General features: G+C 71.5%; 53 protein-coding genes. 22 read left to right on the forward strand and 31 right to left on the reverse strand.

Features of this window, described 5'->3' with window-relative positions:
- Window positions 1-322 precede the first annotated feature (322 nt).
- From ACGFIO_RS29825 to ACGFIO_RS29855, 7 genes are all read right to left on the reverse strand, one after another.
- Window positions 323-733, reverse strand: a complete 411-nt coding sequence (locus ACGFIO_RS29825) for a DUF4395 domain-containing protein (RefSeq protein ID WP_392830792.1) — start codon at window positions 731-733, stop codon at window positions 323-325.
- Between the two features lie 69 nt (window positions 734-802).
- A complete protein-coding gene (locus ACGFIO_RS29830) occupies window positions 803-1,549 on the reverse strand; it encodes a thioredoxin family protein (RefSeq protein ID WP_392830794.1) in 747 nt (248 codons plus the stop codon).
- A gap of 111 nt (window positions 1,550-1,660) precedes the next feature.
- Window positions 1,661-3,661 (reverse strand): ABC transporter ATP-binding protein, encoded by a 2,001-nt coding sequence (locus ACGFIO_RS29835; protein WP_392830797.1) that lies wholly within the window; start codon window positions 3,659-3,661, stop codon window positions 1,661-1,663.
- Window positions 3,662-3,716: 55 nt separating this feature from the next.
- Window positions 3,717-4,847 carry a glycosyltransferase family 4 protein gene (locus tag ACGFIO_RS29840; protein ID WP_392830800.1) on the reverse strand — a complete coding sequence of 377 codons (1,131 nt, stop codon included), beginning with the start codon at window positions 4,845-4,847 and terminating at the stop codon, window positions 3,717-3,719.
- On the reverse strand, window positions 4,847-6,103 hold the full coding sequence (locus ACGFIO_RS29845; protein ID WP_392830803.1) for a M48 family metallopeptidase: 1,257 nt from the start codon (window positions 6,101-6,103) through the stop codon (window positions 4,847-4,849). The genes ACGFIO_RS29840 and ACGFIO_RS29845 overlap by 1 nt, the downstream gene beginning before the upstream one ends.
- Before the next feature lie 157 nt (window positions 6,104-6,260).
- Complete coding sequence (locus ACGFIO_RS29850; RefSeq protein WP_392830806.1) at window positions 6,261-6,473, reverse strand: hypothetical protein; 213 nt, start codon at window positions 6,471-6,473, stop codon at window positions 6,261-6,263.
- Between the two features lie 130 nt (window positions 6,474-6,603).
- Window positions 6,604-8,034, reverse strand: coding sequence for an NYN domain-containing protein (locus ACGFIO_RS29855; protein ID WP_392830809.1), 1,431 nt, complete (start codon window positions 8,032-8,034; stop codon window positions 6,604-6,606).
- Between the two features lie 104 nt (window positions 8,035-8,138).
- On the opposite strand from ACGFIO_RS29855, the gene ACGFIO_RS29860 reads away from it, so the two are divergent.
- From ACGFIO_RS29860 to ACGFIO_RS29885, 6 genes are all read left to right on the forward strand, one after another.
- A complete protein-coding gene (locus ACGFIO_RS29860; protein WP_392830811.1) occupies window positions 8,139-9,938 on the forward strand; it encodes a DEDD exonuclease domain-containing protein in 1,800 nt (599 codons plus the stop codon).
- A gap of 101 nt (window positions 9,939-10,039) precedes the next feature.
- Window positions 10,040-11,836 carry a RelA/SpoT family protein gene (locus ACGFIO_RS29865; protein ID WP_392830814.1) on the forward strand — a complete coding sequence of 599 codons (1,797 nt, stop codon included), beginning with the start codon at window positions 10,040-10,042 and terminating at the stop codon, window positions 11,834-11,836.
- A 32-nt stretch (window positions 11,837-11,868) separates the two neighbouring features.
- Window positions 11,869-12,393 (forward strand): NUDIX hydrolase, encoded by a 525-nt coding sequence (locus tag ACGFIO_RS29870; protein WP_392830817.1) that lies wholly within the window; start codon window positions 11,869-11,871, stop codon window positions 12,391-12,393.
- A gap of 119 nt (window positions 12,394-12,512) precedes the next feature.
- The gene (locus tag ACGFIO_RS29875) at window positions 12,513-13,322 is read left to right on the forward strand and encodes a sugar phosphate nucleotidyltransferase (RefSeq protein WP_392830820.1); all 810 of its coding nucleotides are present in this window, start codon (window positions 12,513-12,515) and stop codon (window positions 13,320-13,322) included.
- A gap of 420 nt (window positions 13,323-13,742) precedes the next feature.
- A complete protein-coding gene (locus tag ACGFIO_RS29880; RefSeq protein WP_392831063.1) occupies window positions 13,743-14,573 on the forward strand; it encodes an alpha/beta fold hydrolase in 831 nt (276 codons plus the stop codon).
- Window positions 14,566-15,111 carry a TetR-like C-terminal domain-containing protein gene (locus ACGFIO_RS29885; RefSeq protein ID WP_392830823.1) on the forward strand — a complete coding sequence of 182 codons (546 nt, stop codon included), beginning with the start codon at window positions 14,566-14,568 and terminating at the stop codon, window positions 15,109-15,111. The genes ACGFIO_RS29880 and ACGFIO_RS29885 overlap by 8 nt, the downstream gene beginning before the upstream one ends.
- A 180-nt stretch (window positions 15,112-15,291) precedes the next feature.
- Here ACGFIO_RS29885 and ACGFIO_RS29890 read toward each other — a convergent pair whose 3' ends face one another.
- Window positions 15,292-15,732: a pyridoxamine 5'-phosphate oxidase family protein gene (locus ACGFIO_RS29890; protein WP_392830826.1), complete on the reverse strand. Its 441-nt coding sequence runs from the start codon at window positions 15,730-15,732 to the stop codon at window positions 15,292-15,294.
- A gap of 267 nt (window positions 15,733-15,999) precedes the next feature.
- On the opposite strand from ACGFIO_RS29890, the gene ACGFIO_RS29895 reads away from it, so the two are divergent.
- Complete coding sequence (locus tag ACGFIO_RS29895; protein WP_392830829.1) at window positions 16,000-16,287, forward strand: Lrp/AsnC family transcriptional regulator; 288 nt, start codon at window positions 16,000-16,002, stop codon at window positions 16,285-16,287.
- A gap of 180 nt (window positions 16,288-16,467) precedes the next feature.
- On the opposite strand, the gene ACGFIO_RS29900 is transcribed toward ACGFIO_RS29895, so the two are convergent.
- The 4 genes from ACGFIO_RS29900 to ACGFIO_RS29915 are packed head-to-tail and all read right to left on the reverse strand — an operon-like array spanning window position 16,468 to window position 20,696.
- Window positions 16,468-18,090 carry a cytochrome bc complex cytochrome b subunit gene (locus ACGFIO_RS29900; protein ID WP_392830831.1) on the reverse strand — a complete coding sequence of 541 codons (1,623 nt, stop codon included), beginning with the start codon at window positions 18,088-18,090 and terminating at the stop codon, window positions 16,468-16,470.
- Entirely contained in the window at window positions 18,087-19,190 is a 1,104-nt protein-coding gene (locus ACGFIO_RS29905) for a ubiquinol-cytochrome c reductase iron-sulfur subunit (protein WP_392830834.1), read from the reverse strand. The genes ACGFIO_RS29900 and ACGFIO_RS29905 overlap by 4 nt, the downstream gene beginning before the upstream one ends.
- Window positions 19,187-20,035, reverse strand: a complete 849-nt coding sequence (locus ACGFIO_RS29910) for a c-type cytochrome (protein ID WP_392830836.1) — start codon at window positions 20,033-20,035, stop codon at window positions 19,187-19,189. The genes ACGFIO_RS29905 and ACGFIO_RS29910 overlap by 4 nt, the downstream gene beginning before the upstream one ends.
- 58 nt (window positions 20,036-20,093) lie before the next feature.
- Window positions 20,094-20,696, reverse strand: a complete 603-nt coding sequence (locus ACGFIO_RS29915; RefSeq protein WP_392830839.1) for a heme-copper oxidase subunit III — start codon at window positions 20,694-20,696, stop codon at window positions 20,094-20,096.
- Window positions 20,697-20,805: 109 nt separating this feature from the next.
- Here ACGFIO_RS29915 and ACGFIO_RS29920 point away from each other — a divergent pair, with 109 nt between their 5' ends.
- The 4 genes from ACGFIO_RS29920 to ACGFIO_RS29935 all read left to right on the forward strand — a co-directional run bounded on the left by ACGFIO_RS29920 (window position 20,806) and on the right by ACGFIO_RS29935 (window position 24,049).
- Window positions 20,806-21,744: a cytochrome c oxidase assembly protein gene (locus ACGFIO_RS29920; RefSeq protein WP_392830842.1), complete on the forward strand. Its 939-nt coding sequence runs from the start codon at window positions 20,806-20,808 to the stop codon at window positions 21,742-21,744.
- Window positions 21,745-21,796: 52 nt separating this feature from the next.
- Window positions 21,797-22,222, forward strand: a complete 426-nt coding sequence (locus tag ACGFIO_RS29925; protein WP_392830845.1) for a hypothetical protein — start codon at window positions 21,797-21,799, stop codon at window positions 22,220-22,222.
- A 6-nt stretch (window positions 22,223-22,228) separates the two neighbouring features.
- Window positions 22,229-23,290: an anthranilate phosphoribosyltransferase gene (trpD, locus tag ACGFIO_RS29930; RefSeq protein ID WP_392830848.1), complete on the forward strand. Its 1,062-nt coding sequence runs from the start codon at window positions 22,229-22,231 to the stop codon at window positions 23,288-23,290.
- Window positions 23,291-23,851: 561 nt separating this feature from the next.
- Window positions 23,852-24,049, forward strand: a complete 198-nt coding sequence (locus ACGFIO_RS29935; RefSeq protein WP_392830851.1) for a hypothetical protein — start codon at window positions 23,852-23,854, stop codon at window positions 24,047-24,049.
- 492 nt (window positions 24,050-24,541) lie between these two features.
- Here ACGFIO_RS29935 and ACGFIO_RS29940 read toward each other — a convergent pair whose 3' ends face one another.
- Both ACGFIO_RS29940 and coxB read right to left on the reverse strand, forming a co-directional pair.
- Window positions 24,542-24,967 (reverse strand): cytochrome c oxidase subunit 4, encoded by a 426-nt coding sequence (locus ACGFIO_RS29940; RefSeq protein ID WP_392830853.1) that lies wholly within the window; start codon window positions 24,965-24,967, stop codon window positions 24,542-24,544.
- Window positions 24,968-24,976: 9 nt separating this feature from the next.
- Entirely contained in the window at window positions 24,977-25,924 is a 948-nt protein-coding gene (coxB, locus tag ACGFIO_RS29945; RefSeq protein ID WP_392830856.1) for a cytochrome c oxidase subunit II, read from the reverse strand.
- A 264-nt stretch (window positions 25,925-26,188) separates the two neighbouring features.
- On the opposite strand from coxB, the gene ACGFIO_RS29950 reads away from it, so the two are divergent.
- Window positions 26,189-27,334, forward strand: coding sequence for a cysteine desulfurase family protein (locus ACGFIO_RS29950; protein WP_392830860.1), 1,146 nt, complete (start codon window positions 26,189-26,191; stop codon window positions 27,332-27,334).
- Entirely contained in the window at window positions 27,331-27,588 is a 258-nt protein-coding gene (locus ACGFIO_RS29955) for a sulfurtransferase TusA family protein (protein WP_392830863.1), read from the forward strand. The genes ACGFIO_RS29950 and ACGFIO_RS29955 overlap by 4 nt, the downstream gene beginning before the upstream one ends.
- Here ACGFIO_RS29955 and ACGFIO_RS29960 read toward each other — a convergent pair.
- The 4 genes from ACGFIO_RS29960 to ACGFIO_RS29975 all read right to left on the reverse strand — a co-directional run bounded on the left by ACGFIO_RS29960 (window position 27,572) and on the right by ACGFIO_RS29975 (window position 30,838).
- A complete protein-coding gene (locus ACGFIO_RS29960; RefSeq protein WP_392830866.1) occupies window positions 27,572-28,102 on the reverse strand; it encodes an AAA family ATPase in 531 nt (176 codons plus the stop codon). The genes ACGFIO_RS29955 and ACGFIO_RS29960 overlap by 17 nt on opposite strands.
- 8 nt (window positions 28,103-28,110) lie before the next feature.
- Entirely contained in the window at window positions 28,111-29,088 is a 978-nt protein-coding gene (locus ACGFIO_RS29965; RefSeq protein ID WP_392830868.1) for a carbohydrate kinase family protein, read from the reverse strand.
- Between the two features lie 100 nt (window positions 29,089-29,188).
- Complete coding sequence (gene erpA, locus ACGFIO_RS29970; protein ID WP_392830871.1) at window positions 29,189-29,563, reverse strand: iron-sulfur cluster insertion protein ErpA; 375 nt, start codon at window positions 29,561-29,563, stop codon at window positions 29,189-29,191.
- A gap of 159 nt (window positions 29,564-29,722) precedes the next feature.
- Window positions 29,723-30,838, reverse strand: a complete 1,116-nt coding sequence (locus tag ACGFIO_RS29975; RefSeq protein ID WP_392830872.1) for a glycerate kinase — start codon at window positions 30,836-30,838, stop codon at window positions 29,723-29,725.
- A 49-nt stretch (window positions 30,839-30,887) separates the two neighbouring features.
- On the opposite strand from ACGFIO_RS29975, the gene ACGFIO_RS29980 reads away from it, so the two are divergent.
- The 6 genes from ACGFIO_RS29980 (at window position 30,888) to ACGFIO_RS30005 (ending at window position 36,798) form a co-directional block, all read left to right on the forward strand.
- Window positions 30,888-31,046 (forward strand): hypothetical protein, encoded by a 159-nt coding sequence (locus tag ACGFIO_RS29980; RefSeq protein WP_392830875.1) that lies wholly within the window; start codon window positions 30,888-30,890, stop codon window positions 31,044-31,046.
- Between the two features lie 44 nt (window positions 31,047-31,090).
- The gene (gene nadA, locus ACGFIO_RS29985; protein ID WP_392830877.1) at window positions 31,091-32,260 is read left to right on the forward strand and encodes a quinolinate synthase NadA; all 1,170 of its coding nucleotides are present in this window, start codon (window positions 31,091-31,093) and stop codon (window positions 32,258-32,260) included.
- Window positions 32,261-32,440: 180 nt separating this feature from the next.
- A complete protein-coding gene (murA, locus tag ACGFIO_RS29990) occupies window positions 32,441-33,796 on the forward strand; it encodes a UDP-N-acetylglucosamine 1-carboxyvinyltransferase (protein WP_392830880.1) in 1,356 nt (451 codons plus the stop codon).
- 72 nt (window positions 33,797-33,868) lie between these two features.
- On the forward strand, window positions 33,869-34,492 hold the full coding sequence (locus tag ACGFIO_RS29995) for a DUF3043 domain-containing protein (RefSeq protein ID WP_392830882.1): 624 nt from the start codon (window positions 33,869-33,871) through the stop codon (window positions 34,490-34,492).
- Between the two features lie 247 nt (window positions 34,493-34,739).
- Window positions 34,740-35,378, forward strand: coding sequence for a TetR/AcrR family transcriptional regulator (locus tag ACGFIO_RS30000; protein WP_392830884.1), 639 nt, complete (start codon window positions 34,740-34,742; stop codon window positions 35,376-35,378).
- Window positions 35,379-35,553: 175 nt separating this feature from the next.
- Window positions 35,554-36,798: a hypothetical protein gene (locus ACGFIO_RS30005; protein ID WP_392830886.1), complete on the forward strand. Its 1,245-nt coding sequence runs from the start codon at window positions 35,554-35,556 to the stop codon at window positions 36,796-36,798.
- Here the strand turns inward: ACGFIO_RS30005 and ACGFIO_RS30010 are convergent.
- From ACGFIO_RS30010 to ACGFIO_RS30030, 5 genes are all read right to left on the reverse strand, one after another.
- Window positions 36,782-39,946: an ATP-binding protein gene (locus ACGFIO_RS30010; RefSeq protein WP_392830888.1), complete on the reverse strand. Its 3,165-nt coding sequence runs from the start codon at window positions 39,944-39,946 to the stop codon at window positions 36,782-36,784. The two genes, ACGFIO_RS30005 and ACGFIO_RS30010, sit on opposite strands and share 17 nt — an antisense overlap.
- The gene (locus ACGFIO_RS30015; protein ID WP_392830890.1) at window positions 39,943-40,530 is read right to left on the reverse strand and encodes a hypothetical protein; all 588 of its coding nucleotides are present in this window, start codon (window positions 40,528-40,530) and stop codon (window positions 39,943-39,945) included. The genes ACGFIO_RS30010 and ACGFIO_RS30015 overlap by 4 nt, the downstream gene beginning before the upstream one ends.
- A 20-nt stretch (window positions 40,531-40,550) precedes the next feature.
- On the reverse strand, window positions 40,551-42,353 hold the full coding sequence (locus ACGFIO_RS30020; RefSeq protein WP_392830892.1) for a hypothetical protein: 1,803 nt from the start codon (window positions 42,351-42,353) through the stop codon (window positions 40,551-40,553).
- Window positions 42,354-42,575: 222 nt separating this feature from the next.
- Complete coding sequence (locus ACGFIO_RS30025) at window positions 42,576-42,884, reverse strand: AzlD domain-containing protein (protein WP_392830894.1); 309 nt, start codon at window positions 42,882-42,884, stop codon at window positions 42,576-42,578.
- On the reverse strand, window positions 42,884-43,594 hold the full coding sequence (locus ACGFIO_RS30030) for an AzlC family ABC transporter permease (protein WP_392830897.1): 711 nt from the start codon (window positions 43,592-43,594) through the stop codon (window positions 42,884-42,886). The genes ACGFIO_RS30025 and ACGFIO_RS30030 overlap by 1 nt, the downstream gene beginning before the upstream one ends.
- Window positions 43,595-43,660: 66 nt before the next feature.
- Here ACGFIO_RS30030 and ACGFIO_RS30035 point away from each other — a divergent pair, with 66 nt between their 5' ends.
- Complete coding sequence (locus ACGFIO_RS30035) at window positions 43,661-44,218, forward strand: helix-turn-helix domain-containing protein (protein ID WP_392830900.1); 558 nt, start codon at window positions 43,661-43,663, stop codon at window positions 44,216-44,218.
- 57 nt (window positions 44,219-44,275) lie between these two features.
- On the opposite strand, the gene ACGFIO_RS30040 is transcribed toward ACGFIO_RS30035, so the two are convergent.
- The 6 genes from ACGFIO_RS30040 to ACGFIO_RS30065 all read right to left on the reverse strand — a co-directional run bounded on the left by ACGFIO_RS30040 (window position 44,276) and on the right by ACGFIO_RS30065 (window position 52,425).
- The gene (locus tag ACGFIO_RS30040) at window positions 44,276-45,517 is read right to left on the reverse strand and encodes an RNA polymerase sigma factor (RefSeq protein ID WP_392830902.1); all 1,242 of its coding nucleotides are present in this window, start codon (window positions 45,515-45,517) and stop codon (window positions 44,276-44,278) included.
- Window positions 45,514-45,876, reverse strand: a complete 363-nt coding sequence (locus ACGFIO_RS30045; protein ID WP_392830903.1) for a YciI family protein — start codon at window positions 45,874-45,876, stop codon at window positions 45,514-45,516. Before ACGFIO_RS30045 ends, ACGFIO_RS30040 begins: the two co-directional genes overlap by 4 nt.
- Before the next feature lie 113 nt (window positions 45,877-45,989).
- The gene (locus ACGFIO_RS30050; RefSeq protein WP_392830905.1) at window positions 45,990-46,946 is read right to left on the reverse strand and encodes an ATP-binding cassette domain-containing protein; all 957 of its coding nucleotides are present in this window, start codon (window positions 46,944-46,946) and stop codon (window positions 45,990-45,992) included.
- Window positions 46,943-47,746, reverse strand: a complete 804-nt coding sequence (locus tag ACGFIO_RS30055) for an ABC transporter permease (RefSeq protein WP_392830908.1) — start codon at window positions 47,744-47,746, stop codon at window positions 46,943-46,945. Before ACGFIO_RS30055 ends, ACGFIO_RS30050 begins: the two co-directional genes overlap by 4 nt.
- Entirely contained in the window at window positions 47,739-48,449 is a 711-nt protein-coding gene (locus tag ACGFIO_RS30060; protein ID WP_392830909.1) for an ABC transporter permease, read from the reverse strand. Before ACGFIO_RS30060 ends, ACGFIO_RS30055 begins: the two co-directional genes overlap by 8 nt.
- Window positions 48,450-50,967: 2,518 nt before the next feature.
- Window positions 50,968-52,425, reverse strand: coding sequence for a hypothetical protein (locus ACGFIO_RS30065; protein WP_392830911.1), 1,458 nt, complete (start codon window positions 52,423-52,425; stop codon window positions 50,968-50,970).
- On the opposite strand from ACGFIO_RS30065, the gene ACGFIO_RS30070 reads away from it, so the two are divergent.
- Window positions 52,409-54,793 carry a WG repeat-containing protein gene (locus ACGFIO_RS30070; RefSeq protein WP_392830913.1) on the forward strand — a complete coding sequence of 795 codons (2,385 nt, stop codon included), beginning with the start codon at window positions 52,409-52,411 and terminating at the stop codon, window positions 54,791-54,793. The two genes, ACGFIO_RS30065 and ACGFIO_RS30070, sit on opposite strands and share 17 nt — an antisense overlap.
- 10 nt (window positions 54,794-54,803) lie before the next feature.
- Window positions 54,804-55,802 (forward strand): aldo/keto reductase family protein, encoded by a 999-nt coding sequence (locus ACGFIO_RS30075; protein ID WP_392830915.1) that lies wholly within the window; start codon window positions 54,804-54,806, stop codon window positions 55,800-55,802.
- A gap of 8 nt (window positions 55,803-55,810) precedes the next feature.
- On the opposite strand, the gene ACGFIO_RS30080 is transcribed toward ACGFIO_RS30075, so the two are convergent.
- Both ACGFIO_RS30080 and ACGFIO_RS30085 read right to left on the reverse strand, forming a co-directional pair.
- Window positions 55,811-56,635: a site-2 protease family protein gene (locus ACGFIO_RS30080; RefSeq protein ID WP_392830918.1), complete on the reverse strand. Its 825-nt coding sequence runs from the start codon at window positions 56,633-56,635 to the stop codon at window positions 55,811-55,813.
- Window positions 56,632-56,829: a hypothetical protein gene (locus ACGFIO_RS30085; protein ID WP_392830920.1), complete on the reverse strand. Its 198-nt coding sequence runs from the start codon at window positions 56,827-56,829 to the stop codon at window positions 56,632-56,634. The genes ACGFIO_RS30080 and ACGFIO_RS30085 overlap by 4 nt, the downstream gene beginning before the upstream one ends.
- Window positions 56,830-56,919: the final 90 nt, after the last annotated feature.

Below are 56,919 nucleotides of genomic sequence, written 5' to 3' on the forward strand. Positions count from 1 at the left end.
CGCACGTCGAGCCACCGCACGTCGAGCCACCGCACGTCGAGCCACCGCACGTCGAGCCACCGCACGTCGAGCCACCGCACGTCGAGCCACCGCACGTCGAGCCACCGCACGTCGACGTTGCCAAGCGCGACATATGCGCGTTGCCAGGCGCGATGTGTCGGGCGTGGCCGAGCGCGGGGACCGCCTCTGGATGCGCGGCGTCGCGGGACGCCGATGGCGCGCCGGGACCGCGGACGCTGAGAAGGCGCGATGGGGTCGGGCAAATCTGCCGCCCGGCTCGACGTAATTGAGGGGCGGGGCGGGCGGCGGCCGGAGGGTGGGATCAGGTGCGGGCTCGTAGGCGGCGGAGGGCCAGGTAGAGCTCACAGCCCAGGCAGAGGCCGAAAGCCGCGTTGAGGAAAGCAGCGATCAGGCCGAAGCCGGCGAAGGTCAGGCCCACGGCCGGGTCGCCGGCGAAGTAGCCGATGGTGGCTACGGCCAGGAAGAACAATCCCACGGTCTGGGCGAAGCGGACGGGGGCGGCGGGCTCGCGTTCGGGCGGAGGGCCGACGCGAGGCAGGATCAGCGAGCGGAACAGTAGCGCGTAAGGACCGCGGCGCGGGTTGATCGCGGTCAGGGCGAAGACGGCGGTCTGCGCCAAGGCCAGCCACGGGGAACCGGTGATCAGCACCGCGATGATCACGACGCTGGTCACGGCGGCCGCGAAGCGCTGGCCGCGGGGGTCGAGCTCCATGATGATGACTCTGGCACCTCGGCGCCGGCGGGGAACCGTGAGTGGCATCACCACTATCGCGGTGGATTTTCAGTTGGTGAGCACCTGGCCGAGCGCGGCGATCAGCTGGGGCTTACTGGGCACCCCGGTGGCACGCCGCACCTCGCGGCCGTCACGGTCGAGGATCAGGAGCGTGGGGGTACGCCAGATGCGCAATTCTCGCACCACATCGAGATGACTCTCGGCGTCGACCTCGACATGTCGCACCCCGGGCACGATCGCGGCCACCTCGGAGCTGATCCGCCGCACCGCCCGGCACGGCTGGCAGAACGCCGACGAGAACTGCAACAGCGTCGCCTCGGCCGCCCGATCCACCCCGAGCGCCTCCAACAACTCCGGCGCGATCTCACCGGCCTCGACCGCCGCAGGCCGCGACGCCGAATCCGACGGGGCCGGCGACGCCGCAGCCGACCCGGGCCCCGACGTCGAAGCCAGCCCGGACAGGGATTCCGGAGCCGACGCGGACAGCGACCCCCCAGTCGACGCGAGGCCCGACACCGAATCCGGCCCGGACAACGATCCCGGAACCGACGCGGACAGCGACCCCCCAGTCGACGCGAGGCCCGACACCGAATCCGACGCAGGTGGCGATGCGGAAGCGGATGCCGATCGCGACGCCGGAGCCGACGCGGATGGCGGCGGCGTATCGGCGCCGGAGCGCGCCGCCCCGCCCTTCGAAGCAACCACGCGCAGCCGCCCGTCCCGCGAACGCCACCACAGTCCGAACGCCGTGGCGCACACCAGCGCCACAACGGCGACGAGCACTCCGGCGGTCATGGCCTCACTCTGACACGCCCGGGCCGCGACGACCATGTGAGCCGCATCCCCCAGGACACATGTGAGCCGCATCCCCCAGAACAAGGGCAGAGGGCCGGAATGTACAACGGTTCACGCGCTTTGGTAGGCGCTCGCCTGGAGGGTGAACAGTTGGGCGTAGATGCCGCCGCGGGACATCAGGGTCGGGTGGTCGCCTTCCTCCACGACCGAGCCGTGGTCCAGGACGAAGATCCGGTCGGCCTCGCGCACGCTGGCCATCCGGTGGGTGATCAGGATGACTGTGCGCCCGGCGGCCAGTTCGCGCAGGCGCAGGTAGACGGCGTGCTCGGCTCGGGCGTCGAGGTTGGCGGTCGGTTCGTCGCAGATCAGCAGCGGCGCGTCGCGGTAGAAGGCCCGGCTCACCGCCAGCCGCTGCCACTGGCCGCCGGACAGGTCGGCGCCGCCGGTGAAGTGGCGGGACAGCAGCGTGTCGTACTGCCGGGTCAACTCCATCACGAAGTCGTGGGCGTCGCCGGCTCGGGCCGCGCTGTGCACCAGGTCGGTCTCGACGTCCCGATCGTACCGGCCGATGGTGATGTTGAGCCGGGCCGACAGGGGCCATCGGGTCGGCTCCTGCATGACCACCGCCACCCGGTCGCGGATGGCGTCGGGCGGGAACTCGCGCAGGTCGGCGCCGTCCCACCGCACGGTGCCGGACTGCGGCTGGTAGAGCCCGGCCATCAGGGCGGCCAGAGTGCTCTTGCCGGACCCGTTCTCGCCGACGAGGGCGATAATCTCTCCCCTTCGTACCGTCAGGGAAACGTCCTTGACCGCGGCCCGGTCGGCGTCCGGATAGGTGAACGTCACGTCGGAGAGGGTGATCTCCTCGAAGTCGAGCGAGGAGCCGCCCGAGGAGTCAACCGAGGAGCCGCCCGAGGAGCCGCCCGAGGAGCCCAGCGGCGAATCGCCCGAGGAATCGCCCGGCGAGTCAACCGAGGAGTCGGGCGGCGAGTCGAACGGGAAAGCGTGCGGCGACCGCGGCTTCTCGGCCCGGGCCCGCGACATCTCGCAGAAACCATCGAAATCGGCGAAGTACAACCCCTGCTCGAACACGCGGTTGGCCGAGAAGGCCAGCTCGGAGAGCTTCCCGATGCCGACATTGATGGCGTACGCGGCCGCGCCGCCCGCCGCCAGCGCCAGTTCGCCGCTCCACAGCAGCCAGAGCAGCACGCCGTAGGTCAGTCCGGTGATCAGTCCGCTGAGCGCGTTGCCGATCATCGTGGTGCGGACCACCGTGTCGGACAGCGCGACCTCCCGCCGGGTGGCCAGCTCGAGCAGCCGCCGTACCTCGTCCAGCAGGAAGCCCTGCAGGGTGAAGGCGCGCAGCTCGGGTGCCGGTTCGCGGGCGGCGAGCAGGTGCGCCAGCATGTGCTGCCGGCGCCACATCGCGATCATCTTGAGCAGGCTGCGGTAGCGGAGGCGGGCCCCGCGGGCCGACGACCAGCCGACCGGCAGCACGGCCAGGACGAGCAGCGGCAGCAGCACGGGATGCAGGGCGGCCAGCACGCCGGCCGCGGCGATCAGGCCGACCACGTTGTTGAGTACTTCGATCGCCTGGTTGACGACCTGCTCGGCGGCCGAGATGCCTCGGTCGCGGGCGCGCTGCATGGCGTCGCGCCACTCCGGGTCGTCGAACGTGGTCAGCTCCACCTGCGTGGTCACGGTCAGCAGGCGCATCTCGGCGGTCTGGAAGACCCGCGGGGTGAGGCGGCCGTTGGCGCTGGCCGCGGCCGAGGTGAGGATTCCGCGTACGGCCAGGGCGGCGACCAGCAGCGCGAGTGAGGGCGCGGCGGCGCGCACCCGCTCGGGAGTCGCGCCTTCCCGGAGGAGGCCGTCGAAGACGCCGACGACGCTGATCAGGCCGATGGCGCTGACCACGCCGGACAGCACCTGCAGCACGATCACCGCGGCGGTGGTGCGCGGGCTGGCCTCCCACGCGATCCGCCAGGCGGCGAGCAGCAGCTTGGGCAGCCGCCGCAGCATGGCCAGGAAGCCGGTGCTGGCGGCCTCGGAGGTGCTGGTCAGCCAGTACGGAAGGGACAGTTCCGATTCGTCGTCATCGTCGGGCTGCATGACGCCTTGATACGCCCGCACAACGCTCTGTGTCTATGCGCGTGCGGAGAGTGAACTATTCACGTGAGGTGAGGAGCTCGGACAACCGGTCCGCCTGCCGCTCCCAACGCCACTCGCGCTCCACCCAGGACCGTCCGGCCGTACCCATCGCCTTGGCCTTGACCGGATCGGCCAGCAGCTCGGCGACCCGCGCGGCGATCGCCGGCACGTCGCGGCCGCCGACCACGTGGCCGGTCTCGCCCTCGATCACCGCGTCGGGCGCACCGCCGGAGTCGCCGGCCACCACCGGAAGCCCGGTCGCCGACGCCTCCAGGTAGACGATGCCGAGGCCCTCGACGTCGAAACCGCCGGCCCGGGTGCGGCACGGCATCGCGTAGACGTCGCCCGCCGCGTACAGCTCGGGCAGACCGGACCAGGGCACCGAGCCGGTGAAGACCACGTGCTCGTCCATCGCGGTCTCGCGGGCCAGGCGTTCCAGCTTCGACCGGTACGGGCCCCCGCTGCCCAGCAGCAACGCGGCGCCCGGCACCCGGCGGCGGATCTCGGGCAGCGCGCGGATCAGCATGTCCTGCCCCTTGCGCGGCACCAGCCGGGACACGCAGACCACCACCGGGCGGTCGGACAGCCCGTACCGGGCGCGGACGGCCGAACCGTCCACGCCCGGGTGGAAGGCGTCGACGTCCACGCCGGGGGCGAGGCGTTGCAGGTCGGTGAGGCCGTGCAGGGCCCGGTCGAGGCGTACCCGCTGGAAGTCGGTGAGGTAGGTGACCACGTCGTTGCCGCGGGCGATGCGCCGCAGCAGCCGGCGGGCGCCGGGCAGCGCGGCCCAGCCGATCTCGTGGCCGTGGGTGATCGCCACCGCGCGCTCGATGCCGGCGTCCCGGCGCAGGCCGGCGGCGAGCAGGCCGAGCGGGGCGGCGGCGCCGAACCAGACCCGGTCGCAGTCGCGGGTGCGGGCGATCTCGGCGGCCCGGCGGGCCACCGCGGGGGTGGGCAGCAGCATGCCGGTGGCCTCGCGGACCACCTCGAACGGCTGCTCGGCGTCGAAGGCGGCGGCGCCCTTCCAGGTCGAGGCGTAGACCACGATCGAGTCGGCCGGCTGCCGGATCGCCAGGTTGTGGACGAACTGCTGGATGCCGCCGGGCCGGGGCGGGAAGTCGTTGGTGACCAGCAGGGTGCGGCCCATCAGCGCTCCCCGCGGGCCCAGGCGCGGGCGGCGGCCATCCGTTCCACGGTGGACGGATGCGAGGCGAACAGGAACTGTTCCCAGGCCGGCGGGTCGGGTTCGGCCAGGTTGACCGAGCCGAGCTTGCGCTGCATCGACTCGAAGGTGGCCGGATCCTGGGTCAGTTCCAGCGCGTGGTCGTCGGCCCGGGCCTCGACCTGCCGGGTGACGAAGGCCTGGGCGGGCGTGGCGACCAGGCCGGCCACGGCGGCGACGGCCACCAGCAGGCCGAGGGCGCGCGGTTCGGCGATCGAGTCGACCCCGGCCGTACGCAGCAGACCGCTCCAGAAGCCGAGCAGGTAGAGACCGATCACCGCGGCGGCCGTGCCGAGCGCGCCGAGCACGGTGCCGACCAGCACGTCCTGTTCCTTGGCGTGCCCGAGCTCGTGCGCCGCGACCGAGACCACCTCGCCCGGCGTGGCCTCGGTCAGCATCGTGTCGTAGACGACGATCCGCCGGGTCGGCCCGAAACCGGAGACGTAGGCGTTCACCGCGCGCGTGCGGCGCGAGGCGTCGGCGATCAACACATCCTTGACGGGTACGCCGTCCCGGTCGGCCAGTTGGATCAGCTCGGTCCGCAGTGGCCCGTCGGCCATCGGCGTGAACTTGTTGAACACCGGTTCGACCAGCACCGGCAGCACGAACGAGAGCAGCACGACCAGGATCGCGGCACCCGCCGCGCCCCACGCCCACCACCAGCGCGGCGCCAGCCGGACCACCGCGAAGAACCCGAGCAGCGCCACCCCGCCGATCACCGCGCCGACGGCCCAACCCTTGACCAGGTCGACCGTCCAGGCGCCCCAGCCCTGGGTGGAGATCCCGTACCGCACCACGATGGTGTGCCGCCAGGCCGCGAACGGCAGCGTGACCACCTCGGAGACCAGCACGATCAACAGGCCACCGAGCAGCGCCCGGGCCACCCAGTGCCCGCCGAACGGCCGCCCCGCGAGGGTGACCAGCCACGCGCCCAGCGGGGTGAACCCCAGCACCAGGGCGACGACCAGCCCGATCAGCATCGACCCGTACGACCCCGGCCGCAGCGCCGCGTGAAACGCCTTGGCCTTGTCGACCTGCCCCTTGTCGAACTGGCCGAGCGCGCCGAGCTGATCGGCCCGCGGCGCCGGCGGCCGATGCCACGGGATCAGCACCGCGGCCAGCACGATGCCGGCCACCACGAGCACACCGAAGGCGACCACGGCCCAGCCACGCACAGTCACGCGGCCAACCTACCCGTCAGCCCGCACGACCCTCACGTCACGTCGCACTCTTCGCGCCAGGCCACGTCGCACTCTCACGCCATGTCCCGCTCTTCACGCCACGCCACGTCGCACTCTCACGCCACGCCACGTCGCACTCTCACGTCACGTCGCGTTCTCACGCCACGTCACGCCGGAACGGGACCACCACGGGCGGCTCGGGGGTCTCGAGCAACTCCACGTCGAAGCCGACGAGCTCGAACACCTCGATCGCCCGAAGCTCGCCCGGGGTCAGGTCGGTGATCTCCTCGGGTGTCTCGGCCAGCACGCGGACCAGGCAACCGCTGCACTCATCGGCCCGCTCGGCACAACGCCCGCAGTCGATGATCATGGCTCCTCCTCCATGCGAAGTCGTGACGGTGACCGCCACTGCCCATCACGCTACGGAGGGGGTACGACAGTTTTGTCTGGCCGTGTTTCGCAGCCCACGCCACAACCCCGGCCAGCGTGCGAAACGCGGTCTAACCGCGCGACAGCCTGCGCAGGAGCGAGTCGGCGCCCATCGGATACGCCCCGTGGCGGCGCACGCCGTCGGCCACCTCGCGGTCGGAGGAGACCACCACCACCGGGCGGCCGTCCGGTTCGGCCCGGGCCAGCCGCCGGATCAACTCGTCGGCGGTCTCGCCCTTCTTGGAGAAGAGCACCCGCACGTTGCGCGGGGCCGGCGGCAGCCCGTGCACCCGCTCGGCGCCGTCGAAGACCACCGTCACCTCGTCGCCGGTCTGCGCGGCGATCCCGCCGAGCCCGGTGATCAGGCGCTTGCGCTGCTGCTCGAGGGACATCTCGGCGAAGCCGCGCTTGGTCACGTTGTATCCGTCGACGATCAGATGCGCCCGAGGCAGGGCGAGGAGCTGGTCGAGGCGGGCCGGGTCGTCGGTGTCCTGGGCGCGGGCCTGCGAACGCTCGGGGGTGCCGGGGCGCTCGGCCGCGACGTCGGCGACATAGTCGGCCGGGAGTTTGTCGGACGGGCCCACGGCGAGCTCGCGGCGCAGCCCCGAGGCGGCCTGGCCGATCGTCTCGAGCAGCAGCCAGACCCGGGCGTCGTCGGCCGACCGGGCCTCCTTGGCGGCGGCCTTGCCGGTGGCGGCGAGGCTCTCGGCGTCGGCCAGCCGGGCCCGCAGCCGGCGCAGCTCGGCGTCGTGGTCGGCGACCGCCTTGGCCGCCCGCCCCTTCTCGGTGGCGAGCAGGTCGCCGGCGCGTTTCTGCTGGGCCAGGGCCTCGCGCAGCGACCGGGCGGTGACCCGGTGCTCCTCGCGCAGCTGGCCCAGCTCTTCCCGGACCCGGGCCAGCTCGTCGCGGAGTTTGTCCGCCTCGACCTTGGCCACCGCGCGGTCGTGCTCGGCGCGGGCGGCCCGCTGCTCGGCCTCGTTGATCTGCTCGACCACGGCGGCGCTGTCGACCTCGGCCCGGACCGCCTCGCCGGCGTCGGCGACCAGGTCACGCCAGCCGTCGGGGCGGCACAGGTAGGCGATGGCGGCGACCTCGACCGGGTCGGCGGCGGCCGGGACCATGCCCGCGGCGACGGCGGAGCCCAGGTCACCGGAGTCGTCGGCGATCCGGCGGCCGATCCGCTGGCGGAACAGCGGGTCGGAGGTGAGCTGGGCGGCGATGGCCTGGCCACCGAGGCGGGCCCGGCGGTTGGGGGCGAAGCGGGCGACCTTGCGCAGGACGACCGGCACCTCGTCGACCGGCAGGGCGGGCAGCGCGGCCGCGGCCAGCGCCATCACCCGCTGGCGGACGGGCTCGGGCAGGGTCGGCTCAGGGAGGCCCGCCTCGGACAGGGCCGGATCTGGCACGGCCGCCTCGGACAGGGCCGGATCTGGCTGGATCGGCTCGGCAGCGTCCGCGGCCCCCTCGGCGGGGGTCTCGGAGAACGGCTCGAGCGCGGACATGAATTCATTCTCCCACCCGGTTGACGGCAACCGCCCGTTCCGCGAAGTGATCTTTTCGCCCGGGCGGCCGGGAATTGTCGTACCCGTGTCCTAATCTCCCCGCCGTGGCACAACCGGCATACGTCCAGGGCACTCTGGACACGCTCCTGTCCGCCGACGGCTCGGTCGACCCGGCCGCGTTGTCCCTGGCCGACACCACGTTCGTCGTGCTCGACCTGGAGACCACGGGCGGCGCGCCCGACGGCGGCGGCATCACCGAGATCGGGGCGGTCAAGGTGCGCGGCGGCGAGGAGCTGGGCGTCTTCGGCACCCTGGTCAACCCGGGCGAGCGGTTGCCACCGTTCATCACCGTGCTGACCGGCATCACCGAGGCGATGCTGGCCCCGGCCCCGCCGATCGAGCAGGTGCTGCCGAGCCTGCTCGAATTCCTCCGTGGCTGCGTCCTGGTGGCCCACAACGCGCCCTACGACGTGGGCTTTCTCAAGGCGGCCTGTGCCCGGCACGGCTATCAGTGGCCCCAGCTGCGGGTGCTCGACACGGCCGCGGTGGCCCGCCGGGCGCTGACCCGCGACGAGGTGCCCAACCGCAAGCTGGGCACGCTGGCCCGGTTCTTCAACGCCCGGGTCGAGCCCACCCACCGCGCGCTGGACGACGCCAAGGCCACCGTCGACGTGCTGCACGGGCTGATCGAGCGGCTGGGCAGCTACCGTGTCCACACGCTGGGTGACGCGGTCGAGTTCGCCAAGGCGGTCAGCCCCGAGCAGCGCCGGCAGCGGCATCTGGCCGACGGGTTGCCGCACGTCCCGGGTGTATATGTTTTCCGAGCTCAGGATGGTCGCCCGCTGTATGTCGGGACGTCCGGCGACATCGGAAAGCGGGTCCGGTCGTATTTCACGGCGAGTGAGAAGCGGGCCCGGATCTCCGAGATGCTGGCCGCGGCGGTGCGGGTCGAGGCGGTTGAGTGCGCCCACTCACTGGAGGCCGAGGTACGCGAGTTACGCCTGATCGCCGCCCATTCGCCGCCGTACAACCGCCGTTCGAAATACCCCGACCGGGTGGTCTGGCTCAAGCTGACGCAGGAGGCGTACCCCCGGTTGTCGGTGGTTCGCGCCCTGGCCGACGACGGCGCGTCCTACCTCGGGCCGTTCTCGTCACGCCGCACCGCCGAGCTGGCCGCCGCCGGCTTCTACGACGCGGTCCCGCTCCGGCAGTGCAGCCACAAGCTGTCGATCAAGACCAAGACGCCGGCCTGCGCGCTGGCTGAGCTGGGGAAATGCCCGGCGCCGTGCGAGCATGAGATCTCCACCGAGGAGTACGCGCGCCGCGCCGCCGCCCCCTTCCGCGACGCCACCTGGGGCGACCCCCGGCCGATCGTGGACGCCCTGATGGACCGCATCGACCAGCTCTCCGACCGGCAGCGCTACGAGGAGGCGGCGGTCATCCGGTCCCGGCTCATCGCGGTGCTCCGGGCCACCGTGCGGATGCAGCGGCTGGGCGCCTTGACCCGGCTGTCCGAGCTGGTGGCGGCCCGCCGGGACGCGGCCGGCGGCTGGGAGATCGTGGTCGTCCGGCACGGCCGGCTGGCCGCCGCGGCCACCTCCCCGCCGCGGGAACATCCACGGCCGACGCTGGAGGCGATCCGGCTCACCGCCGAGACGGTCCTACCCGGACCGGGACCGGTTCCGGCCGCCTCGGCCGAGGAAACCGAACGCATCCTCGCGTGGCTGGAGAAACCGGACACCCGATTGGTGGAGACTTACGGCGACTGGGTGTCACCGGCTCGTGGCGCCGCGCGTTTTACTAGCCTTCTCACCAGGGCCGAAGCCGCTGCTGGGTCACGAGACTCGTCCTTTCGCTCATCGGTAACTGACCGTTCGGACGACGCTCGCTCGCTTAGGCTGTAGGGCAACACGGGGTTACCGACCGGTTTGGTCGGTTACTTGTGGAGCACCGGCAGACTTTGTGCCAACTGCCGGTCGGCCGCGAGGGGTGAGGAGGTGTCCGGGTGGACGTCGACGCCGGTCACGGCGCCGCGCTCAGCCGCGCCGTCAATGCGGCGCCCCGCGAGACAACGCTCTCTCAGCGGCTGCGCTCCTTCCTCAGCTTTCAGGGCGGCAGCGACGACGACCCGGTCACCAAGCTGACCCGCACCCATCGGACCATCCACCCCTCGGCCGACGCCGGCGTGCTGCGTCGCGGCTTCACCATCGCCGACAACATGCACCGCGGGCAGATGCGCAAGAGCGGCGACCCGTACATCACGCATCCGCTCGCCGTCGCCCAGATCTGCGCCGAGCTCGGCATGGACACCACCACCCTGGTCGCGGCCCTGCTGCACGACACGGTGGAAGACACCAGCTACACCCTCGAGGCGCTGCACGGCGACTTCGGGCCCGAGGTGGCCCACCTGGTCGACGGCGTGACCAAGTTCGACAAGGCGTTCTACGGCAAGGCGGCCGAGGCCGAGACCATCCGCAAGATGATCGTCGCGGCCGGCAAGGACGTCCGGGTGCTGGTCATCAAGCTGGCCGACCGGCTGCACAACATGCGTACGCTCGGCGTCCGCTCCCCCGCCTCCCGGGCCCGCATCGCCAACGCCACACTCGACGTGCTCGTGCCGCTCTGCGACCGGCTCGGCATCCAGGCCCTCAAACGCGACCTCGACGACGTGGTGCTCTTCCACCTCGAGCCCGACGCGTACGCCCGGATCGACGAGCACGTCAAGAACCGCGCCGGCTGGGCCGAATACCTGCACAACGTGATCGGCAAGGCGCGCGGCTCCCTGCGCCGCCAGCGGGTCACCGCCGACGTGCACTGGCGGCCGCGGCACTACTACTCGATCTGGAAGGACACCGTCGCCGGCGGGCACGCGGTGCCCCTCGACCTGCCCCGCATCGCGGTCGTGGTCGACGGGCCCGACACCGACTGTTACGCCGCCCTAGGGGCGATCCACGGCCAGTGGCGCCCGGTCGCCGGCCGATTCAAAGACTTCATCGCCTCGCCAAAAAACAATCTCTACCGGTCGCTGCACACCACTGTCACCGGCCCCGACGGCAAACTGGTCGAGGTGCTGATCCGCACCCAGTCGATGCACCGCCTGGCCGAATACGGCGTGGCCGCCGGCTACCGCTACCCCAAGTCGTCGTTCGGCACCGACACCGTTCCCGGCACCGACCAGCTGACCTGGCTCAAGCGGGTGCTCGACTGGGAACAGGACACCACCGACCCGTCCCAGTTCCTGGCCTCGCTGCGGTGCGACCTGTCCGAGGCCCAGATCCAGATCTTCGCGCACGGCAACACCTTCGAGGTGCCGGCCGGTTCCACGCCGGTCGATGTGGCGTACGAGCTGAGCTCCGAACAGGGTGAGCAGTGCCTCGCCGCCACCATCAACGGACGCCTCGCCCCCCTCAGCTCCCAGCTCGCCGACGGCGACGTCGTCGAGATCTTCACCGAGAGTGAAGGTCACGTCGAGACCGAGACCAACGCGCCCCGCGGCCCCCGCAAAGAATGGCTCGGGTTCGTCAAGTCGAGCCAGGCGCAGATGCAGATCAACAAGTACTTCGCCGAGGACAACGAGCCCGGCATCAGCATCGCCGACAAGATGCGCCTCGGCCGGGCCACCATCGGGCTCACCCTCCGCAAGCACGACCGGGGCCTGGCCAGCGAGGTGCCGCTGCGCCGGCTGGCCGACGACCTCGGCTACCCCGACCTCGAGACCATGCTGGTGGCGGTGTTCGAGCGCACCCTCGACCCCGACGTGGTCGTCGAGCAGCTCATCACCCTGGTCGACCACCCGGACTGAGGGTTGCCGGCCCGACCGATAGCCTGGCGAACGTGAAGATCCCCCGGCGGCTGCGTGGCTACGGCTACCGCGCCTTCTACCGTCTGCCGGGGCGAGTGCGCCGTCGCCTGGTCAAGATCGGCGGCCCGCGCTATTCGGTCGGCGCCGTCACCGTGATCCGCACACCCTCGCTCGACCGGGTCGTGCTGCTGCGCCAGCCGCCCGGCCGGGGCTGGGGGCTGCCCGCCGGCCTGCTCAAGAAGCACGAGGAACCGGTCGTCGGCGCCGCCCGCGAGCTCTTCGAGGAGTCCGGGCTGCGGCTCTCCCCCGCCGACCTGACGCCCGGTAACCCCAACGCGATTGTGCACACCCTGGGCTGGATAGATCTGGTCTTCTTTGGTACGGCCGCGGCCGACGCCCAGTTCACTGTGGATGGTGGCGAGGTCATCGAGGCCCGCTGGTGGCCGGTCGACGCGCTGCCCGCCCTCACCCCCAACACCGAACTGCTGCTGGGCGTGTACGGCATCGGGCCGGCGGCCGGCCGCGACCCCGCCGACAGCGCCGGGGTCGACTGGTGACCGCCGGCGCGGCCCCCTCCCCTGGCGCCGCCGCATCCTCCGGCGCGGGCCTCTCCCCTGACGCGGCCCCGTCTCCTCGCGCGGCCCGGTCGGCCGGGTCCCGTTCGGCGGTCTGTGCGGTGATTCTGGCCGCGGGCGAGGGCCGGCGTCTCCGCCCGCTCACCACCCACCGGCCGAAGGCGCTGTGCCCGGTCGGCAACGTGCCCCTCCTCGACCAGGCGCTGACCCGGGTCGCCGGCGCCGGCATCACCCCCGTCGCGGTCAACGCCGCCTACCTGGCCGATCAGGTCGTCGCCCACGTCGGCCCGCGCGCCCATCTGTCGGTCGAACCGGACGGCCCGCTCGGCACCTCGGGCGGCGTGGCGTTCCTGCGCGACTGGATCGACGGCCGCGGCGTCCTGGTCGGCAACGCCGACGGGTACCTGTCCGACCCCGCTCGCCCGCCCGGCAAAGATATCGCCGCGCTGCTCGACGGCTGGTCCGGTCACACCGTCCGGATGCTGGCCCAGCCCCTGCCGCCCGGTTCCGAGCCCGGCGGCTTCAGCAACCACAGCTTCGCCGGTTTCTCCCTGCTCCCGTGGCACCGGGTCCGCGACCTGGTCCCCACTCCGGCCGGCCTGGTCCGCGACGTCTGGCGCCCCGCCGAAGCCGCCGGCGAACTGGAGCTCATCCCCTTCGAGGGCACCTACTTCGACACCGGCACCCCGCAGCTCTACCTCCGGGCCAACCTGCACGCCGCCGCCGGCGCCAACCTCATCGCCCCCACCGCCACGGTCACCGGCACCTGCACCACCGCGGTGGTCGGCGCCGGCGCCACGGTGGCCGGCACGGTAATCCGATCGGTAATCCTCCCCGGCGCCACCGTCGGCGCCGCCGAGGTCCTGACCGACGCCATCCGAGTCGGCGAGCTGACCATCCCCGCCGCCTGACCGGAATCCCCCACCGCCCGCGCACCGACCCGCGTTCGCGCGCGGGTCGCTCTCGGCGAGGCCAAGACCGGCGGGGTCGGGGCCGTGTTCGCGCAGCGGATGCCGCCCTGGCGGGGTCGGGCCCGTGCCCACGCAGCCCATGCCGCCCTGGCGGGGTCGGGCCCGTGCCCACGCAGCCCATGCCGCCCTGGCGGGGTCGGGCCCGTGCCCGCGCAGCCCATGCCGCCCTGGCGGGGTCGGGGCCGTGCCCGCGCAGCCCATGCCGCTCTGGCGGGGTTGGGGCGCAACCGCTCACGCACGTGGAGCGAAGCGACCCTCGGCGTGAGCAACGGTCCGCACGACCCACCCAGCTACGACATCCCGCTCTTGAAGTCTGTGCTTGACACTTCTAGCTAAGACTATTAGCTTAAAGCTATGAACATTAGCCAGCACTTGAAGGTCAACGACGGCACCATCGCGTACGAGGTCAGCGGCGAAGGGCCGCTCGTCGTACTCGCCCACGGCATGGGTGACAGCCGGGCCGCATACCGCTTCGTCATCCCCCAGCTCGTCGCGGCCGGCTACCGGGTGGCCGCGGTCGACATCCGCGGCTGCGGCGAGTCGAGTGCCGCCTGGCCGTCGTACAGCCGCACCGACATCGCCGGCGACCTGATCGCCCTGGTCCGACACCTGGGCGGGCCGGCCGTGCTGGTCGGGCACTCGATCTCGGGCGGCGCGGTCACCATCGCCGCGGCCCAGGCGCCGGAACTGATCGAGGGCATCGTCGAACTCGGACCGTTCACCCGCAAGCAGGCGCTCAGCCTGGGCAGCCTGCGGGTGAAGCGCTACCGGGCCGGGCTGACCCGGCTGATGCTGACCGCGATCCTGGGCAGCGCCAAGCAGTGGCTGCGCTACATGGACGTCGCCGTGCCCGGGCGCCGACCGGCCGACTGGGACGAGCAGCTGCGGCGCATGGATGCCATGCTCAGCGAGCCCGCCCGGATGAAGGCGATCCAGCGCATGGGCCAGTCGGCGCCGACCGACGCCGGGGCGCAGCTGGCCAACGTACGCTGCCCCGCGCTGATCATCGAGGGCACACTCGACCCCGACTGGGCCGACCCGCGAGCCGAGGGCGAGGCGATCGTGGCCGCGCTGCCCGGCCAGGCCGAGCTGCGGATGATCGAGGGCGCCGGCCACTACCCGCACACGCAGTACCCGGACGAGACCGTGGCGCTGATTCTCCCGTTCCTCAAGGCGTACGCCCGTGCCTAGGGCCGGCCTCGACGCGGCGGCCGTGGTCGCCGCCGCGGCGAGACTGGCCGACGAGGGCGGCCTGGCCAACGTCCGGATGGGCCGTCTGGCCGAACTGCTCGGGGTGCGGACGCCGTCGCTCTACAAGCACATCGGCGGCCAGGCCGACCTCAGCCACCGGATCGCCGTGCTGGCCGTCACCGAACTGACCGACGCGCTGCGCCGGGCGCTGAGCGGCCGGGACGGCCGGGACGCGCTGGCCGCCGCGGCCCACACGATCCGGGCCTACGTACGCCGGCATCCGGGCCGCTACGCGATCAGCTCGCCCCTCCCCCTGGAGCCCTTGGCGGCGGTGCTGCACGGCTACCGGCTCGATCCGGCCGACACCGTGCACACGCTGCGGGCGATGCGGAGCCTCATCCACGGCTTCGCGACGCTCGAGGCGGCCGGCGGTTTCGCGATGGACACCGACGTCGACGAAAGCTTCGAGTGGCTGATCAGCCGCCTGGACGAGGCGCTGCGCCATAATCGCCGCCCGACCGGCGACCGGCCACAGTAGATTGCCGCGGTGACGAACACCCCGGCGCCCATCGAGGCCGCCGCCCGCCCGCCGAGTTCCTGGGAACGGCAGACCGTCGCCCGTTCGACACCCTTGGTCTCACTCACGACGTGTTGCTCGGCCACGTCTCGCAGTCGAATTTCCATGGTCTCGATGATGGAGTCTCTACCTGCGTGAGGGTCAAGTCAGCCACTCCCCGTCGCGCATAATCGTGCGCCCGGGGTGTTCGTTCACCTCGCGCCAGGCCTGAATCCGCTCCGGCCGCAGCACCAGGAACACGTACGAGTCACCGGCCGTTCGCGGATCCCAGTCGTTCTGAGCCGCGTAGGCCGCACCCATCGCTCCCGACTCGCCGACCGCCACGGTCCGCTCCAACCGCGCGTCAATCATCACCACGTCCCGGGTGCCCCCGAACGCCACCCGCGCGACGCCCTTCCCGGCCAGGTTGCGCGCGGTCGGCGAGCGCTGATCGGTAGCCAGTACGACCCGCTCCTCGATCCATGCCGCGGTCAACGGCACCAGATAGGGCCCGTCGGTCGCCACCCAGCAGTCGGCCACGGGTGCACTCAGCTTGGCCAGCACATCGGCCTTGCGCTGCGCTTTAGTCCGCACTTCGTCCACGCCTACACAATAGGAGCCCGCCCGGTAAGTGATCGTTCGCCGAGAGAGGCGCCCACACGCATCGCGTTGCCGGGCACTCGTGCATGGCTCCCGCTGAGGGCGAGAACGGCGCGGCTGCCTGCCTCCGCTTCCTGCGGCCAGCGCCCGGTCGCAAACCACGAGGGGTAGGTCCAGGCGGCATCCGCCACCCGAACACCGCCCACCCGGGTGCGACATCCTGCTCTTGATCTTGAAGTTGACGAGGACGAATGCGACTAGGCTGACCATGTGAATACTGCGATCGTGCACATCGACTGTGCTACCGATTCGATTCCTGAGGTGGCTGAGGCGCTGGCCGCACAGGATGGGGTCAGCGAGGTCTACTCGGTGGCCGGGAACGCTGACCTGATCGCCATTGTGCGGGTCTCGCGCTTCGATGACATTGCCGAGGTCATCGCCGGGCGGATCTCGAAGACGCCGGGTGTGGTGAATACCGAGACCTATGTGGCGTTCCGGGCCTACTCGAAGCATGACCTCGAGGACGCCTTCGCCATCGGGCTCCCCGACGCCGACTGACACCCTCGGGACCCGGCCGCACGGAAACAAGACCGGGCCAGCGCGGAACAAGAACCAGGAACGGGGCTGGGTCGGGGAACACCCAAGACGAGCCTGTGCCGCACCAGCTGCGGGCCGACCCCTTGGGACACGAACAAGGCCCACCCGGAAACCGGGCGGGCCTTGTTGTCGTGCGGGTGCTCAGCGGCCAGAGGTGATCTCTTCGCGCTTGTCGGGGGCCGCCACCGACGGGCCGACGGCGGGCGACACGGGAGCGTCGGCCGGCTTCTCGACCGGGAAGAAGAAGCCCTTGACCGCGGGCGCCAGGGCGCCAAGGCGGTTCATCTTCTTCGGGACGACCCAGCCGGCGTACTCCAGCGGGACCGGGTGGCCGTGGTCGTCAACCGGGCCGAGGGGCTGGTGCACCTCGTAGAAGCGGCCGTCAGGGGCGCGCCGGATGATGCCGGTCTCGACGCCGTGGGCGAGGACCTCGCGGTCGTGCTGCTGAAGGCCCAGGCAGACGCGGACCGCGATGTAGTACGCCAGCGGCGGCAGAATCACCAGGCCGATGCGGCCGGCCCAGGTCATCGCGTTCAGGCTGATGTGGAACTTGTCGGCGATCACGTCGTTGCCGCCGGACAGGGTCGCCACCAGGAAGAACGTGAAGGCCATGAAGCCGAGGCCGGTGCGGTCGGGTGCGTCGCGCGGGCGCTGCAACAGGTGGTGCGCGCGGTGGTCCTTGAGGCGTCGGGCCTCCATGAAGGGATACGCCATCGGCACCGTGGTCAGCGCGCCGAGACCGACCACAGCCGGCCAGAACAGCGGCGGGATGCTGTAGCCGTCGCCGAATGGCAGCGTGATCTGCCAGGCCGGCATGAGCCGGACCAAGCCGTCCATGAACATGACGTACCAGTCGGGCTGGCTCGCCGAGGACACCTCGGAGGCGCGGTACGGGCCGAACAGCCAGATCGGGTTGATCTGGAACAAGCCGGCCATCAGGGCGATGACGCCGAAGACGGCCATGAAGAAGCCGCCCTGCTTCATCGCGTAGCGCGGGAACATGCGCTCGCCGACCACGTTGTTGTTGGTCCGCCCGGGGCCCGGCCACTGCGTGTGCTTCTGTGCGAAGACCAGGCCCAGGTGCACGCTGATCAGCCCGAGCAGACCGCCGGGGATGAGCAGCACGTGCGCGATGTAGAACCGGCCGATGATCAGGTGGCCGGGGAACTCGCCGCCGAAGACCGACGACGAAACCCAGGTGCCGACGACCGGGAGGGACAGCATGATCGCCGAGGCGATGCGCAGGCCGGTGCCGGAGAGGCCGTCGTCGGGAAGCGAGTAACCGGTGAAGCCGGCCAGGAAGCCGAGCAGGAACAGCGCGACACCGATGGCCCAGTTGGCCTCACGCGGCTTGCGGAACGCGCCGGTGAAGAAGATGCGGGCCATGTGCACGACGATCGACGCCATGAACAGCAGCGCCGCCCAGTGGTGCATCTGCCGCATGAACAGGCCGCCGCGCACCTCGAAGGAGAGGTGGAGCGACGATTCGTACGCCGCCGACATGCCCGTGCCGCGCAGGGCCGGGTAGGCGCCGTCGTACACGACCTCCTTCATCGACGGGTCGAAGAAGAGGGTCAGGAACGTACCCGTGAGCAGCAGAATGATGAACGAGAAGAGTGCGATCTCGCCCAGCAGGAACGACCAGTGGTCGGGGAAGACCTTGTTCAGCAGACCGCGCAGCGGCGTTGCCGCCTTGTAACGGTCGTCGAGACCCTTGCCGACATTTGCCGGAACCTGGGTCAGATCGAATTTCCGGCGCTTCATGGCCGCTCCCAGAAGTCGGGTCCGACGGTCTCCCGATAGTCCGAACTTGCCACAAAGAAGCCTTCCGCGTCCACCGTGATGGGCAGCGCGGGCAGCCTGCGGCTGGCCGGACCGAAGATCGGCCGGGCGTTGTCGGTGATCAGGAACTGCGACTGGTGGCACGGGCAGAGCAACCGGTTGGTCTGCTGCTCGTACAGGCTGGCGGGGCAGCCGGCGTGGGTGCAGATCTTGGAGTACGCGACGTAGTTGCCGTACATCACGCCCTTGTTGCGGTGGTCGTTCTCGGTCGCCTGGCGGGTGGCCTCGGCGTCCTGGTCCCGCAGGTGGATGAGCAGCGTGGGCGAGTCGGCGAACTCGTTCGTCGCACCGCCCGGGACGCCCGGGAAGACCGTGATCTGGCCACCGACACTGACGTCGGAGGGCCGGATCGGGGTGCCGTCGGCCCGGGTGAGCCGCACCGGCTTGCCCTCGTTCGGCACCGGGTCGAACCCGGTGTGGAACATCATCGGCTCGTCGCCCTTGTGCGGGTTCTCGATCAGCCCGCCGATCAGCGGCGCCGCGGCGACCAGGCCGAGCGGCGCCAGGCCGAGCCCGATCGCGCCCTTGAGCAGCGGCCGCCGCTGCACGCCGAGTTCGTCGACCATGTAGGCCATGGTCTGGCCGGTGATCAGCCGGTCGTCGTCGCTGGACGGGTTGTTGTGCCGGTCCTGGATCGACACCTCGTGCGGCAGCAGCTTCTTGGCCCAGGCGAGGATCGCGAAGCCGAGGGACAGCAGCGAGACCGCCAGGGAGATGCCGAGCACCGCGGTGTAGTAGTCGTTGATCGAGTGGCCCAGCTCGTATTCCCAGGGCCACCAGATGTACGAGATCAGGAAGACCAGCGCACCCAGGCCGGAGAGCAGGAACAGCAGCGAGATGTTCCGGACGACCCGCTTCTCGGCCTTGGAGTTGGGGCCCTGGAACTGCGACTCGTACGTGACGATCTCGATGTCGTCCCGGCGCGCGCCCTCTCTGATGATCTCGAAGCGGGACAGCCGGGGGTCCTGCACGTCGACCGGCTCGGTGCCGGTGCCGTGCGACCCGTCGTGCACAACCGTCATGACTTCCCCGCAATCCAAAGGGCCACGAAGACGAGGATCGTGATGCCGATGACGAAGATCGCCAGACCCTCGGTCACCGGACCGTAGCGGCCCAGGTTGAAGATGCCGCCCGGATCCTTGTCCTGCTGGAGCTGCAAGTTGACGTACGTGATGATCTCGCGCTTCTCGTCCGGCGAGAGCTCGTTGTCGCCGAACACCGGCATGTTCTGCGGGCCGGTGAGCATGGCGCCGTAGATCTCCTGCGGCGTGGCGTCGTGCAGCGACGGCGCGAACTTGCCCGACGACAGGGCACCGCCACCACCACCGAAGCCGTGGCAGGAGGAGCAGTTGACCCGGAACAGCTCGCCGCCACGGGCCAGCGCGTCGGGGTTGCTCTCGAGGTTGTCGACCAGCTCACCCGAGGGCAGCTGCGGACCGCCGCCGAGCTCCTGGATGTATTGCCCGAGCTGCTTGGTCTGCGCCTCGTTGAACTGCGGCGCCTTCTGCTCGGCCTGCGCCTCCTGGCGGACCATGGGCATGCGGCCGGTGCCGACCTGGAACTCGACCGCGGCCGAGCCGACGCCGATCAGGCTGGGACCGCGACCCTCGACACCCTGCGCGTCCCGCCCGTGGCAGGTGATGCAGCTGTTGTCGAAGAGCGCCTTGCCCTCCTGCGCCGAACTGGACAGCGTGCGGTCGTCCTGCGCCGACGCGTTCGGCGTGAACGCGGTGTAGACACCGCCGGCCAGCGCCAGGGCGGCGATCATCCGGACCGCGGCACCAAGGCGGCGGCGCGCCCGGCTGGGAGCGCGGCGCTTCCGGGCGAACGCCCGGAAGCGTGGGCCGCCGTGGGGGTCAGAAGTCATCTGCGGGTGTCCTCTTGTGTCGAACCTTGCTCACGGACGGGCGGGCGAGGGTCCATGGTCACTGCAGCCAATAGATCATCGCGAACAGGGCGATCCACACGACGTCCACGAAGTGCCAGTAATACGAGACCACGATGGCCGAGGTCGCCTGGGCCGGCGTGAACTTGCCCATGGTCGTCCTGATCATGTAGACGATGAAGGCGATCAGACCGCCGGTCACGTGCAGGCCGTGGAAGCCCGTGGTCAGGTAGAACATCGAGCCGTAGCCGTCGGCCTGCAGCGTGATGCCCTCGTGGGTGACCAGGTTGCGGTACTCGTTGGCCTGGCCGAGCACGAAGATCAGGCCCATCACGAAGGTGATCGTGAACCAGCGTCGCAGCCCGAACACGTCGCCCTTCTCCGCCGCGAAGACACCCAGCTGGCAGGTGACCGACGACAGCACCAGGATCACGGTGAAGGTCGTCGCGTACGGGATGTTCAACGCCTCGGTGTGCTTCTCCCACAGGCTGTAGTCCGCCGCCCGGATGGAGAAGTACATCGCGAACAGCGCCGCGAAGAACATGAGCTCGCTGGAGAGCCACACGATGGTCCCCACGCTGACCATGTTGGGTCGGGTCAGCGAGTGAATCCTGCTCTTGTCGATGGCTGAAGCCGCAGTCACGGGCTCATTATTGCCCCGCGATCAGGACAACATGTCGCGGGGGGCCTAATCCGGCGTGTGTCGCGCCCCGGTATAACGATCACCAGAGCGGAAGGCCTAGCCTCGAACAGTGCACTTCGCCGAAACGCCTGCTCCACTCCCCGGCGCGGGGGATACTCTCCCTCCCCCGTTCACGGTCGGCGCGATCTTCACCCAGGTCCACCTGGCCAGCCTGATCGCGCTGTTCCTGCTGATCGCGGCCGCGCTCTACCTGTACGGCGTGTGGCGGCTGCGGCAGCGCGGGGACGCCTGGCCGGCCGGACGCACGGTGGCCTTCCTGCTGGGCGGGCTCGGCTCGATCGCGGCGGTCACGGTCAGCGGCGTCGAGGCGTACGACACCACCCTGCTGTCGGTGCACATGGTCCAGCACATGGTGCTGTCCATGGTGGGGCCGATCTTCCTCGCGCTGGGTGCGCCGGTGACGCTTTTTCTGCGTACGGCCACAGCCCGGCCCCGCAAGACGCTGCTGGCCGTCCTGCACAGCCGCCCGGCCGCGGTGATCACCTTCCCGCTGGTCGCCTTCGGCCTGTTCGTGGCCAACCCGTTCGTCCTCTACTTCACCGGCCTCTACCGCGCCACGCTCGAACACGCCTGGCTGCACGAACTGGTCCACATGCACTTCATCCTGACCGGCTGCCTGTTCTTCTGGCCGCTGCTCGGGCTGGACCCGCTGCCCAACCGTTGGCCCTACCCGGGCCGGGCGCTGCTGATGGTGCTGAGCGTCCCGTTCCACACCGTCCTCGGCCTGACGATCATGCAGAGCACCACGCTGCTGGGCGGCGACTGGTACCCCAACCTGGCCCTGACCTGGGCCGATCCCAAGAACGACCAGGTCGTGGCCGGTGGCATCCTGTGGGCCGGGGGTGAGGTGGTGAGCGTCACGATGCTGGGCATCCTGGTGTTGCAGTGGATCAAGCAGTCGGAACGTGAGGCGCGCCGCATCGACCGGCAACTCGACCGCGAGGAGGCCACCGCCGCCTCGAGAGGACCGGAGCCCTCGGCTGATTAGCCGATTCGCTACCATCTGCTTGCAGCTAACGACCCTGGGAGCGCGGGAACACATGAGCGACAAGTACACCGTCCTGCTCTACAGCGACGACGCCGCCGTGCGCGACAAGATCCGGCTGGCCATCGGCCCCCGGCCCGCGGCCGACCTGTCGATCGAGTTCACCGACGCGTCGACCTGGGAGGACTGCCGCAACCTGCTCGACACGTACGAGATCGACCTGATGATCCTGGACGGCGAGGCCTCCCCCGCCGGCGGCCTCGGCATCGCCCGGCAGACCAAGGACGAGTACGCCGACCCGCCGCCCACCTGCGTGGTGATCGCCCGGGCGGCCGACCGCTGGCTGGCCGCCTACGCGCAGGTCGACGCCACCCTGCTCTACCCGCTCGACCCGGTCACCACCGGGCAGACCATCGCCGGCATGCTCCGGGCCCGCCGCAACGGCGCGATCCCCCTGGGCACGCTGGGCAAGCTGGACTGAGCCGGCATGGCCGACCGCACCTGGCCCCACCTTCTGAGTAACGTCCTGGCCGGCCAGGAACTGGACACCGCCGACACCGCCTGGGCGATGGGCGAGATCATGGCCGGCAACGCCACCCCCGTCCAGGTCGCCGGCCTGGCCATGGCACTGCGGGCCAAGGGCGAGACGCCGGGCGAGATCGCCGGCCTGGTCGAGGCCATGCTGACCGCCGCCACGCTGGTCGACCTGCCCGACGACGTCCGGGCCGACGCGGTCGACGTGGTCGGCACCGGCGGCGACCGGGCCCACACCGTGAACATCTCGACCATGGCCGCGATCATCGTGGCCGCCGCCGGCGTGCGCGTGGTCAAGCACGGCAACCGAGCCGCCTCCTCCAAGTGCGGCACCGCCGACCTGCTGGAACGCTTCGGCATCCCGCTCGACCTGGGCCCACGCGGCGTCGCCCGCACGGTCGCCGAGGCCGGCATCGGTTTCTGCTTCGCCGGTCGCTACCACCCCGGCATGCGGCACGCCTCGGTCACCCGCCGCGAGCTCGGCGTACCCACGTTCTTCAACTTCCTGGGCCCGCTGACCAACCCGGCCCGCCCGCACTCGGCCGCGGTCGGCTGCTTCGACCTGCGCATGGCCCCCGTGATGGCCGAGGTGTTCGCGCGGCGAGGCGACAGCGCTGTTGTGGTACGCGGTGAGGACGGCCTGGACGAGTTCACCACCGCCGCGCCCACCCGGGTGTGGCTGGCCCGCGACGGCAAGGTCGAGGAGACCGTGGTCGACTCGACCGAGCTCGGCCTCCCCCGCAGCAAGCCCGGCGACCTGCGCGGCGGCGACCCGGCCTTCAACGCCGACGCGGCCCGCCGCATGTTCGCCGGCGAGCCGGGCCCCGTCCGCGACGCAGTGCTGCTCAACGCGTCCCTGGCGCTGGCCGCCCACGCCGGCCTGCCGGGCGACTTCCGCGAGACGCTCCGGGCCGGCCTGACCCGCGCCGCCGAGACGGTCGACACGGGCGCCGCCACGGCCCTCCTCGACCGCTGGGTCACGGTCGCGAAGGCCGCCAAGGCCGCCGAGGCCTGACACCGCCCCGCGACCGAGAGAAGCGGCCGGCCTGTCGCCCACCAGCCCGGCGGGCACGATTAGGCGCGCCGCACGATTAGGCGCGCCGCACGCTCAGGCGCGCCGCACGCCGCACGCCGCACGCTGACGCAAATGCGCTGGCGCTAGCACGGAGGTCGCTGGTCGGATCACGCAAGGCGCTGGTGCGAGCGAGTGGCAGGCAGGGGCAGGTGCGGCCAGGCAGGTGCGGCCGGCGTGCCACCGCCAAGGGCTACCACTGACCGCGCGAGCGTGGAATGGCGCTGGCGCGAGAGGCGCAGCTGTGAGCGCGATGACCCGGTGCGAGCACAACGGGCGCGAGCACAACGGGCGCGAGCACAACGGGCGCGGCCACGGGCGCGAAAGCGCGGCCACGGGCGCGGAACCAAGGGTATGGCAGGCCGAGAGCGGGTGCGGACGGGCGGGCGTGAGGTAGCAAACACGAGACACGCCGGGGCGCATACCACGCTTCACCTGCGGTTCGTGGCAGCGTCGGGGAGAGAACCGGGGAATTCCACCTTCCGACGAAGAGAGGAGCCACCCGTGGAGGAACGCGAACTGCGCTGCGTCATCTGCGACCGCGACATGATGTTCGAGGTCCCGCCGTGCCCGGACGGGCACGAGGACGACTGCCCCGAACTCCTGTGCACCCGCTGCGGCGCCGCCGAGATGCTCTTCCCGCTTTCACTACGGGTCCGCCGCTTCCGTGGCGTAGCACCCCAACAGCGCCGCGCCGCCTAGTCGAGCCGTGGTCGCCGCCGGCACCGAGGGGCCCGAGCCCAACCCAAGTGCACCAGGCGCCCTGATCGCCCACTCCCGGCACTCCCGTCAGCCCGGCCTCAAGAGTGGTAGGCAGAAGCGGCCACAGCCGGCGTGCCACCGCCAAGGGCTACCACTGACCGCCCGAGTATTAGGTAGAAGCGGCCACAGCCAGCGCGCCACCATCAAGGGCCACCACCGACCCCACGGGTGGTAGCCCCAGGCCACCGCCAGGAGCTACCACTGAGCACGCGGGCGGTAGGCAGGAGCGGGCACGGCCAGCGCGCCACCGCCACGAGCTACCACCGACCACGCGGGCGGTAGGCAGGGCCGGTACGGCTAGCGCGCCACCGCCAGGAGCTACCACCGACCACGCGGGCGGTAGGCAGGGGCGGGAGCGGCCGGCGGGCAGCGCTGGGGGAAACGAAAGGCCCGCGCTCGGGGAGCGCGGGCCTGGAGACGTTGGGGCTGGGGTCAGTGTTCGGCGGGGTGGCGGGTGCCCGTGTAGTACTCGAAGATCATTGAGGACGCCGAGAAGATGACCAGGATCAGACCCAGGGCGATCAGCCACCACATCCAGAACACCAGGCCGAGGCCGGCGATCGAGGCGGACAGCGCCACCCCGAACGGCCAGTAGCTGCCGGGGCTGAAGAAGCCGATCTCGCCCGCGCCCTCGGCGATCTCGCCGTCCTCGCGGTCTTCCGGGCGGAGGTCGATGCGGCGGGAGACGAACCAGAAGAAGCCGCCGCACATCGTGCAGAGCAGGCCCGAGATGATCAGCGCGACCGTGCCGATCCACTCGACGCCGCCGCTGGCGTTGTGGGTCCAGGTGCCGTAGACGGCCGCCGCGGCGAAGAGGAAGACGGCGACGCCCGCGAAGATCTTGTATTCGGTCTTCAACTCAGATCCTTACTTTCCGGCGGTGATCTGCGTCTGGCCGGACTGGTTCCAGTTGTTGCCGTGCCGGCGGGTGTCGAACGGCTGGGTGGTCACGGCGTACCGTTCCTTGCCGGTGAAGCCGATCGCCTCCATCGCCTCCGCGGTGTCCTTGCCGTCCTTCTTGGCCTGGAGGAACTGGTCGAAGCGCTGCGGCGAGACCACGACCATCTCGAAGTTCATGAAGGCGTGGTAGGTGCCGCAGAGCTCGGCGCAGTGGCCGACGTAGCGGCCTTCCTTGTCCAGCGTGACCTCGAACTGGTTGCGGACGTTGCCGGGGAACACGTCGCGCTTGAACAGCAGCTCGGGCACCCAGAACGAGTGGATGACGTCGGGGCTGGTCTCCTCGAACCGGATCTTGCGATCGGTGGGGAGCACGAGCAGCGGGATCTGGTCGTCGGAGCCGAGCGTGGAGGTCACCGTGTTGGCGTCCTTGCCCAGCCCGTCGCGGTAGTTGAACTGCCAGTTCCACTTGAACGCGACGACCTCGACGACCTGGTCGGGGTTGCGTGAGAGCTTGTCGACGTCGGTCTGCACGATCGCGGTGTAGTAGAAGAGCACCGCCACGATCAGCACCGGCGTGACCGTGTAGAGGACTTCCATCGGCATGTTGAACCGGGTCTGCACGGGCAGCTCGTCGCCACGCTTGCGGTACCGGATGATGCACCAGAAGATCAGGCCCCACACGAAGAAGCCGACCACCAGCGCGGCGATGACCGAGCCGATCCACAGGTCGTACATCTTGTGGGCCTGCAGGCTCACGCCCGGGCCCGGCCAGCCGAAGTGGCCGAAGGCGCTGCCGAAACCCTCCAGCGAGCAGCCGGACAGAAGCGTCAGCAGACCGACCGCCGCGGCGCCGAGCCCGGCGATCCGGGCGGCCCGTGGCCGAGCGGCCCTACTCTTTACGCCCACGTGTTCCATGCCTCCCAATCAGCGCCGTCCCGCGTGCCGAACCGGACACCGACGCCCAGGCGTTACCGACGGTCGCACATTACTCGACCTGGCCCTACCGTCCCGGCCCGGGGTCCGATCTTCGCGACCTCCGACACGCGCGGGAGAGACCACCGACTCACGCTGGAGCAGACCTCCGACTCACGCTGGAGCAGACCTCCGACACACACCGCAGAGAACCTCCGACTCGCGCCCGGCGCCTACCTTCAACAACCGGACGATACCGTTTCCCAGGTGGAAAACTCCGCCGATCCGAACGGTGCGGCGTCGTACTTCGACGCCGCGACCGCAGCCCCCCTGCACCCTGTGGCCCGTGAGGCCTGGCATGCGGCCCTGGACGACGGCTGGGCGGACCCGGACCGGCTCTATACCAGCGGCCGCCGGGCCCGCCTGCTGCTCGAGGCGGCCCAGGGCGCGGTGGCCGAGTGTCTCGAGGTACGCCCGGACGAGCTCTCCTTCTGGCCGTCGGGTACCGCCGCGTTGCACGCCGGCGTCCTGGGCGGCCTGGCCGGGCGCCCTCAGAAGAAGTCGCTGGTGCATTCGGCCATCGAGCACTCGGCGGTCCTGCACATCGCCGCCCGGCACGGCGACGCGGCGTCGGTGCCGGTCGATCTGCTCGGCCGGCTCGACCTGGAGGCGTGGGACCGGGCGGTGTCGGCGCCGGGGGTGGCGCTGGCCGCGCTGATCAGCGCCAGCCACGAGGTCGGCACGGTGCAGCCGGTCGAGGTGGCCGGTGCCTACTGCGCCGAGGCGGGGGTTCCACTGCTGGTCGACGCGGCTCAGACGCTGGGCCGGGCGCCGGTGCCGGAGGGCTGGTCGATGCTCACCGCCAGTGCGCACAAGTGGGGCGGGCCGCCCGGGGTGGGCCTGCTCGTGGTGCGGAAGGGGGTGCGCTGGCGGTCGCCGTACCCCATGGATGATCTTTATCGCCCTCAACCGCCGGGCGCGGCCGACATCCCGGCCATCGTCGCGGCCGCGGCCTCGCTGCGCGCGGTCGTGGAGGAGGCCGACGCCGAGGCGAAGCGGCTGTCGGCGCTGGTCGAGCGGATCCGCGCGGAGGTGGCCCGGACCGTGCCGGACGTCGAGGTGGTGGGCGATCCGGACAATCGGCTGCCGCACCTGGTCACTTTTTCCTGCCTGTACGTGGACGGCGAGGCGCTGTTGCACGCGCTGGACCGGGCCGGGTTCGCGGTGTCGTCCGGTTCGTCCTGTACGGCGTCGACGCTGCAGCCGAGCCATGTGCTGGAGGCGATGGGCGTGCTCAGCCACGGCAACGTGCGGGTGTCGCTGCACCGGGGCACGACGGCCGGCGAGGTGGACCGCTTCCTGTCGGTGCTGCCGGGGCTGGTCACCGGGATCCGGGCGGAGGCGGGGATGTGATCGAGATCGACTGCCTGGGTCAGCGCTGCCCACTGCCGGTGATCGCGCTGGCCCGCCTGCTCAAGAACGCGGAGGTGGGAACGGAGGTCCGGGTCCTGGCCGACGACCCGGCCGCGGCGAATGACATTCCCGCGTGGTGCCGCTTGAAGGGCCAGGAGTTCCTGGGCGAAACAGCCGAAAACGCCTTTGAGGTACGAAAAATCAGTGATGGCCCACTTCCACAGTCGCCTCGCGAGGTCACGCCTCGGGAATGACTGTGGAAGCAGGCCTGAGGTACGCCGTGACGGGCGCGACCGGCTCGGACGCGAGGAACGTGTCGACGACCAGGCGCGGTCCCAGGTATGGCTCCCACTCGGCCTGCCGTTCGAGCACCCGCACCCAGTCGGGGACGCCGTCGTGGTCGCGGGCCGCGAACCGCGCCTCGACCCGGCGGCGGTGTTCGGCGTCATCCCCGCACACCACCTCGACCACCCGCAGCGGCACGTCCGCCCGCTCGGCCAGGTCGACCCAGAGCTGCCGGGCGGCCCGGACCGGGTTCACCGCGTCGATGATCACGCTGTGCCCGATCCGGAGTTGCTCCTCGGCCAGGGCGGCCACCACGCCGTAGGCCGCGAACCCGGGCCGCGGCTCGGTCACGGAGTATCGCTGCATGGCGAAGTCGACGGTGTCCACGGCCAGCACCGTGGCCGGCAGGGCGCTCGCCACCCGGGCGGCGAGCGTGCTCTTGCCGACCCCGGGCAGCCCGGCGAACACCGCCAGCACGGTCATGTCGCGGGTCAGGCCGGCAGGTGCGGGACGATCTCGGCGGCCGCGTCGGCGCCGTACGCGCTGGTGAACCGCTTGGCGAAGTCCTCGGACCGTACGTCGTACTCCTGGCCGCCGGCCGATTCCAGCACCAGGGCCGCCACCAGCGAGCCGACCTGCGCGGAGCGTTCCAGGCCGAGCCCCCAGCTGAGGCCGGCGAAGAACCCGGCCCGGAAGCCGTCGCCGACCCCGGTCGGGTCGGTGGCGGTGACGTCGGGGACCACCGGCACGTGGATCCGGTCGATGCCGTGCCCGGTGATCTCCGCGCCGTCCTTGCCCAGCGTGGTGATCCGGATCTTGACCTGGTCGAGCACCTCGTCGCTGGTCAGCCCGGCCTTGGTCTCGAGCATGGAGCGCTCGTAGTCGTTGGTCAGCAGGTAGTCGGCCCCCTTGATCAAGGCCATGACGTCACTGCCGTCCATGCGGGCCAGCTGCTGCGACGGGTCGGCGGCGAAGGCCAGCCCGCGGTCGCGGCACTCCTGCGAGTGGCGCAGCATCGCGGCCGGGTCGTTGGCGCTGATCAGCACCAGGTCGAGGCCGCCGGCGCGGGCGGCCACCGGGCCGAGCTCGATGCTGCGGGCCTCGGACATCGCCCCGGCGTAGAACGAGGCGATCTGGTTGAGGTCGTCGTCGGTGGTGCAGACGAAGCGCGCGGTGTGTGCGACCTCGCTGATGTGCACCGAGCCGCAATCCACCCCGTGCCGCTCGAGCCACGAGCGGTAGTCGGCGAAGTCAGCGCCGACCGCGCCCACCAGGATCGGGGCAAGACCGAGACGGCCCATCCCGTACGCGATGTTGGGCGCCACCCCGCCGCGGCGAACCACCAGGTCGTCGACCAGGAACGACAGCGACACCTTGTGCAGCTGGTCGGCGATCAGGGACTCGGCGAAGCGACCAGGGAAGTGCATCAGATGGTCGGTGGCGATCGAGCCGGTAACGGCGATCTTCATGTCGGCCCTCGATGTAGTGAACGGGGGGTTGCCCGATGAGCCTACCGGCACGACGAAGGCCGCACTCCCTCAGGAGAGCGGCCTTGTCATGTTCGAGCTGTCAGTGGAACGAGTCACCACAGGCGCAGGAGTTCTGCGCGTTCGGGTTGTCGATGGTGAAGCCCTGAGCGTCGATCCGGTCGGCGAAGTCGATCGTCGCACCGGCGAGGTACGGCGAGCTCATCCGGTCGACCACGACCTCGACGCCGTTGAAGTCGGCGACGATGTCACCGTCCAGCGAACGCTCGTCGAAGAAGAGCTGGTAGCGCAGGCCGGAGCAGCCACCGGGCTGCACGGCGATGCGCAGGCGCAGGTCGTCGCGCCCTTCCTGCTCGATCAGGGCCTTGACCTTGACAGCGGCAACGTCGGTCAGGAGGACGCCGGTCGGCGCGGCCGTGGTGGCCTCGGTCGACTCGGTATGCGCTTCAGTGGTCACTGCGGATCTCCCAGCTTGCTGGACTGTACTGCCGTCAACAGCTAACGCTAACCCTGTCCGGGAAGATTCCCAATCGAAGCCCAGTCTCAAATTCGCCACCAGGAGACGCGCCTCACATACGAACGTGAGACCAGGCTTCGGAGACCCGGATCACCGGGATCACCTGCTCCATTGTCCCGCCAAACGGGCACCGATCTCACGCAGCCCACGGGCGGGCTCGGCCAAGGCCTGCTCGGTGCTGCCGAAATGCTCGACCAGCGAGTGCGTCTCGGTCACACCGGCCGCCGCCGCCTCACGCATGCCGGTTTCCACCCGGCCGGCCACCACCACGCAGGCCAGGCCGCGGTCACGGGCGCCGTTGGCCACCCCGGCGGCCACCTTGCCGCGCAGGCTCTGGTGGTCGAACGAGCCCTCGCCGGTGATCACCAGGTCGGCCCGGTCGAGCTCAGCCTCCAGCCCGATCGCCGCGGTGACCAGGCCGATACCGGACACCACGCGGCCGCCGAGGGCGATCAGCGCGGCACCGAGTCCGCCCGCCGCGCCGCCGCCGGGGACGGTCCGGAGATCCCGCACGCCGAGGTCGCGTTCGAGGACGCCGGCGAAGTGGTCGAGGGCGGCGTCCAGGCGCAGCACGTCCTCGCGGGAGGCGCCCTTCTGCGGGCCGAAGACGCTGGTGGCGCCGTGCAGGCCGGTCAGTGGGTTGTCGACGTCGGTGGCGGCGACCAGCTGGATCGGGCGCAGGTGTGGCGTGCCGGACAGCTTGTCGGCCGAGATCAGGGCCGCGCCGCCGTACGGGAGGGCGTAGCCGGCCACGTCGACCGGGCCGGCGCCGAGGGCGGCGAGCATCCCGGCGCCGGCGTCGTTGGTGGCGGAACCACCCAGCCCGACGACGACCTCGGTCGCTCCGGCCTCGGCGGCGGCCGCGATCAGCAGGCCCAGGCCGTACGAGGAGGCTTGGCCGGGGTTGCGCTCTTCTTCCTTCAGCAGGTGCAGGCCGCAGGCTTGGGCGCTTTCCACGTACGCCGTACGCCCGGCCACCAGCACCTCGCCCGGCACCGGCCGCCCCAGCGGATCCACGGTCCGCACGGGCAGCCGGTTGGCACCCTCGATCGCCGCGGCGAGCACCTCGACGAAGCCGGGACCGCCGTCGGCCAGCGGGCGCGACACCGTCTCGTCGTCCGGTTTCGCCTGGTGCCAGCCCTCGGCGACGGCCTCGGCGGCGGCCGGCGCGGACAGGGTTCCGGCGAACTTGTCAGGACAGATGAGTACGCGCACGCGAGTGACCGTACAGGCGACACTCAGCAATCCGTGTCACCGTGGGTGCATGGCCACACTCATGCAGCGACTGCAGCAGTTCCTCCGCGGCCCGCAAGGCCAGCGGATCGTCGAGCAGGGCCGGCGCCAGATGGCGAAGCCGGAGAACCAGGCCCGCGCCCGCCGCCTGCTGGCCCGGCTCCAGGGGCGCCAGCAGCGGAGGTGGTGAACACCACGGTTAGGTAGCGGCCACGCTGTGCCAACATGGGGCTCGTGACGTCTACCTGGACTGAGCCTTCGAACACCGCCACGGCCCTGCTGCTGCTCGGCCGGGGCACCGACCCGGCCAGCGAGCGCGGGGTCGACTGCCCGGGCGACCTGCCCGCGCCCAGCGACCCCGGCCTGGTCGAGCGGGCCCGCGCGGCCAAGGAGACGCTGGGCGACCGCGTCTTCGTGCTCGGCCACCACTACCAGCGCGACGAGGTCATCCAGTTCGCCGACGTCACCGGCGACTCGTTCAAGCTGGCCCGCGAGGCCGCGGCCAGGCCCAGCGCCGAGTTCATCGTCTTCTGCGGCGTGCACTTCATGGCCGAGAGCGCCGACATCCTCACCGGCCCCGACCAGCGGGTCGTGCTGCCCGACCTGGCCGCCGGCTGCTCGATGGCCGACATGGCCGTGCTCGGTCAGGTGCAGACGGCGTGGGAACAGTTCGAGGAGCTCGGCATCGCCGCCGACGTCGTCCCGGTCACGTACATGAACTCCTCGGCCGACATCAAGGGCTTCGTCGGGCGCAACAAGGGCGTGGTGTGCACGTCGTCCAACGCCAAAAGGGCTTTGACCTGGGCGTACGAGCAGGGCAGCAAGGTCTTCTTCCTGCCCGACCAGCACCTCGGGCGCAACACCGCGGTCCTCGAGATGGGCTTCGAGCTCGACGACTGCGTGCTCTACGACCCGCACAAGCCGAACGGCGGGCTGACCGCCGAGCAGCTGCGGAACGCCAAGATGATCCTGTGGCGCGGGCACTGCTCGGTGCACGGGCGCTTCACCATCGACAGCGTGCGTGAGGTGCGCGAACGCGTACCCGGCGTGAATGTCCTGGTCCACCCGGAGTGCCGGCACGAGGTGGTCCGGGCGGCCGACCAGGTCGGCTCGACCGAATACATCATCAAGGCGCTGGAGGCGGCGCCGGCCGGTTCGGCCTGGGCGGTGGGCACGGAACTCAATCTGGTCCGCCGGATGGCGCTGGCCCACCCCGACAAGCAGATCATGTTCCTCGACCGGACGGTCTGCTACTGCTCGACGATGAACCGCATCGACCTGCCCCACCTGGTGTGGGCGCTGGAGGAGCTGGTCGCCGGCCGGGTGCCCAATCAGATCGTGGTCGACGCGGACACCGCACACCACGCGCGGGTCGCCCTGGACCAGATGCTGGCCCTCCCCTGACGATCACGCAGGGTTAGCGCTCGTTACCCGTACGCACGGGTGTGTCTTTCTGTTGTCTTAATCATCAGGGATTAGTGCCACCTCGCGGCTTGTGGTGACTGCCGTCCTTGTCACTCAGGGCTATGCTCTGCGGGCCCCTCATACCCGCCGGGCGGTATGCCGCCCCCTCTGGAGGTTCCGTTGACCGACGACGTCTTGGCTGTGCACGGCGGTGCGCCGCTGCACGGGCAGATCCGGGTCCGTGGCGCCAAGAATCTGGTCTCCAAGGCCATGGTGGCCGCCCTGCTGGGCGAGTCGCCGAGCCGCCTGTTCGACGTACCGGGCATCCGTGACGTGGAGGTCGTCCGCGGACTGCTCGAACTGCACGGTGTCAAGGTCAGCGACGGCACCGACGACGGTGAGCTGGTGATGGACCCGACGCACGTCGAGACCGCCAGCACCGACGAGATCAACGTGCACGCCGGCTCCAGCCGCATCCCGATCCTGCTCTGCGGGCCACTGCTACACCGGCTGGGTCACGCGTTCATCCCCGACCTGGGCGGCTGCCACATCGGGCCGCGCCCGATCGACTTCCACATCCAGGCGCTGCGCGAGTTCGGCGCGGTCGTCGACAAGGCGCCCGAGGGCATGCACCTGAGCGCGCCCAACGGCCTGCACGGCGCCAAGCTGGAACTGCCCTTCCCCAGCGTCGGCGCCACCGAGCAGGTGTTGCTCACCGCCGTCCGCGCCGAGGGCGTCACCGAGCTGCGCAACGCGGCCATCGAGCCGGAGATCATCGACCTGATCTGCGTGCTGCAAAAGATGGGCGCCATCATCACGGTGCACACCGACCGGGTCATCGAGATCCAGGGCGTGCCCAAGCTGCACGGGTACAGCCACCGCCCGATCCCCGACCGGATCGAGGCCGCCAGCTGGGCCGCGGCCGCGCTGGCGACCCGCGGCGAGATCGAGGTGCTGGGCGCCCGCCAGGCCGACATGATGACGTTCCTCAACGTCTTCCGGTCGATCGGCGGCGAGTTCGAGGTCACCGACGAGCGGGTCGGCCGGCCCGGCGTCACCGCGCACGAGGGCGGCATCCGGTTCTGGCACCCCGGCGGCGAGCTGCAGGCGGTCGCGCTGGAGACGGACGTGCACCCCGGCTTCATGACCGACTGGCAGCAGCCCTTGGTGGTCGCCCTGACCCAGGCCCGCGGGCTGTCGATCGTCCACGAGACGGTGTACGAGAACCGGCTGGGCTACACCGAGGCGTTGAACTCGATGGGCGCGACGGTCCAGGTCTACCGCGACTGCCTCGGCGGTACGCCCTGCCGCTTCGGCCGCCGCAACTTCAAGCACTCGGCCGTCATCGCCGGCCCGTCCAAGCTGCACGCGGCCGACCTGGTCATCCCCGACCTGCGGGCCGGTTTCGCGCACCTGATCGCGGCGCTGGCGGCCGAGGGCACGTCCAAGGTCTACGGCGTCAACCTGATCAACCGCGGGTACGAGCACTTCGAGGACAAGCTCTCGGCCCTCGGCGCGCACGTCGAGCGCATCTGATCCTGTTCTGATTTCGTTCTGTGACGAGGGCGGCTCTCGGTATGAGGGCCGCCCTTCGTTACTCTTCATGACGTGCCCTCGCTGTTTCGTCGCAAGACCGAAGACTCCCCCGCCACCACCGAGTCGGTGGAGGCGAAGGTTGTCGCGCCCGCCCGGCCCAAGAGCTACACCCCTTCCAAGAAGGAGCTGGGTCAGGCGACGCCCAAGCGGGCGAGCAGCCAGCGGCGGGTGGCCGAGCCCGCGCCGACCAACCGGCGCGAAGCGTACAAGCAGATGCGTGAGCGCAACCGCGAGGAGCGCGCCGAGGCCGCCGCGGGCCGCATGTCCGGCGACGAGCGTTACCTGCTGGCCCGCGACCGCGGTCCCGAGCGGGCCCTGGTCCGCGATATCGTCGACAGCCGCCGCACCGTGGGCACCTGGTTCTTCGCCGGCGCGATCATCGTGCTGATCGGCTCGTCGACCCGGATGCCGCAGGCCGTCCAGCTCGCGTCCAACCTGCTCTGGGCCGTCCTCGCGGTCGGCGTGATCATCGACAGCTTCCTGATCTCGCGACGGGTGCGGGCGCTGGTCAAGGAGCGTTTCCCCAAGACGACGCAGCGGATGGGGTCGCTCGCCCTGTACGGCATCATGCGCGGGCTGACCTTCCGCCGGATGCGCGTACCCAAGCCGGCCGTCGACCTCGGCGCCAAGCTCTAGGCCTTCCACCACCGCTTTCGCCAGTGGTAGGACCGCCGCGGCACTTGCCCTTCCAACACCGCCCAGGCCTACCACTGGTTGTCGCAGTGCCAGGCCCGCGCGGCACTTGCCCTGCGAACGGCGCGCAGGACTACCGCTGTGGTTGCTCTTCGAATGGCACGCAGGACTACCGCTGTGGTTGCTCTTCGAATGGCACGCTGGGGTTAATCGCTCGACGGAGTGAGTACTCACTCCGTAGGGTTGGCGCATGACTGAACCGGCTGGCCGGCGCCGAGCGCCGGGAATGACACCCGAAGAGCGGCGGTCCATGATCGTCCGGGCCGCCCTGCCCCTGGTCGCCGAGTTCGGCGGCGCCGTCACCACCGCCCAGGTCGCCCGGGCCGCCGGCATCGGCGAGGCGACCGTCTTCCGTGCCTTCGCCGACAAGGAGGCCCTGCTCCAGGCCTGCATCGCCGAGGCGCTCAACCCCGAGACCATGCTCAGCGAACTCCACTCCATCCCGCTCGACGCCCCGCTGGCCGACCGGCTGGTCGAGGCGGCCGAGGCCCTGGACGCCCACCTGGGCCGCATGGGGGCGGTGATGACCGCCATCCACGCCTCGGGCATGCCCAACCGCCGCCCACCCCGCGACAGGGTGCCGGCGGCGGAGGACCGATCGTCCGGGCGGGACGCGTCGATGGCGGCGACCCGCTCGGCGATCATCGAGCTGTTCGAACCGGACGAGGCCGGGCTCCGCGTCTCCCCCGCCCAGGCGGCCGGGGTGTTCCTGCAGATGCAGTTCGGTCGGCCGCCGCTCCTGGAGTCCGGCGACCGTCGGCTGATGGTCGACCTCTTCCTGCACGGCGCCCTCCGCCAGCGGGATCCCGCTCCGGTAGGCAAGCGGTAGAAGGGCACGGCAATGTTCCACTCTGGCCCGTACCTCCCTCGTCGAGGCGCGGATCTGGCCGCGCCTCCCCCGCCGAGGCGCGGAACTGGCCCCGCGTCCCTCGATCGTCGAGGCGCGGAACTGGCCCCCGCGTCCCTCGCCGGGGCGCGGGCCACGGAACCGGGGAGGGAGCTGGATGCGCGACAACGGCGTCGACGTCGTCGTGATCACCGCGCTGAAGGAGGAGTACGACGCGGCGCGAGCGGCGGCCGGCGAGGTGCGGTGGTCGGACGACGACTCGGACCCGCTCGCGCCCGGCGCGACAGCCGAGGTGCCGGCCGGCGATCGGGGGACCATCTCGGTGGCGCTCGCCCGCCCGGTCCGGATGGGTGGGCGCGGCGTCGGCCCGATCGCCACCGCGCTGGTCGAGCGGCTGCGGCCGGCCTGTCTGGCAATGAGCGGCGTGTGCGCCGGCCGGCCCGGCCTCACCGCACCGGGTGACGTCGTCGTCGCCTCGCCGGCCTACGAGTGGGACGAGGGCCGGCACACGCCGGACGGGTTCCTGCCCGCGCCGCAGCAGTTCCCGCTGGACAGCCGGTGGGAGCGGGCGGTGCAGGACTTCGAGCCGTCGGACCTGCCCAGCTTCGGGGCGGCGACCGACCAGGACGCGGCCATCTGGTATCTGGAACGGCTGCTCAAGGGCCAGGATCCGCGTACGCACCGCGCCCGCGCCCGTTATTTCCCACCGGGCACCTGGAACCGGCGGCTGGCCCGGCTGGCCGACGACGGCCTGATCGAGTGGCAGCGGTCCCGGCTGGTCCTGACCGACGCCGGGCGCGACCACATCCAGCGCGAGCTCTACCTGGCCGTGGACGGGCCGGAGCGGTTGCCGTTCGTGGTCGAGGCGGGCCCGATGGCCAGCGGCAGCGCGGTGGTGACGGATCCGCGGATCTGGGACCACCTGAACGTCGCGCAGCGGAACATCCTGGCCGTCGAGATGGAGGCGGCGACCATCGCCACGATCGCGCACGAGCGGCGGGTGCCGCACTGGCTGATCGCCAAGGGTGTGATGGACCACGCGGATCCGGACAAGGACGACCGTTTCAAGCCGTTCGCGGCCAAGGCATCCGCCGAGGTCCTGTTCGCGCTGCTCGGCCGGCTGTTGCGTCCGGCCGCGGCCGCGACGTCGGCCACGCGGCCGGCCGGCGTGGTTCCCGGCCGGGTGAAGCTCGAGGTCGTCCGCCGGCTCACCTACGACTGGCAGGACCTGGCCGACATCGTCGGCGTTCCCGCGCACGAGGCGCGTCGCTTCCGGCCCGGTGACGAGCCGCGCGGGCTGTGGGACTGGCTGGCCGACCGGGACCGGCTCGGCGATCTGCCCGGGGCGTTGCACCGGATCGGCCGCGGAGACCTGGCCGGCCTGCTCACTCCGTACCTGTAGAAGGTCTTGATCTGCTCATCACCTCCTCGTCGGTGAGCGGGCTGCTGGGGTGATGGCTCAGGCTCATCGGCGTACGCACCCGGTGCGGCGCCTCGCCCTCCAGCGCGATGTAGAACTCGCCGGCGGTGAGGTTGCCGATGTCCGGCACGTCGCCCCCTTTGACCTTGGCCATCTCGCGGGCCGCGTCGATCTGGATGGGCACGCTCAGCCGCCCGAAGAAGTGCGTCGCCGCGTTGCCTGGGATCCGGTTGTGCAGATTTTTCGGCGCCTGGGTGGCGAAGATCAGCCCCAGCCCGTACTTGCGTGCCTGTGACGCCAGCGCGAGCGTGCTCTGCGTGCAGGCGGTCATCCCGCCGGACGGCGCGAACGTCTGCGCCTCGTCCATCACGAGCAGCCCGAGGAGTGGCCGGTCCCGCGCCGGATGCCGCTTGATCCAGGCGAAGAGGCTCATCTGGAGCTGGTTGACGAAACCCTGGCGGGCGTCGTCGCCGGGCAGCCCGATCAGGCTGATGACCGAGATCCGGGCCTTCTTCCCGGGCGAGGGCGTGAGCAGCGTGCCGGGGTCGGCCGGCGTCCCGCCCCCACCGAACATCGGGTCGTTGTCCATCGCCGCGGTCAGCGCCTGGGCGAGGCCGGCGGCGATCTTCGCGGCGTCGCGGAGGTCACTGATCCCGTCGGGCAGGTCGGCGAGCAACTCGATCAACCCCCGGATGTCGTTGCCGCCCTGCCTTCCGTAGTGCTCGACAGCCTTCCGCAACACCGCCGTGCCCAGGTGGACGCGCTGCGTGCGACCGGTGAGGTTGGCGCGTGGGGCGAGCGCGGCCGCCGCCGCCTCGACCGCGGCCCCGAACTCGTCCGGGTCGTCGCGCACGCCACGGAAGTCCGGTAGTGGCTGGAAGCTGAGCGGGCGGCCGGTCTCCCGGCGCGGCGTCCAGGTGAGCACTTCGACGTCGGCCTGGTAGCGGGCAGCGCGTTCGGCGTCGCCGGGTCCCCAGCCCGGCGGCGGCACCGGCCACGGGTCACCCAGCCGGGCCAGGTCGTTGTTGGGGTCCAGGACGATGGCGGACACCCCCTGCAGGGCGCACTCCTCCACCAGCCGGCGCAACAGAACCGTCTTGCCCGAGCCGGACGCCGCGAAGATGGCGGCATGCTTGCGCAGCGCCGGCAGCGAGACGGCGGCGGGCGCGTCGTCGTCGATCCCCCGGCCGATGGTGAAGGTCTGCGGTGCGGCCTCCTCCGGCACGGCCGGCGGGGTGTCGTTGCCCGGCCACGCGTCCGCATCGGCCAGTGCCTCCTTGAAGAAGGCGATCTGTTCGGTCGGCCGGTCGCGGACCAGCCACGCCTGCAGCTGCTCCGGGTTCTCGTCACGGAGGGTGCGCAAAGCGGTGAGCACGCGCAGGTCGTCCTTGGACACGGCCAGTGTCACCCCGCCGGCCTGCTTGAAGTCCCGGATCGTCTCCTGTGTCTTGGCCGCCTGGCTCCAGTCGCCGTTGCGGAGCAGGAAGAGCTTGCGCCGGGAGAACCCGGCCAGATGCCCCGCAGCGGTGCGGGCCCGGCGGATGCGGTGCAGGGCGGCGGTGCCGTGGTGGGTGTCGCTGATCGCCCGGAAGGACCAGTGCGCTTGGTCCTCCGTACTCGTCTGGTCGGCCGACGCGGCCCGCTCCTCCTCCGAACGCTCGTCGAGGTCGCGGCGGAGCCGGGCATGCAAGTCCGGTTTGGAACTGGGCGGCGGGTCGATGCTGAACCGGGCGCCGTTGTCACCGCGCTCGGCGATCCAGGCCTGCAGACCGGCGGCCAGCAGCGCCGGGAAGGTGCCGTCCTCGGTGTCGTGCTCGAGCGGCGAGGTGACGTCGGCGTTGCGCTTCAGCTCCTCGAACCGGGCCACGATCCGGGCCAGTTCGTTGTCGGAGTAGGCCTGTCTGGCCGGCGGCACGGTCCGCGTCGCCTGCTCCTCGCTGGGTACGTCGCTCAGGCGCCGCAGCTCGCGCACCGCGCCGCCGGCCAGACAGGCGCGGATGTGGCGATCGAAGTCCATCAGCAGCCGGCGCGGGGTGTAGTCCTTGGTCTCGCCGAAGACCTGCGCCTGGATCGGCCAGGTCGGGTAGGGCGGAGTGAAGCCGACGGCCGCGAACCGATCGGCGAACCGTTTCGCGATCAGCTCGCGCGCGATCCGCGGATCCCGGATGCCCTGCAGCGCCAGGCAGCGCCGGAACCGCGGCGAGAACGAATCGGTCGCGTAGTTCTCGATCAGCGCCCAGTTGGTGGAGAGCAGCGTCACCATCGTCACGGTCCGCCGGGTCATGTCCCGGAGGTCGGTGAGCCCGTTGGCCAGATCGACCACGACGGCAGCCTGCCGCGGTGTGATGTCGTCGGCGTGCCGGGCCAGGTCCTCGTAGGCCGCGGCCTGCGCGAGGGCGGTGTCGATCTGATCGAAGGCGACGACCGTCGGGCCGGTCAGGGCGAGCAGCCAGGAGATGTCGCGGACGATCTCCTGCGGCTTGCGTCGCCTGCGGATCCCCCAGGCGCGCAGGTCGACCGGGATCGCCTCGTCGCCGCCGAGGTAGCTCTCGGCCACGTCCTGGTGCTCCTCGTCGTCCGAGGTCCGCAGGGCGAGCGCCCGCAGGGTGTCCCGGCACTGCAGGGCCACGAACCGATCGAACTCGTTCAGGCCCTGCACGAACGCGTCGAGCGCGCCCCGGCTCAGCCCGGTGTCGCCGATCACCGCGCGGCGGGCGGTGCGAGGCGCACCGACCCGCGAGGACAGGCGCCGGAGAAGCAGCTGGAGCTGGGTGTCGCCGTCCGGCATCCGGCGGGCCAGGCCGTCGAGCAGGAAGACCAGAACGCCCTCCCAGAAGTTGCGGCCGTCGAGGAGCCCGATCAGGAAGAAGTAGCCGCCCTGCTGCTGCACCTGCTCGCGGACCCAGCCGAGCAGATGGGTCTTGCCGGTGCCGTGCCGGCCCTCCAGAACCAGGCCCACCGGACTGGCGTCGGGGCTGTTCCGGGCCTCGGCGATGCTGTCCTGCACGTCCCGTACCACGGTCTCGTGCAAACCGTCGACGTGGAAGGGCGAGCGTCGCCAGACGTCGTCGGGCGCCTGGGCCCAGCTGAAGCGAAGCGCCGCCAGCGCCCTGCGTTCCGCCTCGGTCATCGTAGGCCGATCGCCAGCTTGTGCCGGGGCTCACCGCCAACGAGGACCGCCGCTTCCCGGTCCGCGGGCTCGATCCGGCGGCGGTGGCTCTCCGGCTCGAGCCGGACGTCCGGATCGTCCATCAGAGCGATCAGGGCCTGGTCGACTTCCGCCCTCGGCACGTCCGCGAGGGTCGACCGGAGCGAGGCGAGACCGACCCACTCCCCTCGTTCGCCAGTGAGCTTCCGGTAGGCGCCCCGGATCCGGTCCGGCAGGTCCTCGGTCGGTGGGGCACTCCTGGTACCGCTCTGCTGCTGTGCGACCAGTGCTCCCCACAGCGTCCGCTCGGCCGGGGAGCGCCCCTTCCGGGTCTGCCCGTGGTCGACCGTCAGGGGCTCGGCGAGTGTTTTCCGCCCGGCGTCGGTGAGCGTGAGCCAGTAGGTGCTGCCCTTCTTGACCGAGCTCACCAGCTGGTCGCCGGTCAGCTTCTTGTGGGTGGCTCCCGTCAGCCTGGTCTGGTAAAGGTCATCCATCTCGGTGTTCGACAACTCGCGACCGACCGCCTTCAGGATGATCAGGAACGCGTATTCCTCAGGGTTCAGCATGGGGTTCCTCCGCCGTGTGCCTAGGGGTTGATCTCGGGGGTGACGAGTCGGCCGTCCGCCTCCAGGCCGTACGCCCGCAGGTGGATCAGCGACGGATGCTCCAGGGCGGTGTAGAGGGCGATCAGCTTCTCGGCCGCGCCGGGCGTACCGGCGTCCAGCTCGGCCCGCAGGTTCGCCTCGTCGCGCAGGTCGAACAGCAGCGTGCACAGGTCGAGCGCCGCCTGGGAGCTGCCCTCGTCGACCGCCTCCCGCAGTGCGTCGATCTCGTAGCGCGCGGCCTCGCCCCGGGCCGACACCCGGTGCAACTTGGACAGCCGGAGCTCGGCCGCCTGGTCGCCGCCTCGGGCCCGGGCCACCAGCAGCTCCTCGTCGCCCCAGGCCACGTACAGGTCGGCCAGCGCCTCGGCCGCCGCCCGGTCGCCACGGTCGGCCCGGTCGCGGATCTCGCGCAGGCAGCCACGGTCGGCCAGCCGCTCGATCAGGCGCTCGGCCGCCATCGCGTCACCCTCCGCGGCCTGCCGGCGCAGCCGCTCGGACACGCCACCGTCGGCCAGCAGGTCGGCCACCTCGTAGGACAGATCACGCGCGCCCGGACCGGCCGACGGACGGAGGTCGGCCACCAGCTCCCGCAGCTCGTCGACGTGGGCCAGCTTGTGCCGCACCAACGGGCTCGCCTTCTGGTGGCGGAGCGCCTTGACCGCCTCGTCCAGCCGGTCCTGCCGGATGAACAGGTCGGCCAGTACGACAGCCGACCGGCCGTCGTGGAATTCGTAGGCGAGACGGGTCAGCGCGGCCTCGGCGGGACCGAAGCGGAGCCGGACCCGGGCACCCTCGGCGAGCCGGCGCAGGTCGTCGGGGTGGCGCAGCCGGGTGGCCAGGGTGGACCAGGCGGCGGCCGGCACCGGTTCGGTCCGGCGTACCCGGCGCAGATGCTGGGCGAGGTAGTCGGCGACGACGAAGCCGGCCCGCGTTCCCGGCCGTCCGCCGTCGACTTCCATGAGAGCCCGTACGTCGCCGTGCAGCGGCCGGGTGGCGTGCGGCATGGCCTGCTGCAGGAAGTGCTCCGCGGAGCGGCCGCGCTCGTGCCGCTTGAGATAGCCGTACATCGCCTCGGCCAGCAGATCCTCGCTCAGCGGCGTCTGCACGCCCACGCGGTGGGCGTCGGCCGCCGCGGTGATGATCGCTTTCGCGTACGGAGTGGACGGCTGTTCCCAGCACAGCACCAGGCTCGGCCCGCCCGCGAGGGCCTGGGTCATGCCGGCATCACCGGTGTCGAGGGCGTTGCGGATCCGGCCGTCGCGCTCCGCCACCCGGTTGGCCTCGTGCAGCTCGGCCGCGCTCAAGGTATCTGGCACGCTGATCGGGACGGCCCGCTTGACCAGCTGCTGGGTCTCGCCGCCGGCGGCCGACCAGCGGGCGTACTGGTCGGGCCACAGGGTGCCGACCACCAGGTTGCCATTGCGTTCCAGGGCCAGGACGCATTCCGGCGTGAGAGGCGGACTGCTGCCCAGGTATCGCTGCAGTTCGTCGAGCCAGAACACGGTCCGGCTGGGCGGCGCGTTCTTCAGCGCGAGCAGATCGGCGGCGCCGGCCGGCAGAAAGAGCCGCCAATCGGGGACGAGCTCCCGGATCGCCTCATAGAGCGAACGCGTTTTTCCGGCCGAGGAGCCGCCGATCATGATGAGAAAGGAGCCCCGATCGGGAAGGTGCGCGGACAGCGTCACACGCAATTTGACGTCGAAGTCGCGTTCGACGTATTCGGGTAGATCGTCGTCGCCGTCGTGGGCCGGAGTCGCGCTGTGGATGCCGATATCGCGCGGCAATGCGCTATCCACTCGTTCGCGCACCCGCCATCGCCTCTTCTCCAGGCCTCAAATTTACTCAAGAGAAAAGCCCATGTTGATCAGCGACCGACAATGGATCGAAGCCTAGCCGAGGCGGCAATAAGATCACCAGACGCGCGGCGGCCGGTAAAGGCGAATGGAAATCCCCTTCACCTGCGGATTCGATCAACCGGGAAGACCGGCGGAAGGTTTTCGGAAGGTTCAGGAAACGCCGGCCCGGCGCAGGAGAGCGGCGGTGGCCGCGGCGGCGATGACCACGACCACGAAGGGCATGCGGCGCCCGGCCAGCACCGCGCCGACCAGGACGCCGGCGGGGCGGGCGACGCCGGCGAAATGGGCGCCCTCCATCAGGGCGGCGGTGGTGGCCAAAGCGGCCAGCAGGGCAGTGGCCGCCATCGGGAGCAGTCGCTGGAAGCTGTCCGGGAACTGGAGGCGGTCGCGGAGCAGGACGCCGCCCAGGCGCATCGTGTAGGTGCCGACGGCCAGCACGAGGATCGACGCGAGGAGCATCAGGACTCCTTCCGGCGAATTGAACGAAGTGGGCGGAGGGGGCGGGGCGGCAGGAAGACGGCGGCCAGGCCCAACAGGGCGCACAGGACCGGCAGGCCGGCCGGGATCACCGGGGTGAGCAGGACGGCGATGGCGGCGCCGGACAGGGCCACCCGGCGGGTCACCCGGTCGCGGAGGGACGGCAGGATCAGGGCGATCAGGCCGGCCGGAAAGGCCGCGTCGAGGCCCAGCGTGGCCGGGTCGCCGGTGGCGCCGCCGAGGAGGACGCCGAGCAGGGTGCCGACGTTCCACGAGGTGAACAGGGTGACGCCGATCAGCCAGTAGACGCGGCGACGATGGGCGGGGTCGTCCTCGCGGAGGGTGAAGGCGACGACCTCGTCGGTCATCAGGTGGCTGCCGATCAGGCGGTCGCGCCGGCGGGGGCCGATGACGGGGGCGACGTTGAGGCCGAACGGCAGGTGGCGGGCGTTGAGGAGCAGGCCGGCGAGGACGGCGGCCACCGGGTTACCGGCGGCGATCAGACCGACGGCCAGGAACTGGGCGCCGCCCGCGAAGACCAGCGTCGACATGGCGAACGGCACCCAGGTCGGCAGGCCGTACCCGATCGCGATGGCACCGAACGACGCGCCGACCGCGATCATGGCGGCGGCGATGGCGGCCGCGTCGCGCAGGAGCCGGCGATCGGCGGGCGTTCGGCGTAGCGTACGCATGGTTTGAAATAATGAACGCGACCGCTAGTGTTCGTCAAACCGAACGAACCGACCGCCGGAGCGAACGTGCCGCAACCGACTCCCCCGCTGGCGACCATCGCCGCCGCTCTGCGCGCCGAGCGCGAACGCGCCGGCATCTCCCTGGCCGAGCTGGCCCGCCGCGCCGGGGTGGCCAAATCCACGCTCTCCCAGCTCGAGGCCGGCACCGGCAACCCCAGCATCGAGACCCTGTGGTCGCTCGGGGTGGCCCTGGGCATCCCGTTCAGCCAGCTGGTCGAGCCGCCGGCGCCGCGGGTCCGGGTGATCCGCGCCGGCGAGGGCCCGCTGCTGGCCGCCGACCGCGCCGACTTCACGGCCACGCTGCTGTCGGCCGGCTCGTCGCACACCCGGCGCGACGTCTACGTGATGTACCTCGAACCAGGCCAGCCGCGCGAGGCCGAGGCGCACATCCCGGGCAGCGTCGAGCACGTCGTCGCCGGCGCGGGACGCCTGGTCGCCGGCCCGTCCGACGACGTGGTCGAGCTCGCGCCGGGCGACTACGTGGCGTTCCCCGGTGACGTCCCGCATCGCTACGAGGCGCTCGAGCCCGGCACCTGGGCCATGCTCGTGATGGAACACCGTTAAAGGCATTTGGGGTACGCCCGGCCTCAGCCGACGTGGCGCACCGCGACCCGGCGCGGATCAGGGCCGTGAACGCGACTCTCGCGTGTCGGCCAGCCGGGCTCGCAGAAACGCACGCTCCGTCTCGTTGCCGGTGAGCGCCAACGCCTCCGTGTAGGCGTCGGCCGCCTCGTCCCAGCGCTCCAGCCGCCGCAGGAAGTCGGCCCGGGCCGCACTCAGATAGCCGTAGGTGGCCAGGGCCGGCTGGGCCAGCAGCGGCGTCAACGCGGCCAGCCCGGCCGCCGGCCCGTCCCGCAGGCCGATCGCCACCGCCCGGTTCAGCTCGACCACCGGCGACGGCCACAGCGACAACAGCACGTCGTACAGCCCGGTGATCTCCGACCAGTCGGTGCCGGCCCAGGTCGGCGCCTCGGCGTGCACGGCCGCGATGGCGGCCTCGACGGCGTACCGGGTCGGCGGGCGGCGGCGCAGCGCCTCGGTCAGCAGGGCGGCACCCTCGGCGATCAGGGCGGCGTCCCAGGTCGAGCGGTCCTGCTCGGCCAAAAGGAGCAGGCGGCCGTCGGCGGCCACCCGGCTGCCGGACCGGGCGTCGATCAGCAGGAGGAGGGCCAGCAGGCCGCTGACCGCCGCGTCGGCCGGCATCAGCAGGTGCAGCGTACGAGCCAGATCGATCGCGCTGTCGACCAGATCGCGGCGCACCAGCCGCGGCCCGGCCGGCGCCGTGTGACCCGTGGTGAAGATCAGGTGGACGACGTCGAGCACCGCGCCCACCCGCTCGGCCAGGTCCTCAGCCGCGGGCACCCGGTACGGGATCCGCGCGGTCGCGATCTTCTTCTTGGCCCGGGTGATCCGCGCCGCCATCGTCGGCTCCGGCACCAGGAAAGCCCGCGCCACCTCACCGGTCGACAGCCCGCAGACCAGGCGCAGGGTCAGCCCGACCTGGGCCTCCCGGGCCAGCGCGGGATGGCAGCAGGTGAAGATCAGCCGCAGCCGGTCGTCGTCCAGTCCGTCCTCCGGGCCGGGCACGGCGGCCCCGGCCACCAGCAGCGGCAGCCTGCGGCGGAACCGCTCCTCGCGGCGGAGCAGATCCAGCGCCCGGTTGCGGGCCACGCTGGTCAGCCACGCGCCCGGCCGATCCGGCACGCCGCTCCGCGGCCAGGTGCGCAGGGCCTGCTCGTACGCGTCCTGCGTGCACTCCTCGGCCAGGTCGAGATCCCGGGTCACCTGCGCGGCCCGGGCCAGCACCCGGCTCCAGTCGCGGCGATGGGCCAGCGCCACCGCCGCGACGACGACATCGGTCATCGGGGACCGTGGTCCACCACCGGGCGGATCTCCACCCCGCTGTGCCCCGCGCGCACCTCGGGCAGCTGAGCCGCCAGCTTGATGACCTCGTCCAGGTCGGCCGCGTCGAGCAGGTAGAAGCCGCCCAGCGCCTCCTTCGTCTCCAGGAACGGCCCGTCGGTGGTCAGCACGCCACCGGCCGGATCGGCCCGCAGCGTGGTCGCCATCGGCGCCGTTTCGAGCTCCTCGCCGCCGGCGATGCGGCTCCCCGCCGCCTGGGCGAACGCGGCGTGGGCGGCCTCGTGCGCCGTCCGCTGCTCCGTGGTCATCGCGTCCCACTGCCGCGCGTCGCCGTAGATGAGAAGCATGTACTTGGCCATGTCACGCCTTCCGATCGTCAAATGCCCAGTGATAGGACCGGGCGGTATCCGGGGCGCGAATACCGCCCAGGTCTACCACTTCGACGTTTGGCCGGGGCGCCGCATCGACAACGTCAACGGGCGGTGTAGAGGCGGGCCACCACATCCTCGATGTCCGGCTCGACCAGCGACAGGTCACGCACCGAAGCCGAGGCCATCAGGGCCGCCACCGCCTCGGCGGCCGTCGCCGACTCCAGCGTGAACGCCACCCGGTGCCCGTCCGCCTCGGTCGCCGCCAGCGTCGCCCCGGCCAGCGCGAACGACGGCGGCAGGGGCGAATCCAGGTCGGCCACCAGACGCCGGCGCGACCCGTACCGGGCATGCAGCTCCTCGATCGTCCCGTCGTGCACCACATGACCGTGGTCGATCACCACCAGCCGGCGGCACAGCCGTTCGATGTCGGCCAGGTCGTGCGTGGTCAGCACCAGCGTCACGTCGCCGGTCGCGCCCAGCGCGGCCAGGAAACCACGGACCGCCTGCTTGCTGACCACGTCCAGGCCGATCGTCGGCTCGTCCAGGAACAGCACCTCCGGCCCGTGCAGCAACGCCGCCGTGATCTCGCCGCGCATCCGCTGCCCGAGCGACAACTGCCGCACCGGCGTGTCCAGGAAGTCGTCCAGATCCAGCAGCGACCGGCACTCGGCCAGCCGGGCCGCGTGGTCGGCCGGCGGCACCCGGTAGATGTGCCGGAGCAGCGTGAACGACTCGTGCAACGGCAGGTCCCACCACAGCTGCGAGCGCTGGCCGAACACCACGCCGATCCGCCGGGCCAGCCTCGTCCGCTGCGGCACCGGCGTCAGGCCGCACACCCGCACGGTGCCGCCGGACGGAGTCAGGATGCCGGTCAGCATCTTCAGCGTGGTGGACTTCCCGGCACCGTTCGGGCCGATGTAGCCGACCATCTCACCCCGGTCCACGGTCAGGTCGATGCCGTCCACGGCGGACACCGTCCGTTTCCGGCGCCGGAATCGGCCCGCTCGTACGCGTACCTCGAAGTCCTTGCGAAGGTCGTGCATCTCGATCACGGTCATGATCCGGTGCTCCGGTAGTGGCGGATGCCGGCCCGCCAGACCAGCGCGGCGAGAGCGGCCGCGACCAGCGCGACCAGCGGCGAGAGAAAACCGGTCCAGGGCGGCAGGCCGAGGGGATCGGTCCGGCCGAGCAGGGCCACCGCCGGCTGATAGGCGACAAAACCAAAGCCCAGGGTGTACGCGAAGACGGCGCGGAACCAGCCGCCGTACACCGCGATCGGGTACGTCGTGAAGTCCCGCCCGCCGTAGGTGAACGCGTGGCCGATCTCGCCCGAGTCCACCCACCAGAACGCCAGGCTGGCACTCAGCACGAAGATCGCGCCGAAGAACACCAGCCCCGCCAGCGGCGTCACCACCAGCAGCACCACCCGGCCCGGCGTCCAGACGATGTCGTTGAGCCGCAGGGCCACCACCAGCACGGCCACCGCCAGCACCGACCGCAGCGCCTTGCGGAACGGCAGATCCATGCACAACAACTGCCACAGGGCACCCAGCGGGCGCACCAGGATCACGTCCATCAGGCCGGTGCGGACGAACTGCTTGAGATGGTCGACGTTGCCCACCAGCAGGTCGGCCAAAGCGAACCCGAGCGACGACAGGCCGGCCACCAGCAGCGCCTCGGCCAGGCTGAACCCGGCCACCGCCCGGGTCGAGCCGAACAACACCAGCACCGTGCTGATGTCCAGGGCCGTGGTCAGCGAGTTGCTCGCCAGCTCGATCACGAACGACATCCGGTACGAGGCCATCGACCGGAACTGGCCGCCGATCAGCGCGGCGTACGCCCGCAGCTCCTCAGCCACCCTGCACGACCAGCTTGCGCTCGGCCGCCCGCTGCACCAGCCGGCACGCCGCCAGCAGGACCACAGCCCACGCCACCTGGACCACCACCAGGCCGGCCTGCAGCAGCGACCCGTCCCGCTCGACCAGCACATCGGCCGGGGTCTGCAGCATGCTCGGGAACGGCGTGCCGACGTACAGCACCACCGCCACCCAGTCCGGCAGCAGCCGCAGCGGGAAATACAGCCCCGCCAGCACCCCCGACGCCAGCGTCCACAGGATGATCGGCCCGCGGGCGTCGTGCAGCCAGTAGGCCGTGGCGTTGGTCAGGAACCGCCCCGCGAAGCTGACCACCGTGGCCAGCACGATCGACAGCACGCCGAGCGGGATGGTGGCGGCCCGCTGCGGGGCGTGCAGCGGGAAGAAGATCGCGCCCGCGACCATCGGCGGCACGAACCGGGTGAGCATCGCGAACCCGAAGCGGCCCAGATCAGCGGCCAGGTAGCTGACCACCGGCGGCACCGGGCGCAGCAGGTCAGCGGCCACCTCGCCGGTGCGGATCCGGTCGGCCAGCTCGGTCCACCCCCACAGCCCCACCACGCTCAGCAGCCCCTGGCCGACCCAGACGTAGGTTGCCAGTTGCGCAGCGTCATAACCACCGGCAGTGTTGTCGGTGCCCGCGGCGGCCACGGCCAGCACCACATAACAACGAAGGAAGCCGAACACGACATTTGTGAACGCACCGGCTATCGTGGCCTGCCGATACGTAGACCAGCGCCGAAACCCCGACCGAACCAGTGCACCGAACGTGACCACGCCCTCCCTGGCGTCGAGCCCGTCCACGTCGATACGCTCCTTCCAAACCCCCGCAGTGGAGCCGGGCGACTGTACCCCGGTGGCATGCCCCGCCACCGCGCCTTTTCCGACGAGGTGGAACGCACCGTGACAGAGCGTCGCCAGAGGTCGGGCCGTGATGCCCGATGAACGGCTGGAGCTCACACCTGGGCGCGGACCGCTGGGACGACCAACCGGCCTGGCTGTACGAAATCACCTGGGAGTGGGAACCGCTGCCCGGCCAGCGCTATCCCGGCGACCCCGGGCGACGACGGCGGGCCGTGCACACCCCCATCTATGAGGCCGGCGAATACGGGATGGGAGCGCTTCCGCAGCGCCCGACCGGTCGAGCGGCGCCGGCCGGCTTCGGAACGGACCCCCGAGCCCACGGTCCCGAGGCGGCCTCCCCCCGCCCCGGTGACTCAGGGTCAAGATCTTCCGGGTACGCCGAGCCCGGCCGCCCACCCGCCGGTCCCCGTGGTCCTCAGTGGAACGACCTGGTCGCCCCCGACCCACGCGGAGGCGTGCCGCCACGCGCGTCCGGCCGTCCCGGGCAGCCCTACCAGCAGGCGCCCGGCGAGCCGCTGCCCCGGCGCGGCGGCCCCGTCCCGCAGCCGCGCCAGCCACAGGACGGGCCGGGCGGCTACGGCCCCGCCGGTCCTGCCTCCGCCCCGCCCCACAGCTACGGCCCCGCCGGCCCACCCGCCGGCCCACCCAGCGGCTACGGCCCCGCCGGCTCGGCATCCGCCCCGCCCAGCGGCTACGGCCCCGCCGGCTCGCCGTCCGGCCCACCCGGCAGCTACGGCCCCGCCGGCCCACCCAGCGGTTACGGCCCCGCCGGCTCGGCATCCGGCCCACCCGGCAGCCACGGCCCCGCCGGCCCACCCAGCGGTTACGGCCCCGCGGGGTCGCCCTTCACCGCGTCCAGCGGCCATGGACCGGGCGGGTCACCTTCCGGCCCGCCGGCTCCCGGATACGGCTCCGGACGCCTGCCCGCCGAGCCGCCGCCGCACAGCTATGGTCGTGCCTCCGCGGCCCACCCCACATCCGGGCCGCGCGCCGCCGACAACTCACGCCCCGTGCCCCAGGACGTGCGCCCAGCCTTCCGCGACGCCCCGCCCCCCGTCCAGGACATGCCGGCCCCCTTCTACGGCCAGTCCCAGCCGACGGTCCGCGACGCCCGCCCCGGCCACCCCACGGAGCCGACCCACCGCGACAACCGCCCCCGCCGTCTCCCCGAGCCCGCACCACGCGACTTTCCGACCGAGCCGACATCGCGCGACTTTCCCGCCGGCCGCCCTTTCGAGCCGCCGCCGCGCGACGTCCCCCCAGGCCGCCCCTCCGAACCGACGCCGCGCGACTTCCCCCCGGGCCGTTCGGCCGAGCCGTCCCAGCCCTACGACGGCCCGCGCCCCTACGTGGCCGGCCCCGGCCAGCATCCCGCGGCATGGAACGACCCGTCCGCCGACCCGGCGTCCACACTGGCCGGCCCCGACCGCAGACCCGCCCCGAGCCGCCCGTCCTGGGACGCACCCGCCTCCGCCTGGCAGCACCAGCCTCCAGACTCGCACTGGAACACCCCCCAATCCCCCGCCGCCCCCCGAAGCGGCCCTGTCACCCGCAGCGCCCCGCAGCCCCCCGAGGCCCACAACTTCCCGCAACCGCCCACGACCCGCAGCGCCCCGCAATCCCCAGCCGCCCGCACCGCGCCCCAATCCCCCGCGGCCCAGAACTTCCCTCAGTCCCCAGCCGCCCGGCGTACCCCGCAGTCCCCCGCGGCCGACAACCTTCCCCCGTCCCCAGCCGCCCGCACCGCGCCGCGGCCCCCCACGGGATGGGACCGCACACCCACCAACCCGGAGGCAACCTGGCCCGGCGGACCGCAGGAGACCGCAGCAGGCCAACCCACACCGTCCCGCGACGCGGCCCCTCGCCGACCGGAGACCCTGCACGACCCCGTCCCGCCCAGGCCCAGACAGCCACGCGAAGCAGCCCCCGGCTGGGCGGGCATCGCCGACCCGAGCCTCGCCGGAACCGACCCCGCCGACACCTGGGCCGGCCCCGCCAACCCCGCGGACACGTGGGCCGGCCCGAGCACCCGCCCGGTATCCGGCGTGCGCCCACCCGACGACCAACGCGCCCCGCACGTCGGCCCACCCACCGACCAACGCCGCCCGCACGTCGGCCCACCCACCGACCAACGCCGCCCGCAATCCGCGCCGCCCACCCTTCCCGGCCGGCCGACGTCCTCTCCCGCCGACCCGCGCAGTTCGCATGTTGCCCCGCCCGTCCTTCCTGGCGACCAACGAGCCCCGCACGCCGCCCCATCCGGCGACCAACGCGGCCCGCACACCAGCCCGACCCTGGGCCAGCGGGGCCCACGCGACGATCAGCGCGGACCGGCCAGCGATCAGCGTGGACCGCACGTCTCTCCGGCCGCTGATCCAGCTGCCCGGCAAGCGCCCGGTCGCGATTCGCGCGATGAGTCCGCACGGCGCCCGTCCGGCGTGGAACCGCACTTCGGGGGACCACCGGCGCCGGGCGCATGGACTTCCCCTGCCGCTGATCCGGCCAGCACTCTCGCCGGACCGGTCCGTCCCTCCTCCCCGTCCGCGCCCGGCGTTCGACCCGCCACGCCAACCCCCGGCCCCGGCCCCGGCACGGGCGCGGGAACGGGCACGGGCACGGGCTCCGGCATGGGCGCGGGAACGGCCACGGGCGCGGGCTCCGGCGTGGGCTCGGGCACGGGCGTCGGACGGCGACCTGACCCGGCCGATTGGGATCCGGCGAACACCTTCCCCGGGCAGCCCATCGCCTGGGATGAAGCCGGCGACCCGGCCAGCACCCTCGCCGGCCCGGCCACCGACAGCACCTGGGAAGACTCGGACGTCATCGAGGGCGAGATCGTCTCCGAGGACACCGAGATCCACTCCGAGCCGAGTTGGACTCCCCCGGCGTCCCAGATGCCGATGTCCGAGCCGTTGGCCTTCCAACCGGCGGTCCCGCCCAAGCCGACGTCTCCGGCCGCACCGCCCCGGCCGACCTCAGGGGGCGCCCCGGCCGCGTGGCCGGTCTCCCCGGCCCATCCGACCTCCGGCGCCCCGACCGCACACCCGGCCGCCGGCACCCCGGCCAGCCCGGCGACCCCGAGCTCGGGTGCACCGGCCCCACGAGCGACCAACCCGACCTCCGGCACCCCGACCCCGCGCCCGACCAGCCCGGCCTGGGATGCGGCGACCGCACGCCCGACCAGCCCCGCCAGCCCAACGTCGGATGCACCGAGCCCAGCCAACCCGTCCTCAGGCACCCCCACCCCACGCCCGACCAGCCTCACCACGGGTACACAGACCGCACGCCCGACCAGCCCCGCCAGCCCAACGTCGGATGCACCGAGCCCAGCCAACCCGACCTCCGGCACCCCCACCCCACGCCCGACCAGCCTCACCACGGGTACACAGACCGCACGCCCGACCAGCCCGGCCTCCGGAGCACCGGCGGCGTGGCCCGGCAGTCCTTCGGCGCCGACCTCCGCACAGCCGACCAGCCCGCCGCAGCCAAGTCCCACCTGGCCAGCTAGCCCGGCGCAGCCGAACTCCACCCGGCCGACCAGCTCGGCGCAGCCGAACTCCACCCAGCCGACCAGCCCGGCGCAGGCGAATTCCGCCTGGCCGATCAGTCCGGCGCAGCCGAACTCCACCCGGCCGACCAGCCCGACGCAGCCGAACTCCACCCAGCCGACCAGCCCGACGCAGCCGAATTCCGCCTGGCCGATCAGCCCGGCGCAGCCGACCTCCGGCGCGCCGAGCATTCCGTCGGGTGACTCGGACCGGCCGATCTCCGGCGAACCGGATGTGCGGCCGGGAGACACGGCGCCGACTGGCGTTGCTGCCTCGGATGCGGCGGCGAGCCGACTCGACAGTCCGGCCTCGCCGGGGGCGGGCCGGACGGAGTCAGATGATGGCGGGGCTGATTCGAGCGCGTCCCGCGAAGAGGGACCCGGGGTCGACGGGCCGGGAGGGTCGGAGGAGAGCGACGAGCAGCGTGGGCTTGGCTGGCTGCTGAAGATGAGTGGGCTCGGGGCGGAGACTACGGACCCTCCGGGTGAGGCTGAGCCGGTTTCGCCTGCCCCGGTGGTCGCGCCGGTGGAGGAGCCGGAGGACGAGGCTGAGGAGGAGGAGCGGCCTACCTGGTTCGAGCCGAACACCGATGCCCGGATGGAGCGGCCCGCGTCGTTGGCGGACAAGAGTTTTCCGCCGGAGCGGGGTGAGTCGGCGGACGACGATGAGGGCGATGCGGACGAGGCGGCGTCATCGGTCGCCGCCGGGGCGGGAGAGAAGGCCGCGGACAAGCCGGTCGGCGCGGAGGCCGAGGCAGCGAATCAGCCCGGCAGCACGGAAGCCCACGCAGCGAATCAGCCCGGCAGCACGGAAGCCCACGCAGCGAATCAGCCCGGCAGCACGGAAGCCCACGCAGCGAATCAGCCCGGCAGCACGGAAGGCACGGCAGCGGAAGCCGAGGCGGCGGATGGGCCGGTCGGTGCGGAAGGCGATGAGAATGCGCCCGACGGTGGGGCCGCGGACGCGGGGCTGGGGGAAGAGGCCGCCGGGTCCAAGGCGGACAGTGAGGTAGCGGAGGTCGCAGAAGAGGCGGAGACGCCAACGACCCAGGCTGACGAGGACCAGGCTGAGGGGACCGTCGCGGGGGCGGCCGAAAAGGCAGACGCTGACGGAGTCGAGACCGCGGCGGCGGCTGACGGCGGCGGGACTGAGGCGGAGGCTGACGGGGACGAGGCCGCGGCGGAGGCGGAGGCTGACAGGGACGGGGACGGGACTGAGGCCGAGGCGGCGGAGAAGGCGGAGGCTGACGGCGGCGGGGCTGAGGGGGCGGTCGCGGGGGCGGGCGAACGGCTGGCGGCGGCGGTTATCGGGGCGGGTGCCCCGGGGGTGACCACCGGGTCAACCCGGAGCGTGGGGCAATCAGCCAATGACCCACGCAGCCGGCTGGTCGACCCCGAGCAGGTACTGTCCGCGTACCCATTCCGTTTCAAACCCAGCACCCTGCGTGAGGTCGCCGACCACCCGGACCAGCTCCGGGCCGTTCGTGACCGGCTCACCGACAAGCTGGAGTACGCCGAACGCGACGCCATCCGCGCCCGCCTGCTGAGTCTGCGCGCGGTGGTGTCGCGGGTGCTCGGCGACCTCGATTTCGCGCTGGCCGACGGGCGGGCCGCGCTGACCCACGCCGAGCGCACCGGTGAGCTGCGGCGGACCGCGATCGTGCAGGCCCGGCTGGCGAACGTGCTGCGCTGGCGGGGGGACTACACCGAGGCGGACCGGCTGTTCGAGGACGCGAACTCGCCTGAGTTGCCGGATCGGCTGCGGGCGGAGATTCTCGATCTGGCGGGGCGGTCGGCGTTCGAGCAGGACCGGTACATGGAGGCGATGAGCCGGTTCGACGAGGCGTTGAAGTTGCGGCGGGGGGACGACCCGGATCGGACCGAGCTGGCGCTGGATCTGGTCATGGACAAGATCCGGCAGCACGGGTGGGGTCCGTATCAGCGGACGCCGGACGAGATTCTGGGCAAGCCGTCGCCGGAGCCGCTGGAGGTCGGTGAGACGTGGGCCGAGGTTCAGCGGTACGAGGACGGGCTGGCCTGGGCCAAGCGGCACGGCTCGCGGACCTGGGAGCTGGTCGACGCCGACGGGAAGTCCGTGCTCGGGGGCTATGTGCAGGTGCGGCCGTTCCATGAGGGGCTGGCCTGGGTGTCGCGCGATGTCCGGGGCGGCTGGTTCGCGATCGATGTCCGCAATCGGCTGGTGGTGCCGGGCGGGTTCGAGGATGTGCTGCCGTTCCGCAACGGGGTGGCGGCGGTCAAGGCGGGGGGCTGGGGTGCGGTCGACCGGTACGCCCGCCCGGTCGTCCAGCCGCGCTACCGGCGCTTCGCCACCGTGCTGACCGGCGGGCGGCGGGTGGACGGCTTCACCCGTGAGGGGCTGGCGATCGTCGACGCCGGCGACCGGCTGGGCGTGATCGACAGGAACGGGCAGCTGGTCGTGGCGCCGGTGCATCCGGCGCTGGTCATCCACCCGGTGGCGTTCCTGATCGCCGACCGCAACGGCCGCTGGGGCGCCTTGGACCGGGAGGGCGAGCCGCTCATCGAAACGGTGCACCGCACGGAGGCCGACGTGGTCGACGAGATCGATCAGCTGTTGGCGGACACGAAGCCGGTGCTTTAGAACTGACTGCATGGAACATCGTCATCTCGGCCGCTCCGGCCTTCTGATCAGCGAGATCGCCTACGGCAACTGGATCACCCACGGCTCCCAGGTCGAGGAGGAGGCCGCCGCCGCGTGCGTGCGGGCCGCCCTCGACCTGGGCATCACCACCTTCGACACGGCCGACACCTATGCCGGCACCCGGGCCGAGGAGGTGCTGGGCCGGGCGTTGAAGGGTGAGCGCCGGGAGGGTCTGGAGGTTTTCACCAAGGTGTTCTGGCCGACCGGGCCGGGCCCGAACGACCGCAGCCTGTCCCGCAAGCACATCATGGAGTCGATCAACGGGTCGCTGCGCCGGCTGCAGATGGACTACGTCGACCTCTATCAGGCGCACCGCTTCGACTACTCGACGCCGCTCGAGGAGACGATGCAGACGTTCGCCGACATCGTGCACTCGGGCAAGGCCTTCTACATCGGTGTCTCGGAGTGGACGGCGTCGGAGATCCGGGCCGGCTGGGAGCTCGCCCAGGACCTGAAGATCCAGCTGGTGTCCAACCAGCCGCAATATTCGATGCTGTGGCGGGTCATCGAGGCCGAGGTGGTGCCCACGTCGATCGAGCTGGGCATCGGCCAGGTGGTCTTCTCGCCGATCGCGCAGGGCGTGCTGACCGGCAAGTACCAGCCGGGCAAGCAGCCGCCGGCCGGTTCCCGGGCGACCGACGACAAGTCCGGCGCGAACATGATCTCGCGCCTGATGAGCGACGAGACGCTGGCCACCGTGCAGGGTCTCAAGCCGCTGGCCGAGCAGGCCGGCCTGACGATGGCGCAGCTGGCCGTGGCCTGGGTGTTGCAGAACCCGAACGTCTCGGCCGCGATCGTCGGCGCGTCCCGGCCCGAGCAGCTGGAGGACAACGTCAAGGCGTCCGGTGTGAAGCTGGAGGACGACCTGATGAAGGCGATCGACCAGGTGCTGCAGCCGATCGCCGAGTTCGACCCGGCCAAGACGGTCAGCCCGCCCCGGCGGCCCTGACCCGGGTCTCAGCCCAGCCAGTCGGACCAGAAGCGCATCAGTTCGTAGCCGGTGGCGGACAGCGCCGGTGACACGCCGAGGGCTTCGCCGATCCAGTAGACGAAACGGAAGAACAACTCGTTCAGCTGGGACTGCCAGAGGAGCACGAACAGCAGCATGAAGCCGTACGGGGCGAACAGGTTGTATGCCCGCTGGTAGGGCGGGCTCAGCCATGGTTGCAGGATGTTCCCGCCGTCCAGGCCGGGTACGGGCAGGAAGTTGAGCACGCTGGCGGTGATCTGCAGCACCGCCAGCAGTGCCAGCGCCGCCCAGAATTCCAGGTGGCCGCTGTCGCCGAGCAGCGTGGTGCCCTCGATCTGCGGGCCCAGGCCGGCCAGGAACGGCACCGCCAGAACCAGCGCGAAGACCATGTTGGTGAGCGGGCCGGCCGCGCTGATCAGCGACAGCTTGGCCTTGCTGCCGATGTGTTCGTGGTTGACCCAGACGGCACCGCCGGGCAGGCCGATGCCGCCGAGGATGACCACCACGATCGGCAGGATGATGGACAGCAGCGGGTGGGTGTATTTCAGCGGGTCGAGGCGCAGGTAGCCGCGTTCGGCCACCTCGTGGTCGCCGGAGAAGAAGGCGACGATGGCGTGGGCGTACTCGTGCAGGCACAGCGACAGCAGCCACCCGCTGATCACCAGCAGGAAGACGTCGACCTTGACGTTGCCGAAGCCGGTCCAGGTCATCCAGCCGGCGACGACGGTCAGGGCCACGATGCCGACGAAGACGGGGCTGGGCACGAACGCGTTGCGGGGCGCCCGGGGCCGGGCGGCCGGGAATCCGGTCATTCGCTCGGCAGCAGGCTCATGTCGTAGTCGACCCGGTCGTCCTCGACCAGCACGACCTTGGTGACCCCGGCGGCGGCCAGTTCACGCCAGGCCTGACCGATCCAGGACTCGGCGTCGGCCTGGCTGCTGAACGTCTCGGTCGGTCCGGCCACCGGCCGCCCGTCGACGCCCTCGTACCGCCAACTCCACGGCATGCGCCGCCCCCTTTGTCTACTAGCTGCACAGCGGTCTCCACCCTACGGCGTCGCTCTGTGCGTCAGCGCTTCAGGCCGAGGCCCGAATTC

It is taken from the genome of Actinoplanes sp. NPDC049265 (assembly GCF_043197135.1).
In the GTDB taxonomy this organism is placed as follows: Bacteria; Actinomycetota; Actinomycetes; order Mycobacteriales; family Micromonosporaceae; genus Actinoplanes.

What these genes read in the sequence shown, in the direction of transcription:
- ACGFIO_RS29980 (WP_392830875.1), top strand. Translation starts at nt 30,888, where the DNA reads ATGGCCACACTCATGCAGCGACTGCAGCAGTTCCTCCGCGGCCCGCAA.
- ACGFIO_RS29905 (WP_392830834.1), bottom strand. Translation starts at nt 19,190, where the DNA reads ATGACGGTTGTGCACGACGGGTCGCACGGCACCGGCACCGAGCCGGTC.
- trpD (WP_392830848.1), top strand. Translation starts at nt 22,229, where the DNA reads ATGGCCGACCGCACCTGGCCCCACCTTCTGAGTAACGTCCTGGCCGGC.
- ACGFIO_RS30080 (WP_392830918.1), bottom strand. Translation starts at nt 56,635, where the DNA reads ATGACCGGATTCCCGGCCGCCCGGCCCCGGGCGCCCCGCAACGCGTTC.
- ACGFIO_RS30015 (WP_392830890.1), bottom strand. Translation starts at nt 40,530, where the DNA reads ATGCTGAACCCTGAGGAATACGCGTTCCTGATCATCCTGAAGGCGGTC.
- ACGFIO_RS30000 (WP_392830884.1), top strand. Translation starts at nt 34,740, where the DNA reads ATGACTGAACCGGCTGGCCGGCGCCGAGCGCCGGGAATGACACCCGAA.
- coxB (WP_392830856.1), bottom strand. Translation starts at nt 25,924, where the DNA reads ATGGAACACGTGGGCGTAAAGAGTAGGGCCGCTCGGCCACGGGCCGCC.
- ACGFIO_RS29965 (WP_392830868.1), bottom strand. Translation starts at nt 29,088, where the DNA reads ATGAAGATCGCCGTTACCGGCTCGATCGCCACCGACCATCTGATGCAC.
- ACGFIO_RS30050 (WP_392830905.1), bottom strand. Translation starts at nt 46,946, where the DNA reads ATGACCGTGATCGAGATGCACGACCTTCGCAAGGACTTCGAGGTACGC.
- ACGFIO_RS30010 (WP_392830888.1), bottom strand. Translation starts at nt 39,946, where the DNA reads ATGACCGAGGCGGAACGCAGGGCGCTGGCGGCGCTTCGCTTCAGCTGG.
- ACGFIO_RS29960 (WP_392830866.1), bottom strand. Translation starts at nt 28,102, where the DNA reads ATGACCGTGCTGGCGGTGTTCGCCGGGCTGCCCGGGGTCGGCAAGAGC.
- ACGFIO_RS30005 (WP_392830886.1), top strand. Translation starts at nt 35,554, where the DNA reads ATGCGCGACAACGGCGTCGACGTCGTCGTGATCACCGCGCTGAAGGAG.
- ACGFIO_RS30040 (WP_392830902.1), bottom strand. Translation starts at nt 45,517, where the DNA reads ATGACCGATGTCGTCGTCGCGGCGGTGGCGCTGGCCCATCGCCGCGAC.
- ACGFIO_RS29830 (WP_392830794.1), bottom strand. Translation starts at nt 1,549, where the DNA reads ATGACCGCCGGAGTGCTCGTCGCCGTTGTGGCGCTGGTGTGCGCCACG.
- ACGFIO_RS29850 (WP_392830806.1), bottom strand. Translation starts at nt 6,473, where the DNA reads ATGATCATCGACTGCGGGCGTTGTGCCGAGCGGGCCGATGAGTGCAGC.
- ACGFIO_RS30085 (WP_392830920.1), bottom strand. Translation starts at nt 56,829, where the DNA reads ATGCCGTGGAGTTGGCGGTACGAGGGCGTCGACGGGCGGCCGGTGGCC.
- ACGFIO_RS29925 (WP_392830845.1), top strand. Translation starts at nt 21,797, where the DNA reads ATGAGCGACAAGTACACCGTCCTGCTCTACAGCGACGACGCCGCCGTG.
- ACGFIO_RS30045 (WP_392830903.1), bottom strand. Translation starts at nt 45,876, where the DNA reads ATGGCCAAGTACATGCTTCTCATCTACGGCGACGCGCGGCAGTGGGAC.
- ACGFIO_RS29840 (WP_392830800.1), bottom strand. Translation starts at nt 4,847, where the DNA reads ATGGGCCGCACCCTGCTGGTCACCAACGACTTCCCGCCCCGGCCCGGC.
- ACGFIO_RS29825 (WP_392830792.1), bottom strand. Translation starts at nt 733, where the DNA reads ATGGAGCTCGACCCCCGCGGCCAGCGCTTCGCGGCCGCCGTGACCAGC.
- ACGFIO_RS30025 (WP_392830894.1), bottom strand. Translation starts at nt 42,884, where the DNA reads ATGCTCCTCGCGTCGATCCTCGTGCTGGCCGTCGGCACCTACACGATG.
- ACGFIO_RS30030 (WP_392830897.1), bottom strand. Translation starts at nt 43,594, where the DNA reads ATGCGTACGCTACGCCGAACGCCCGCCGATCGCCGGCTCCTGCGCGAC.
- ACGFIO_RS29835 (WP_392830797.1), bottom strand. Translation starts at nt 3,661, where the DNA reads ATGCAGCCCGACGATGACGACGAATCGGAACTGTCCCTTCCGTACTGG.
- ACGFIO_RS29910 (WP_392830836.1), bottom strand. Translation starts at nt 20,035, where the DNA reads ATGACTTCTGACCCCCACGGCGGCCCACGCTTCCGGGCGTTCGCCCGG.
- ACGFIO_RS30075 (WP_392830915.1), top strand. Translation starts at nt 54,804, where the DNA reads ATGGAACATCGTCATCTCGGCCGCTCCGGCCTTCTGATCAGCGAGATC.
- ACGFIO_RS29855 (WP_392830809.1), bottom strand. Translation starts at nt 8,034, where the DNA reads ATGTCCGCGCTCGAGCCGTTCTCCGAGACCCCCGCCGAGGGGGCCGCG.
- ACGFIO_RS29900 (WP_392830831.1), bottom strand. Translation starts at nt 18,090, where the DNA reads ATGAAGCGCCGGAAATTCGATCTGACCCAGGTTCCGGCAAATGTCGGC.